The sequence below is a fragment of the Sphaerotilus sp. FB-3 genome (assembly GCF_023706025.1).
In the GTDB taxonomy this organism is placed as follows: Bacteria; Pseudomonadota; Gammaproteobacteria; order Burkholderiales; family Burkholderiaceae_C; genus Sphaerotilus; species Sphaerotilus sulfidivorans.
This window is the reverse complement of sequence record NZ_BQWE01000011.1, coordinates 229,329-284,371: the sequence shown is the minus strand read 5'-3', so window position 1 is coordinate 284,371 and position 55,043 is coordinate 229,329. Positions and strand designations below refer to the sequence as shown.

General features: G+C 69.2%; 53 protein-coding genes and 2 pseudogenes (1 of these 55 only partly in view). 25 read left to right on the top strand and 30 right to left on the bottom strand.

Annotation, left to right across the window (positions count from 1 at the left end; translation table 11 throughout):
• Positions 1 to 54: the start of a transketolase gene (tkt, locus tag NFT33_RS06390; RefSeq protein ID WP_251673982.1), read on the bottom strand. Its footprint begins 2,004 nt before the window's first position; 54 of the gene's 2,058 nt are visible here — the first part of the coding sequence; its start codon is at positions 52 to 54; its stop codon lies off the left edge, out of view.
• 220 nt (positions 55 to 274) lie between these two features.
• On the opposite strand from tkt, the gene NFT33_RS06385 reads away from it, so the two are divergent.
• A complete protein-coding gene (locus NFT33_RS06385; protein ID WP_251673980.1) occupies positions 275 to 862 on the top strand; it encodes a hemerythrin domain-containing protein in 588 nt (195 codons plus the stop codon).
• A 31-nt stretch (positions 863 to 893) separates the two neighbouring features.
• Here NFT33_RS06385 and NFT33_RS06380 read toward each other — a convergent pair whose 3' ends face one another.
• The 5 genes and pseudogenes from NFT33_RS06380 to NFT33_RS06360 all read right to left on the bottom strand — a co-directional run bounded on the left by NFT33_RS06380 (position 894) and on the right by NFT33_RS06360 (position 3,386).
• Complete coding sequence (locus NFT33_RS06380) at positions 894 to 1,367, bottom strand: RES family NAD+ phosphorylase (RefSeq protein WP_149504731.1); 474 nt, start codon at positions 1,365 to 1,367, stop codon at positions 894 to 896.
• Positions 1,364 to 1,912: an antitoxin Xre/MbcA/ParS toxin-binding domain-containing protein gene (locus tag NFT33_RS06375; RefSeq protein ID WP_251673978.1), complete on the bottom strand. Its 549-nt coding sequence runs from the start codon at positions 1,910 to 1,912 to the stop codon at positions 1,364 to 1,366. Before NFT33_RS06375 ends, NFT33_RS06380 begins: the two co-directional genes overlap by 4 nt.
• Positions 1,913 to 2,174: 262 nt before the next feature.
• A pseudogene (locus NFT33_RS06370) lies at positions 2,175 to 2,780 on the bottom strand (transposase); the annotation flags it as partial.
• Positions 2,781 to 2,792: 12 nt separating this feature from the next.
• A pseudogene (locus tag NFT33_RS06365) lies at positions 2,793 to 2,963 on the bottom strand (transposase family protein); the annotation flags it as partial.
• 135 nt (positions 2,964 to 3,098) lie between these two features.
• Positions 3,099 to 3,386 (bottom strand): hypothetical protein, encoded by a 288-nt coding sequence (locus tag NFT33_RS06360; protein ID WP_251673976.1) that lies wholly within the window; start codon positions 3,384 to 3,386, stop codon positions 3,099 to 3,101.
• Between the two features lie 1,037 nt (positions 3,387 to 4,423).
• On the opposite strand from NFT33_RS06360, the gene NFT33_RS06355 reads away from it, so the two are divergent.
• From NFT33_RS06355 to NFT33_RS06330, 6 genes are all read left to right on the top strand, one after another.
• Positions 4,424 to 5,134 carry a nucleotidyltransferase family protein gene (locus NFT33_RS06355; protein ID WP_259373204.1) on the top strand — a complete coding sequence of 237 codons (711 nt, stop codon included), beginning with the start codon at positions 4,424 to 4,426 and terminating at the stop codon, positions 5,132 to 5,134.
• Between the two features lie 244 nt (positions 5,135 to 5,378).
• The gene (gene glyQ / locus NFT33_RS06350) at positions 5,379 to 6,350 is read left to right on the top strand and encodes a glycine--tRNA ligase subunit alpha (RefSeq protein ID WP_149504736.1); all 972 of its coding nucleotides are present in this window, start codon (positions 5,379 to 5,381) and stop codon (positions 6,348 to 6,350) included.
• 3 nt (positions 6,351 to 6,353) lie between these two features.
• Positions 6,354 to 8,495, top strand: a complete 2,142-nt coding sequence (gene glyS / locus NFT33_RS06345) for a glycine--tRNA ligase subunit beta (protein ID WP_251673974.1) — start codon at positions 6,354 to 6,356, stop codon at positions 8,493 to 8,495.
• 24 nt (positions 8,496 to 8,519) lie between these two features.
• On the top strand, positions 8,520 to 9,125 hold the full coding sequence (gmhB, locus tag NFT33_RS06340; protein WP_251673972.1) for a D-glycero-beta-D-manno-heptose 1,7-bisphosphate 7-phosphatase: 606 nt from the start codon (positions 8,520 to 8,522) through the stop codon (positions 9,123 to 9,125).
• Positions 9,126 to 9,182: 57 nt separating this feature from the next.
• Positions 9,183 to 9,935: a lysophospholipid acyltransferase family protein gene (locus NFT33_RS06335; protein WP_251673970.1), complete on the top strand. Its 753-nt coding sequence runs from the start codon at positions 9,183 to 9,185 to the stop codon at positions 9,933 to 9,935.
• Positions 9,932 to 10,735, top strand: a complete 804-nt coding sequence (locus tag NFT33_RS06330) for a M48 family metallopeptidase (RefSeq protein ID WP_251673968.1) — start codon at positions 9,932 to 9,934, stop codon at positions 10,733 to 10,735. Before NFT33_RS06335 ends, NFT33_RS06330 begins: the two co-directional genes overlap by 4 nt.
• 21 nt (positions 10,736 to 10,756) lie before the next feature.
• Here the strand turns inward: NFT33_RS06330 and NFT33_RS06325 are convergent, their stop codons facing one another.
• The 3 genes from NFT33_RS06325 to NFT33_RS06315 all read right to left on the bottom strand — a co-directional run bounded on the left by NFT33_RS06325 (position 10,757) and on the right by NFT33_RS06315 (position 13,371).
• Positions 10,757 to 11,434 carry an RES family NAD+ phosphorylase gene (locus NFT33_RS06325; protein WP_220784557.1) on the bottom strand — a complete coding sequence of 226 codons (678 nt, stop codon included), beginning with the start codon at positions 11,432 to 11,434 and terminating at the stop codon, positions 10,757 to 10,759.
• Complete coding sequence (locus tag NFT33_RS06320; RefSeq protein ID WP_220784558.1) at positions 11,427 to 12,101, bottom strand: hypothetical protein; 675 nt, start codon at positions 12,099 to 12,101, stop codon at positions 11,427 to 11,429. The genes NFT33_RS06325 and NFT33_RS06320 overlap by 8 nt, the downstream gene beginning before the upstream one ends.
• A 100-nt stretch (positions 12,102 to 12,201) precedes the next feature.
• Positions 12,202 to 13,371, bottom strand: coding sequence for an MFS transporter (locus tag NFT33_RS06315; protein ID WP_251673966.1), 1,170 nt, complete (start codon positions 13,369 to 13,371; stop codon positions 12,202 to 12,204).
• Positions 13,372 to 13,418: 47 nt separating this feature from the next.
• On the opposite strand from NFT33_RS06315, the gene NFT33_RS06310 reads away from it, so the two are divergent.
• A complete protein-coding gene (locus NFT33_RS06310) occupies positions 13,419 to 14,483 on the top strand; it encodes an NAD(P)H-dependent flavin oxidoreductase (RefSeq protein ID WP_251673964.1) in 1,065 nt (354 codons plus the stop codon).
• A gap of 96 nt (positions 14,484 to 14,579) precedes the next feature.
• Entirely contained in the window at positions 14,580 to 16,043 is a 1,464-nt protein-coding gene (zwf, locus tag NFT33_RS06305) for a glucose-6-phosphate dehydrogenase (protein ID WP_251673962.1), read from the top strand.
• A 9-nt stretch (positions 16,044 to 16,052) separates the two neighbouring features.
• On the opposite strand, the gene NFT33_RS06300 is transcribed toward zwf, so the two are convergent.
• Positions 16,053 to 16,781: an aspartate/glutamate racemase family protein gene (locus NFT33_RS06300; protein WP_149504744.1), complete on the bottom strand. Its 729-nt coding sequence runs from the start codon at positions 16,779 to 16,781 to the stop codon at positions 16,053 to 16,055.
• A 156-nt stretch (positions 16,782 to 16,937) separates the two neighbouring features.
• Here NFT33_RS06300 and NFT33_RS06295 point away from each other — a divergent pair, with 156 nt between their 5' ends.
• The 5 genes from NFT33_RS06295 to NFT33_RS06275 are packed head-to-tail and all read left to right on the top strand — an operon-like array spanning position 16,938 to position 21,782.
• The gene (locus NFT33_RS06295; protein WP_251673960.1) at positions 16,938 to 17,948 is read left to right on the top strand and encodes an ABC transporter ATP-binding protein; all 1,011 of its coding nucleotides are present in this window, start codon (positions 16,938 to 16,940) and stop codon (positions 17,946 to 17,948) included.
• A 32-nt stretch (positions 17,949 to 17,980) separates the two neighbouring features.
• Positions 17,981 to 19,294 (top strand): ABC transporter substrate-binding protein, encoded by a 1,314-nt coding sequence (locus NFT33_RS06290; RefSeq protein ID WP_251673958.1) that lies wholly within the window; start codon positions 17,981 to 17,983, stop codon positions 19,292 to 19,294.
• 4 nt (positions 19,295 to 19,298) lie between these two features.
• Complete coding sequence (locus NFT33_RS06285) at positions 19,299 to 20,183, top strand: ABC transporter permease (protein ID WP_251673956.1); 885 nt, start codon at positions 19,299 to 19,301, stop codon at positions 20,181 to 20,183.
• A gap of 1 nt (position 20,184) precedes the next feature.
• Complete coding sequence (locus tag NFT33_RS06280; protein ID WP_251673955.1) at positions 20,185 to 21,063, top strand: ABC transporter permease; 879 nt, start codon at positions 20,185 to 20,187, stop codon at positions 21,061 to 21,063.
• A complete protein-coding gene (locus tag NFT33_RS06275; protein ID WP_251673954.1) occupies positions 21,060 to 21,782 on the top strand; it encodes a GntR family transcriptional regulator in 723 nt (240 codons plus the stop codon). Before NFT33_RS06280 ends, NFT33_RS06275 begins: the two co-directional genes overlap by 4 nt.
• A 33-nt stretch (positions 21,783 to 21,815) precedes the next feature.
• Here the strand turns inward: NFT33_RS06275 and NFT33_RS06270 are convergent, their stop codons facing one another.
• The gene (locus NFT33_RS06270; protein WP_149505371.1) at positions 21,816 to 22,013 is read right to left on the bottom strand and encodes a YgaP family membrane protein; all 198 of its coding nucleotides are present in this window, start codon (positions 22,011 to 22,013) and stop codon (positions 21,816 to 21,818) included.
• Between the two features lie 197 nt (positions 22,014 to 22,210).
• Here NFT33_RS06270 and NFT33_RS06265 point away from each other — a divergent pair, with 197 nt between their 5' ends.
• The gene (locus NFT33_RS06265) at positions 22,211 to 23,632 is read left to right on the top strand and encodes an FAD-binding oxidoreductase (RefSeq protein ID WP_251673953.1); all 1,422 of its coding nucleotides are present in this window, start codon (positions 22,211 to 22,213) and stop codon (positions 23,630 to 23,632) included.
• 18 nt (positions 23,633 to 23,650) lie between these two features.
• On the opposite strand, the gene NFT33_RS06260 is transcribed toward NFT33_RS06265, so the two are convergent.
• The 5 genes from NFT33_RS06260 to NFT33_RS06240 form a co-directional block, all read right to left on the bottom strand.
• Entirely contained in the window at positions 23,651 to 25,219 is a 1,569-nt protein-coding gene (locus NFT33_RS06260; RefSeq protein WP_149504751.1) for a SpoVR family protein, read from the bottom strand.
• The gene (locus tag NFT33_RS06255; protein ID WP_251673952.1) at positions 25,216 to 26,502 is read right to left on the bottom strand and encodes a YeaH/YhbH family protein; all 1,287 of its coding nucleotides are present in this window, start codon (positions 26,500 to 26,502) and stop codon (positions 25,216 to 25,218) included. Before NFT33_RS06255 ends, NFT33_RS06260 begins: the two co-directional genes overlap by 4 nt.
• A gap of 59 nt (positions 26,503 to 26,561) precedes the next feature.
• On the bottom strand, positions 26,562 to 28,484 hold the full coding sequence (locus tag NFT33_RS06250; protein WP_251673951.1) for a PrkA family serine protein kinase: 1,923 nt from the start codon (positions 28,482 to 28,484) through the stop codon (positions 26,562 to 26,564).
• Between the two features lie 476 nt (positions 28,485 to 28,960).
• The gene (locus tag NFT33_RS06245; RefSeq protein WP_149504753.1) at positions 28,961 to 29,890 is read right to left on the bottom strand and encodes a ParB/RepB/Spo0J family partition protein; all 930 of its coding nucleotides are present in this window, start codon (positions 29,888 to 29,890) and stop codon (positions 28,961 to 28,963) included.
• Between the two features lie 38 nt (positions 29,891 to 29,928).
• Complete coding sequence (locus tag NFT33_RS06240; RefSeq protein WP_251673949.1) at positions 29,929 to 30,513, bottom strand: RBBP9/YdeN family alpha/beta hydrolase; 585 nt, start codon at positions 30,511 to 30,513, stop codon at positions 29,929 to 29,931.
• Positions 30,514 to 30,565: 52 nt separating this feature from the next.
• Between NFT33_RS06240 and argC the strand changes: the two genes are divergently transcribed.
• Positions 30,566 to 31,507, top strand: coding sequence for an N-acetyl-gamma-glutamyl-phosphate reductase (gene argC / locus NFT33_RS06235; RefSeq protein ID WP_251673947.1), 942 nt, complete (start codon positions 30,566 to 30,568; stop codon positions 31,505 to 31,507).
• A 91-nt stretch (positions 31,508 to 31,598) separates the two neighbouring features.
• Here the strand turns inward: argC and NFT33_RS06230 are convergent, their stop codons facing one another.
• Positions 31,599 to 31,826, bottom strand: coding sequence for an SWIB/MDM2 domain-containing protein (locus NFT33_RS06230; protein ID WP_375139023.1), 228 nt, complete (start codon positions 31,824 to 31,826; stop codon positions 31,599 to 31,601).
• A gap of 428 nt (positions 31,827 to 32,254) precedes the next feature.
• On the opposite strand from NFT33_RS06230, the gene NFT33_RS06225 reads away from it, so the two are divergent.
• The 5 genes from NFT33_RS06225 (at position 32,255) to NFT33_RS06205 (ending at position 38,207) form a co-directional block, all read left to right on the top strand.
• Complete coding sequence (locus tag NFT33_RS06225) at positions 32,255 to 32,980, top strand: TerC family protein (RefSeq protein ID WP_251673944.1); 726 nt, start codon at positions 32,255 to 32,257, stop codon at positions 32,978 to 32,980.
• 144 nt (positions 32,981 to 33,124) lie between these two features.
• Positions 33,125 to 35,713, top strand: a complete 2,589-nt coding sequence (locus tag NFT33_RS06220; RefSeq protein WP_251673942.1) for a CHASE2 domain-containing serine/threonine-protein kinase — start codon at positions 33,125 to 33,127, stop codon at positions 35,711 to 35,713.
• A 30-nt stretch (positions 35,714 to 35,743) separates the two neighbouring features.
• Positions 35,744 to 36,529 carry a Stp1/IreP family PP2C-type Ser/Thr phosphatase gene (locus NFT33_RS06215; RefSeq protein ID WP_251673940.1) on the top strand — a complete coding sequence of 262 codons (786 nt, stop codon included), beginning with the start codon at positions 35,744 to 35,746 and terminating at the stop codon, positions 36,527 to 36,529.
• A 48-nt stretch (positions 36,530 to 36,577) separates the two neighbouring features.
• Positions 36,578 to 37,258 carry an FHA domain-containing protein gene (locus NFT33_RS06210; RefSeq protein ID WP_149504757.1) on the top strand — a complete coding sequence of 227 codons (681 nt, stop codon included), beginning with the start codon at positions 36,578 to 36,580 and terminating at the stop codon, positions 37,256 to 37,258.
• Between the two features lie 166 nt (positions 37,259 to 37,424).
• On the top strand, positions 37,425 to 38,207 hold the full coding sequence (locus NFT33_RS06205; protein ID WP_220784575.1) for an MBL fold metallo-hydrolase: 783 nt from the start codon (positions 37,425 to 37,427) through the stop codon (positions 38,205 to 38,207).
• Positions 38,208 to 38,216: 9 nt separating this feature from the next.
• Here NFT33_RS06205 and NFT33_RS06200 read toward each other — a convergent pair whose 3' ends face one another.
• Positions 38,217 to 38,978, bottom strand: coding sequence for a sulfite exporter TauE/SafE family protein (locus NFT33_RS06200; RefSeq protein ID WP_251673938.1), 762 nt, complete (start codon positions 38,976 to 38,978; stop codon positions 38,217 to 38,219).
• 341 nt (positions 38,979 to 39,319) lie between these two features.
• Positions 39,320 to 40,981, bottom strand: a complete 1,662-nt coding sequence (locus tag NFT33_RS06195) for a GMC family oxidoreductase (RefSeq protein WP_251673936.1) — start codon at positions 40,979 to 40,981, stop codon at positions 39,320 to 39,322.
• 83 nt (positions 40,982 to 41,064) lie between these two features.
• Between NFT33_RS06195 and NFT33_RS06190 the strand changes: the two genes are divergently transcribed.
• Entirely contained in the window at positions 41,065 to 42,030 is a 966-nt protein-coding gene (locus NFT33_RS06190) for a LysR family transcriptional regulator (RefSeq protein WP_251673934.1), read from the top strand.
• Here the strand turns inward: NFT33_RS06190 and NFT33_RS06185 are convergent.
• The gene (locus NFT33_RS06185; RefSeq protein ID WP_149504761.1) at positions 41,990 to 42,631 is read right to left on the bottom strand and encodes a MarC family protein; all 642 of its coding nucleotides are present in this window, start codon (positions 42,629 to 42,631) and stop codon (positions 41,990 to 41,992) included. The genes NFT33_RS06190 and NFT33_RS06185 overlap by 41 nt on opposite strands.
• 326 nt (positions 42,632 to 42,957) lie before the next feature.
• Here NFT33_RS06185 and NFT33_RS06180 point away from each other — a divergent pair, with 326 nt between their 5' ends.
• Positions 42,958 to 43,416 (top strand): RNA recognition motif domain-containing protein, encoded by a 459-nt coding sequence (locus NFT33_RS06180; protein ID WP_149504762.1) that lies wholly within the window; start codon positions 42,958 to 42,960, stop codon positions 43,414 to 43,416.
• A gap of 106 nt (positions 43,417 to 43,522) precedes the next feature.
• Here NFT33_RS06180 and NFT33_RS06175 read toward each other — a convergent pair whose 3' ends face one another.
• Genes NFT33_RS06175 through NFT33_RS06160 form a run of 4 tightly spaced genes read right to left on the bottom strand, consistent with a single transcriptional unit; the run spans position 43,523 to position 46,590 of the window.
• Positions 43,523 to 44,338 carry an SDR family oxidoreductase gene (locus NFT33_RS06175; protein WP_251673932.1) on the bottom strand — a complete coding sequence of 272 codons (816 nt, stop codon included), beginning with the start codon at positions 44,336 to 44,338 and terminating at the stop codon, positions 43,523 to 43,525.
• Positions 44,335 to 45,012, bottom strand: coding sequence for an LPS export ABC transporter periplasmic protein LptC (gene lptC / locus NFT33_RS06170; RefSeq protein ID WP_251673930.1), 678 nt, complete (start codon positions 45,010 to 45,012; stop codon positions 44,335 to 44,337). The genes NFT33_RS06175 and lptC overlap by 4 nt, the downstream gene beginning before the upstream one ends.
• 16 nt (positions 45,013 to 45,028) lie before the next feature.
• Positions 45,029 to 45,643 carry a KdsC family phosphatase gene (locus NFT33_RS06165; protein WP_251673928.1) on the bottom strand — a complete coding sequence of 205 codons (615 nt, stop codon included), beginning with the start codon at positions 45,641 to 45,643 and terminating at the stop codon, positions 45,029 to 45,031.
• Positions 45,643 to 46,590 (bottom strand): KpsF/GutQ family sugar-phosphate isomerase, encoded by a 948-nt coding sequence (locus NFT33_RS06160; RefSeq protein ID WP_251674095.1) that lies wholly within the window; start codon positions 46,588 to 46,590, stop codon positions 45,643 to 45,645. Before NFT33_RS06160 ends, NFT33_RS06165 begins: the two co-directional genes overlap by 1 nt.
• 121 nt (positions 46,591 to 46,711) lie before the next feature.
• Between NFT33_RS06160 and NFT33_RS06155 the strand changes: the two genes are divergently transcribed.
• Positions 46,712 to 48,712: a monovalent cation:proton antiporter family protein gene (locus tag NFT33_RS06155; RefSeq protein ID WP_149504766.1), complete on the top strand. Its 2,001-nt coding sequence runs from the start codon at positions 46,712 to 46,714 to the stop codon at positions 48,710 to 48,712.
• A gap of 6 nt (positions 48,713 to 48,718) precedes the next feature.
• Here the strand turns inward: NFT33_RS06155 and NFT33_RS06150 are convergent, their stop codons facing one another.
• From NFT33_RS06150 to rpmH, 6 genes are all read right to left on the bottom strand, one after another.
• Positions 48,719 to 49,180: a cyclic nucleotide-binding domain-containing protein gene (locus tag NFT33_RS06150; RefSeq protein WP_251673926.1), complete on the bottom strand. Its 462-nt coding sequence runs from the start codon at positions 49,178 to 49,180 to the stop codon at positions 48,719 to 48,721.
• 181 nt (positions 49,181 to 49,361) lie between these two features.
• Positions 49,362 to 50,777: a tRNA uridine-5-carboxymethylaminomethyl(34) synthesis GTPase MnmE gene (mnmE, locus tag NFT33_RS06145; protein WP_251673924.1), complete on the bottom strand. Its 1,416-nt coding sequence runs from the start codon at positions 50,775 to 50,777 to the stop codon at positions 49,362 to 49,364.
• A 391-nt stretch (positions 50,778 to 51,168) separates the two neighbouring features.
• On the bottom strand, positions 51,169 to 52,824 hold the full coding sequence (yidC, locus tag NFT33_RS06140) for a membrane protein insertase YidC (RefSeq protein WP_220784584.1): 1,656 nt from the start codon (positions 52,822 to 52,824) through the stop codon (positions 51,169 to 51,171).
• Positions 52,821 to 53,189 (bottom strand): membrane protein insertion efficiency factor YidD, encoded by a 369-nt coding sequence (yidD, locus tag NFT33_RS06135; protein ID WP_149505377.1) that lies wholly within the window; start codon positions 53,187 to 53,189, stop codon positions 52,821 to 52,823. The genes yidC and yidD overlap by 4 nt, the downstream gene beginning before the upstream one ends.
• A gap of 47 nt (positions 53,190 to 53,236) precedes the next feature.
• A complete protein-coding gene (locus NFT33_RS06130; protein ID WP_376744129.1) occupies positions 53,237 to 53,683 on the bottom strand; it encodes a ribonuclease P protein component in 447 nt (148 codons plus the stop codon).
• 160 nt (positions 53,684 to 53,843) lie between these two features.
• On the bottom strand, positions 53,844 to 53,978 hold the full coding sequence (rpmH, locus tag NFT33_RS06125) for a 50S ribosomal protein L34 (protein WP_037482511.1): 135 nt from the start codon (positions 53,976 to 53,978) through the stop codon (positions 53,844 to 53,846).
• Positions 53,979 to 54,203: 225 nt separating this feature from the next.
• Between rpmH and NFT33_RS06120 the strand changes: the two genes are divergently transcribed.
• A partial coding sequence (locus tag NFT33_RS06120; RefSeq protein WP_309296124.1) for a DnaA N-terminal domain-containing protein occupies positions 54,204 to 55,043 on the top strand: 840 nt, incomplete at its 3' end.

Here is a 55,043-nt window from a genome sequence, read left to right as displayed (position 1 = left end):
TGCGCGGATGGCGTTGGCCATCGAGGTGGGGAGAGAAACGGTGGTGGCGGCCATGGGCGCGATCTGCTGTGGAGGAGGGATCGAGGGGAGGAATCCGCGATTTTACGGCCCGGCGCGAACGGGCTCCCTGACGTCCGCTTCGCAGGCACGGACATCGCGGGCGTGCATCGTGCCCGGGCGGTGCCGGCGACGTCAACGCGGATTGACCCCGGTCAAGGGCTCGCGGCCCGAGCCTGCGAATCTCGCGGGCATCCCGACGCCAGGAGACACCCGCATGACCACCACCCCCGCCTCGATCCGCATCATCCGTGACGAACACCAGGCGCTGCGCGCGATGCTCGACTCGCTGCGCCTGATGCTGCGCCGCCAGCGCGAGCAGGGCACGGCGCCGCGCTTCGACGTGATCCGCGCGATGCTGTTCTACATCGACGAATTTCCCGAGCGGCTGCACCACCGCAAGGAGAGCGAGCTGCTGTTCCCGCTGATCCGCCAGCACAGCGACACGGCCGCCGACATCCTCGACCGCCTCGACCGCGACCACGGCGCCGGCGAGCGCGCCATCCGCGATCTCGAGCGCGCGCTGCTGGCCTGGGAAATGATCGGCGAGAGCCGCCGCATCGACTTCGAGACCGCGCTCGACCGCTATCTCGACTTCTACGCCGCGCACATGCGCCTGGAGGAAGAGATGGTGCTGCCGCTGGCCCAGCAGGTGCTCGGCGAGGCCGACTGGCGCACGCTCGACGCCGCCTTCGCCGAGAACCGCGACCCGCTGACCGGCCACCCGCCATCGCACGAATACGAGCAGCTCTTCAGCCGCATCGTACGCACCGCGCCGGCGCCGATCGGGTTGGGGGAGGCGTGAGGGCGCGAACGGGGTCTACGGGAGACCGTCCCTAGGCGCGAAACAGCTTGTTGTACTCGAAGGGCCGGACCACCTTTGCAGTGATCTTGCACGACATCGGGTGCAAGGGATTGATGAGCGCAGCGGGCTCCTCGGGAACGATGACCGACGGCACCAGCAGGATGGGCGTTCGCAGCGAGGTCAACCAGTCTGCCCCGAACTGGACGCTGGCCCGGCCCGCCGGAATGGCCGACCAGGCAGGAGGCAGCGCTGCCGGCTTGACCTCCTCACGCAGCGCCCAGACCTCGTCGGGCACGTCGATCTCGACCAGAAAGCGATTCAGCGGCAGGCCGGCATCATCGATGTGTGCGGCCGTCTCCAGAACGGCGATCGCAATGGTTGGTGCGCTGTAGACCACGGCCTGTTTCTGTTCGTTCCAGCGCCCGGGCGACACAGCCGCCCCCCCGCCGCTCAGGCTGTCTGCCGGATAGCTGCGCGTCTCGGCCGCGATGCGCCAGAGCTTCACAGATAGGCTCCGCTGCGCATCGCCCCCAGCAGCTGCGCAACGATCTCCACCCCCGTGGGCGTGTCCAGATAATCCGCCGGCTTGCGCCCGCCCAGGGCAGGCTGAGGGCGCTCGATCCACTGGCCCAGCCACTTCACCGTGTCGAAGTTGCTGGCCTCCGCGGCGGTGCTGTCGTGCACGATGTCCTGGGCGATGCGCAGCAGCTTGATCATGCCGATCGCGGCCAGGCCGGCACGGCCGTCCACGACACCGCCAGCCACCGACTTGCGCGCGGCCGTCGCGGGGGGAATGCGCAGCATGGAAAACACCCTCGAGGAGGGCAGCTCCATGCGCTTGGAGAGGTCCGTGATGAAGGCGCCCGCAACGCCCGCCCGCTCCATCTCGACCATCTGCATCGGCGTCGCCTCATGCACCTGCTTGAGGTAGGCATCGATGCCCTGGCTGCGGTTGTAGGCCAGCGCAGCACCGTCGGCCTGACCGAGCGCCGTTGCCGCAATGGTCCGGGTGCCCTTGCTGGTGGTCCGCTTGCCGGTCGCGAGTGCCATGATCGCTGCTCCTGTTGGCCATCAATTGAGAAAAATTCTCATACCAAATGATTGTATGCGCGACCTGAGTTTGACACAAACCGATGCAAGTTCTTGATTCGTATGGGACACGCAGTCGGAATTGCCACCACAGCGGAGGTGGTTGGGCGTCGGTGGTGCAGCAGGTGCGCGGCGAGGCCGACTGGCGCACGCTCGACGCCGCCTTCGCCGAGAACCGCGACCCGCTGACCGGCGGAGCATGTCAAGGTAGTTGCCGCGTGAGTCATACCGCGACTCTGCTTATTTCGGCTGCCGCGGCATCGAGCGCCGCGGCCACGCCTTCCCGCTGGGGATTGAGCGTGACGGCCCCGATCGGCGACCAGTCGCGGGTCTTGCCCGACCAGCGTTTCGGGTTCGCCTGACGGGCTTGGCGGTACAGCGCATCGCGCGCGGCCAGGATCTCCCGGTCCTGCCCCGCATGGCGCTGCGCCGGGCTCACAAAGCGGATGCCGCTGTGGCGGTGATCGTGGTTGTACCAATGCACGAATGCGCTGGCCCACTGCCGCGCCGCCTGCAGATCCTTGAATCCGCCGCTGGCCGGGAACTCCGGGCGGTACTTGGCCGTGCGGAACAGGCTCTCGACAAAGGCGTTGTCGTCGCTCACTCGGGGCCGGGAGTACGACGGGCGGATCTTGAGCCAGTGCAGCATGGCCAGCACGGTGGTCGCCTTGAGCGTGGCGCCGTTGTCGCCGTTGTCGCCGTGGAGCACGGGCCGTTGCTCGGGAGGGCGCCCGTGCAGCCCTTCAGCCAGCGCCGCCCGCTTGAGCAGCGCCACGGCGTGGTCGGCACTGTCGCTGTCATGGACCTCGAAGCCCACGACCCGGCGACTGCCGAACGCCTCGTTGAGAGACTGCCAGTGCGCCTGCAGGAACTGCTCGATCTTGCGATACGACGTCGCCCCGGACGCCACCGCCAGCACGCTGTACAGCAACACGTGCGGCAGGTCGTAGCGCTTGCCCTGCGCTCGGCGCGGATCACTCACCTGCGCCAGGCTTTGTTTCAGCCATGACATCGTCGTCCCGTTCCATCTGCTTCGATCAGCCGCGCAGTTTGCCGCAGGTCAGTGTTAGCAGTGAACGTCCCTGCCCGTTCAGGCACTCAAGCAGTGGCGCACTCGCCGGCCCGATTTGTTCGTCAAGCGAGTTTATTAACGGGCGGGACCCGACAGTTGACCATAAGCGACGGGAGAGACACCTTTGTCGATCTGTTTCTTGGTAATCTCAGCTTGTGCTGACTGAAAATTTTTTGCCAATTCCGCCTGGTTCTTGTCGTGATTTTTATTGTAGTCAGTATTGTGTTCGTAATATTTCATCTCAATATCAGCAAATTTACTCATCAAGCTTGAGTATGCCTTCACAAGCTCGGAATTTGATGGATTTTCTTGAATCATTTTTTCAAGAAAATTGCGAGCGCTATCGTAAAACAAAATATTCATGCTTATTTCCCAAATTCGAACGCTGAAGCCCTGCAGGCATCTAACTCCGCTGGAGCCATAAATTATAAAAGATGGCCAGAAATTTACCAAATTAATTTCTATCGCTTACACGAATGACTCGAGCCTCGACTTTTACGGTATTGACGCTGGTTCGTTGCCTGCTTTTCGCAATTTCGATCGCATCGCTTTGATTTGATGTTTCAATCTTATGAGTGTTGGAATTCAAAATTCGACCATCTTTGTCGTAGGCAGTAGCCGCGATAGTGTAGTAAGGCATTTTTATTCCTTTTGCGTAGTTGAGAAAATTTAAGCTTCTAACGTTGAAATTCAGCGGGCGGCAAAAGCGAAGCTTTTGAAGGTCCGCTGGAATGACGTGTTAGCGCATTGCACATGCACGCCATAGAATTGGTGCGGAGAGGAGGAATCGAACCTCCTACGTTCTCTCTTGGCAAGCAGCACAAATTCATGAACGCTAATCTCTCGTTTGGGTTGGAATTTTCTCTCACCAGAGACTCCGCAGGAACGCAATTCCGCACCAAACACATGCCATTACCGAAGTAAAGAAAGCGATTGAGTTATTCATAAACACCTCCAGACCGATTGCAATAAAGCTAAAGACAGAAGCGAAGACTTCCAACCCAAACGAGACTACGACGTTCACTTCAATGTGTACCTGTACCTCCAAGCCTGTTGTGTCAGCAGTGACCAAGCCAGCGCTAACGTAATTTAGACCGCACGCCCTGCAGGAATAACCGCCACTTGCAGGCCTTCACCTGCGCCCCTGCCGCACACAAGCTGTTGTCGCGCAAGGACTTTTTCAATATCTTACATGCCCCCCCCCCCCCGTAAAAACCGACCCCAAACCCTGCAGCGGGGTTTGCCGTTGACGCCGTCGTTGCAATGGCGACCAGCATATCGACTGCCATATTTACCGTCTACGGGCGACATGCCCCACAGACCGTGACAAATATCACGAACCACGCCCTGCCGGCACGCGGCGAACCACCGCCCGCGCACGCTGAATACACTGCACCCTCGTGAACACCCCCCAACGCCCCACCCTGCCCCCGCGCGCGATCGTGCTCGCCGCGGGCCGCGGCGAGCGCATGCGCCCGCTGACCGACACCACCCCGAAGCCGCTGCTGCCGGTCTTCGGCCGGCCGCTGATCGAGTGGCATCTGCTTGCGCTGGCCGCCGGCGGCGTGCGCGAGGTGGTGATCAACACCGCCTGGCTGGAAGAGCGCTTCCCCGAGGTGCTGGGCGACGGCAGCCGCTTCGGGCTGTCGATCCGCTGGTCGCACGAGGGCCGCGACTTCGGCGGCGCGCTGGAGACGGGCGGCGGCATCGCCACCGTGCAGGACTGGCTCTGCGAGGACGGCCGCGAGGCCTTCTGGGTGGTCTCGGGCGACATCTGGGCGCCGGAGTTCCGCTTCGCGCCGGAGGCGGTGGCGCGCTTCGTCGACAGCGGCCATGACGCGCACCTGTGGGTCGTGCCCAACCCGCCCTATCACCCCGGCGGCGACTTCGACCACGAGGGCGGCCGCGCCACCTACGCCAACCTCGCGCTGATGCGCCCGAGCGTCTGCGCGGGGCTGCCCAAGGGCCGGCGCGCCGCGCTCGGCCGGCTGCTGATCGACGGCGTGGCGGCGGGCCGCATCTCGCTGGAGACCTGGCCGGGACGCTGGGAGAACGTCGGCACGCCGGCGCAGCTCGCCGCGCTTCAGGGCGACAGCGCACCGGCCGCCTGACGCGCCGTCGACGATCGCGCCCGCCGTCGGCACCCTCGCCGCCCACCACCGTCATCCTCGCGAAGGCGAGGACCCACGCCTGCCACCGCGTCGTGCCCATCGTGGGTGCCCGCCTGCGCGGGCATGACGGGGCGGGGGGTGCGTCATGGCGCGACACTAGAATCCGTGATCCTCATCGCGGGCCGAGCGTGCGATTCGCGCGGCCTGCGGCCTCCCGCCCCATTCGTCCGAGCCCGCCCTTGCCATGCTGACCTTCCAGCAAATCATTCTCCGCCTTCAGGAATACTGGGACGCCCAGGGCTGCGCGCTGCTGCAGCCCTACGACATGGAGGTCGGCGCCGGCACCAGCCACACCGCGACCTTCCTGCGCGCCCTCGGCCCCGAGCCGTGGAAGGCCGCCTACGTGCAGCCCAGCCGCCGCCCCAAGGACGGCCGCTACGGCGAGAACCCGAACCGCCTGCAGCACTACTACCAGTACCAGGTGGTCCTGAAGCCGGCGCCGGCCAACATCCTGGAGCTGTACCTGGGCTCGCTGGAGGCGCTGGGCTTCGACCTGAAGAAGAACGACATCCGCTTCGTCGAGGACGACTGGGAGAACCCGACGCTGGGCGCCTGGGGCCTGGGCTGGGAGGTCTGGCTCAACGGCATGGAGGTGACGCAGTTCACCTACTTCCAGCAGGTCGGCGGCATCGACTGCAAGCCCGCCACCGGCGAGATCACCTACGGCCTGGAGCGGCTGGCGATGTACCTGCAGGGCGTGGAGAACGTCTACGACCTGAAGTTCTCCGAAGGCCTGAGCTACGGCGACGTCTACCACCAGAACGAGGTGGAGCAGTCGACCTACAACTTCGAGCACAGCAACGTCGAGTTCCTGCTGACCGCCTTCACCGCGCACGAGGGCAACGCGCAGCACCTGATCGAGAAGCAGCTGGCGCTGCCGGCCTACGAGCAGGTGCTCAAGGCCGCGCACACCTTCAACCTGCTCGACGCCCGGGGCGCGATCAGCGTGACCGAGCGCGCCGCCTACATCGGCCGCATCCGCAACCTGGCGCGCAGCGTGGCCGCCGCCTACCTCGACAGCCGCAAGCGCCTGGGCTTCCCGATGGCCCCGAAGGCCTGGGCCGACGAGGTGATCGCCAAGCTGGACGCCGAAGCCGCCAAGAACGCCGAAAAGGCCGAGAAGGCCGCCAAGAACGACTCGAAGAAGGCTGACTGAACCATGAGCACCCCAAAGAACCTGCTCGTCGAACTCTTCGTCGAGGAACTGCCGCCGAAGGCGCTGAAGAAGCTGGGCGAATCCTTCGCCTCGACGCTGGCCGCCTCGCTGAAGGCCAGCGGCCTGGCCGCGGCGGACGCCGCTGTCACGCCCTTCGCCTCGCCGCGCCGCCTGGCGGTGCATGTCACCGGCGTGGCCGCAAGGGCAGCCGACAAGGCGGTGCAGCAGAAGCTGATGCCGGTCGCCGTGGCGCTGACCGCCGACGGCCAGCCCACGCCGGCGCTGCTGAAGAAGCTGGCCTCGGTCGGCGCCGACGCCTCGGTCGTGCCGAGCCTGAAGCGCCAGCCCGACGGCAAGGCCGAAGCGCTGTTCCTGGACTCGGTCGTCGCCGGCGCCTCGCTGCAGGAAGGCCTGCAGAAGGCCCTGGACGAGGCCCTGGCCAGGCTGCCGATCCCGAAGGTCATGAGCTACCAGCTCGCCGACGGCTGGACCTCGGTGAACTTCGTGCGCCCGGCGCACGGGCTGGTCGCGCTGCACGGCGCCGACGTGGTGCCGGTGGCCACCCTCGGCCTCGTGGCCGGCCGCACCACCACCGGCCACCGCTTCGAGGCCGCCAACCCGACGGTCACGCTGCGTGACGCCGACAGCTACGCCGACCAGCTCGTCGGCGAAGGCGCGGTGATTCCCGGCTTCGACGCCCGCCGCGCCGAGATCGTGCGCCAGCTCGCCGCCGCCGCCGCTCGGCAAGGCCTCAAGCCCATCGACGACGAGGCGCTGCTCGACGAGGTCTGCGCGCTGGTCGAGCGCCCGAACGTGCTCACCTGCCAGTTCGAGCCGGAGTTCCTGGAAGTGCCGCAGGAATGCCTCATCCTGACGATGAAGGCCAACCAGAAGTACTTCCCGCTGCTGGACGCCCAGGGCAAGCTGACCAACAAGTTCCTGATCGTCTCGAACATCCGCCCGGAAGACCCGAGCGCGGTGATCGGCGGCAACGAGCGCGTGGTGCGCCCGCGCCTGGCCGACGCCAAGTTCTTCTTCGACCAGGACCGCAAGAAGACGCTGGAGTCGCGCGTGGCCGGTCTGGCCAAGGTGGTCTACCACGGCAGGCTCGGCACGCAGGGCGAGCGCACCGAGCGCGTGCGCGCGCTGACCCACCTGATCGTGCGCCAGCTCGGCGAGCACCAGGCCGCCTCGGTGCAGTCGCATGACGAGCTGCAGATGCTGGCGCACAAGGCCGACCAGGCCGCGCTGCTGGCCAAGACCGACCTGCTGACCGACATGGTCGGCGAGTTCCCCGAGCTGCAGGGCATCATGGGCGGCTACTACGCCCGCTTCGAGGGCCTGCGCGACGGCGTGGCCATCGCGATCGAAGACCACTACAAGCCGCGCTTCGCCGGCGATGCCCTGCCGCGCAACCACACCGGCACGGTCGTCGCGCTGGCCGACAAGCTGGAGACGCTGGTGGGCCTGTTCGGCATCGGCCAGCTGCCCACCGGCGACAAGGATCCGTTCGCGCTGCGCCGCCATGCGCTGGGCGTGATCCGCATCCTGGTCGAGAAGAACCTGCCGCTGGACCTGCCCGAGCTGCTGCGCTCGGCCGCGCCGGTCTTCGGCGGCCTGATCGAGGATCCGACCCCGAAGCTGCTGCCCTTCTTCGCCGACCGCCTGGCCGTCTCCCTGCGCGAGCAGGGCTACAGCGCGCAGGAAGTCGACGCGGTGCTGGCGCTCGCGCCCACCCGCCTGGGCGAGGTGCCGCGCCGTCTGGCGGCGGTGCGCGCCTTCGCCGGCCTGCCCGAGGCCGCCTCGCTGGCCGCGGCCAACAAGCGCATCGGCAACATCCTGAAGAAGGCCGAGGGCGAGGTGGAGGCGAAGGTGAACACCGCGCTGCTGCAGGAAGCCGCCGAGCAGGCGCTGTTCGAGGCCCTGGGCACGGTGCAGCCCGAGGCCGACCGCCTTTTCGAGCAGGGCGACCATGCCGGCAGCCTGAAGGCGCTGGCCGCACTGAAGACGCCGGTCGACGCCTTCTTCGACGACGTGATGGTCAACGCCGAGGACGCCCAGCTGCGCGCCAACCGCCTGGGCCTGCTCAAGACGCTGCATGAGGCGATGAACCGCGTCGCCGACCTGTCGCGCCTGGCGGCCTGACCGCGCACGCCGGGAGCACAGACCATGGGCGAGCGCAGCAACCCGATCAAGCTGGTCGTTCTCGACCGCGACGGCACCATCAACGAGGACCGCGACGACTATGTCAAGTCGGCCGACGAGTGGGTGCCGCTGCCGGGTGCGCTCGCCGCGATCGCCCGGCTCTACCAGGCCGGCTGGCATGTGGTGGTCGCCACCAACCAGTCGGGCCTGGGCCGCGGCCTGTTCGACGCGTACACGCTCAACGAGATGCACGCGAAGATGAACGCGCTGCTGACGCCGCTGGGCGGGCGGGTCGATGCGGTCTTCTTCTGCCCGCACGCGCCCGAGGACGACTGCCGCTGCCGCAAGCCGCGCCCGGGCCTGTTCGAGGACATCGGCCTGCGCTTCGGCATCGACATGACGGGCGTGCCGGCGGTCGGCGACACGCTGCGCGACCTGCAGGCGGCCAGCACGGTCGGCTGCACGCCGCATCTGGTGCGCACCGGCAAGGCCGCCTCGCTCGACGAGGCCGGCGTGCAGGCGATGCGCGAGAAGGTGCCGGGCCTGACGGTGCATGCCGATCTGGCCGCCTTCGTCGACGCGCTGCTGGCCGCCGAGGGCCGCCGCGCGGCCGACGGTCGCCGCGCCTGACCGGCACACCCGCATCCGCCCCTTCGTTCACGACCCCGCACCCGCTCTGCGCCCCGCATGCTCGCCTATCCGCGCTCCGTCCTGTATTTCCTGTGGCTTCTGATCACGATCATCCCGTGGAGCCTGTTTGTCGTCGTCATCTCGCCGTTCATGCGCAGCACGCCGCTGTACTGGATCTGCGCGGGCTGGCTGAAGACCGCGATCCACGGCGCGAAATGGATCTGCGGCGTGAAGTGGCGCATCCAGGGCCTGGAGAACGTGCCCACCGCCGCCGACGGCAGCGCCGCGGTCATCCTGGCGCCGAAGCACCAGTCGACCTGGGAGACCTTCGCCTTCCCGTCGGTCATGCCGCATCCGCTGGCCTATGTGTTCAAGCGCGAGCTGCTGATGATTCCCTTCTTCGGCTGGGCGATCGGCCGGCTCGACATGGTGCACATCGACCGCGGCCGCCGCTCCGAGGCCTGGCGCAAGGTGGCCGAGCAGGGCACGCGCATCATGCAGCAGGGCAACTGGATCATCATGTTCCCCGAGGGCACCCGCACTGAGCGCGGCAGCCAGGGCGAATACAAGACCGGCGCGTCGCGGCTGGCGATCGCCGCGGGTGTGCCGATCGTGCCGATCGCGGTGACCTCGGCACGCTGCTGGCCGCGCAAGAGCTTCCTGCTGCGCCCGGGCACGATCGACATCTCCATCGGCCGGCCGATCGCGCCGCAGGGCCGTCGGCCCGACGAGCTGATGAAGGAAGTCGAGGCCTGGATCGAGTCCGAGATGCGCCGCCTCGATCCCGAGGCCTACCCGCCCGCCGCATGAGCGCGCCGGCCGCCGCGCCCGACACCGCGGCACTGGCCGGCTGCGAGGCGCTGCTGCGCCCCGAGGGCATGCACCGCGAGATCGAGCTCGGCGGCCTCCGCCTGGGCTACCGGCTGCGCCGTGCCAGCCGGCGCACCATCGGCTTCGTCGTCGGTCCGGCCGGGCTGACGGTCAGCGTGCCGCGCTGGGTCGGGCAGGCGCAGATCGATGCTGCGCTGCGGCACAAGAGCGCCTGGATCCTGCGCCAGCTCGCCGCGCAGGGCCGGCGCCACCAGGCGCACCAGGACGCACGCGTCGACTGGCGCGACGGCACCGAGCTGCCGTGGCTGGGCGCGCCGCTGCGCATCCGGCTGGCGCCGCAGCTCTCGCGCACGCTGCTGCAGGCCGCACGCCCGCTGACCCAGGAACCCGCTACGCTGCTGCTGGCGCTGCCGGCCGACACCGCGCCCGAGGCGCTGCGCGCCGCGGTGCAGCGCTGGCTGCAGCGCCAGGCACGCGCGCTGTTCGAGGCCCGCATCGCGCTGCACGCCGGCGCGATGGGCGTGCAGATCCGGCAGCTGCGCCTGAGTTCGGCGCGCACCCGCTGGGGCAGCGCCAGCAGCGATGGCTCGATCCGCCTGAACTGGCGCCTGATCCACTTTCCCGTCGAGACGATCGACTATGTCGTCGTGCACGAGCTGGCCCACCTGCGCGAGATGAACCACGGCCCGGCCTTCTGGGCCATCGTGCAGGCGGCGATGCCCGACTACGAGCAGCGCCGGCGCCAGCTCAAGGATGGGGTGGTGCCGGTGTTCGATTGAGGGAGCCGCGCCCGGCGGGGCTCAATGGCCCGGCACGACATGGACACCGATGCGATCCGCCAGATCGAGCACCGCATCGCAGGCCTCGCCATCGTCGAGCAGACTGCGCGATCCGCCCCCCGGGCGCAGCGCTTCCGCGGGAATGCGGTCGCCGAACAGGACGACCGCGCGCGCGGTGTCGTCCTGCCTCGAGATCCAGCACAGGCCCTGGGCCTGCGGGCATTGCCGGTGGATCGCCTGCGCCCACTGGCGCGTGGCCGGGTATCGATCCTTCTCGGTATCGATGAGCTGCCTGCGCGTCACGCCCAGCTTGCGCAGCGGCACGCTCGCCAGATCGACCAGCGCCAGCGGCTGGGCGATCTGGAGCACGGAGTGCATCTGCCCGCCCAGCCGGGCCTTGTCGAAGGTCTTGAAGCCGGCGGTGTGCGGCACGTCGTGGAACACCGTCTCCATCAGGGCGCACGCCATCGTCGTGCCGCCGTACAGCGTGGGAATCGGCTGTCCGTGCTCGTCCTGGATCGGGCTGAAGCGGGCATTGCCGCTCACGCCCGGATTGAACTGATCCGCCCGATACCGATGCAGATGCACCCGATGGAGCACCACGCCCTGGGCGAGCGTCATGAGCGTCACCTGCAGCCGGTGCGGCGGCAGGGGCACCTCGTCGTCCGGCCGCCGGGCACCGCGCTCCGGCTCAGCCATGGGCGATCTCTCGGACCTCGTCCCTGGCCGCCTCGATCACCTGCTCCGGCGCGCAGGCCAGCAGATCCTGAGGGCGCCGGCCGCCCAGGAAGCTGTTGTCGGAAAGGAACCAGTAGGCCATGCCCCAGCCGTCCTTGCGTCCTGCGAAGACCTCGATGATGCGGGCCAGCGCCTTCATCGGTCGGAAACCGGTGTCGCGGTCCAGCCCGTAGCCGGGAAAGTAGTCGACCCCGCCGTGATGGATGGCGAAGATCTGTCCCTGCTTCTTCCACTTGTTGGGCTGCGCGCTGGCGTTGCGGGTGCTCAGCCCGGCCAGCTGCGCCAGATCGGCCGCCGTCAGCCAGTCGCCGCTGTCGAGCACGGCCTTGCGCGCGCGCACCAGCATCGCCGCTTCCTTGAGCAGACGGGCCGGCGGCGGCGTCCGGGGCACCAGGACCTCAGCCAGCCTCTCCAGCGACGCCGGGTCCTGACGGTCCTGCAGCACCTCGTACATGGAGGACGCCACATTGGCGAAGTTCTCCGCCAGGGTCTGGAAGACATGGGGCGCGATGCGGTCGAACGTGAGCACGAGCGCGCGCTCGGCATGCGACTGCCCCAGACGCGCCTGCATTTCCGTCGGGGTACCTCCCCAGGTCGAGACGTCCGGATGGCCTGCAACGATGCCCATGGCTGCACTCCTTTTCAGGGTTATCGAAGTTATCCGAAAATATCATGATCTCTATAACCCTGAAGGCCTGTTTGCCGTGCGAAGACCGAGCCTCCGGCCGCTATGCCGAGACGGCCTGGCGCCGCCGCGCCAGCCAGGCCAGCGCCGCCCCCATCACCAGCAGCGCCGGCAGCGAACCCAGGTTCAGCACCGACCAGCCCTGCGTCGTCACCAGCGCGCCGGAGGCGAAGGAGGTCAGCGCCATCGTCGCGAAGACGCCGAAGTTGATCACCGCCTGCGCACGGTCCTTTTCCTCGGGCCGGTAGGACTGCATCGCCAGCGTGGTGCTGCCGGTGAAGAGGAAGTTCCAGCCCACGCCGAGCAGGAAGAGCGCGATGACGAAGCGGGGCAGATCCTGGCCGGTCAGCGCCACCGCCACGCAGGCCAGGTTCAGCAGCACGCCGACGGCCATCACCCGCATCACCCCGAAGCGGCGGATCCAGCCGCCGGTCCAGAAGCCGGGCGCGAACATGCCGATCACATGCCACTCCAGCACCCAGGCCACATCGGAGAAGGGCATGCCGCAGACATCCATCGCCAGCGGGGTCGCCGCCATCAGCAGGTTCATCACGCCGTAGCCGATGGCCGCGGCCAGCGCCGCGACCAGGAAGACCGGCTCGCGCAGCAGCTCGGCCGTCGAGCGCCCTCGCGGCGCGCCGGCCGGCGTCGGCGGCACGGCGGGAAACCGGATCAGCGCCATCACCGCCATCGACAGCAGCGCCACCCCCGCCAGCGCCAGGTAGGCGCCGAGAAAGGGCACCGGCAGCAGGTCGCGGGTGTGGCTGGCCAGATTGGGCCCGGCCACCGCACCGATCAGCCCGCCGGCCAGCACCCTTGAGACCGCGCGCTCGCGCTCGGCCGGCGGCGCCAGCTCGGCGGCGGCGAAGCGGTAGAGCTGGCCATTGGCGCTGTAGTAGCCGGCCACCACCGTGGCCGCCAGCAGCAGCCAGAAGCTGCCGATCCACGCCGCCAGCGCGCACAGCAGCGCCGAGCCCAGCGCCACCGCCAGACCGCTCTGGAAGGACACCTGCCGCCCCCAGCGCCGCTGCACCCGCGCCACCGCGCCGGTGGCCAGCGCGCCGCCGACGACATAGCCCATGACCGGCAGCGTCGCCATCCACGGTCGCGGCGCCATCTGCATGCCGACCAGGCCGTTGATCGCGATGAAGACGATGTTGTTGGTCAGCAGCAGGCCCTGGGCCGTGGCAAGCAGGTGGACATGGCGATTCATGATCGGGCATTGTCCGCCTTCACCGACCCGCCCCAGGAGAACCGCCGATGACCTCGCCTCGCCCCCTCTTCCCGGAACTCGCCCGCCTGCGCTGGCCGCTGATCCAGGCGCCGATGGCCGGCGCGCAGGACGCCCGGCTGGCCCTGGCGGTCGGCCGTGCCGGCGCCCTGGGCTCGCTGCCGGCGGCGATGCTCGCGCCCGAGGCGCTCGAGCGCGAGCTGCAGGCGATGCAGGCCGCCGACCTGCCGTGCAATGTCAACTTCTTCGCCCACCGGCCGCCGGACGCCACGCAGGCCGACGCCGCCGAGGCCCGCTGGCGCCAGGCGCTGGCGCCGCTGCGCGCCGAGTTCGGCCTGGGCGAAAACGACGGCCCGGTGCCGGCCAGCCGCCAGCCCTTCGATGCCGCGATGGCCGAGGTGCTGGAGCGCTGCCCGCCTGCGGTGGTCAGCTTCCACTTCGGGCTGCCGGATGCGGCGCTGCTGGCGCGGGTGCGCGCGCTGGGCTGCCGCATCCTGGCGTCGGCGACGACGCTGCGCGAGGCGCAGTGGCTGCAGGCCCAGGGCGTCGACGCGGTGATCGCCCAGGGCCTGGAGGCCGGCGGCCACCGCGGCCATTTTCTCGACACCGATCCCGACCGGCAGAGCGGCATGCTGGCGCTGGTGGCGGCCTGCGCGCAGGCGCTCGAGGTGCCGGTGATCGCCGCCGGCGGCATCGGCACCGCCGCAGAGGTTCGCGCCGCGCTGGCCGCCGGCGCGCGTGCGGTGCAGGTCGGCACCGCCTTCCTGTGCTGCGACGAGGCCACGACCGGGCCGCTGCACCGCGCCCGGCTGCTCGATCCGCAGGCGCCCACCGCGCTGACCAATCTGTTCTCCGGCGGCCTGGCCCGTGGCCTGCACAACCGGCTGATGGCCGAGTTCGGCCCGGTCAGCGCGCTGGCGCCGCCTTTTCCGCGCGCCGGCGTCGCGCTGGCGCCGCTGCGCGCCGCCGCCGAGCGCCAGGGCCGCGACGACTTCACGCCGCTGTGGTCAGGCACCAACCGGCGCGGCTGCCGCGCGGTGCCGGCGGCGGAGATCGTCGAGGCCCTGACCGCCGGCCTGTCTCCGGCGGGCTGAACCGGAAAACCGGGGCGGACCCGGCCCTGGTCCGACTCTTGCGCGCGCACGACGGCCCCCAGAATCCGTCGTTCCCAGTCCCAGAGGAGACCTGTCTTGGCCAAGATCCCCCCCGGCGTCGGTCCGCGCTTTCCGCAGGTCGTCGTCCTGTTCGGCGCCACCGGCGACCTGGCGCGGCGCAAGCTGCTGCCCGGCCTGTACCACCTGACCTCGGCCGGCTTCATTCCCGGCTGCCGCATCATCGGCGTGTCGCTCGACGACATCGATGTCGAGACCTTCCGGCGGCAGGCGCGCAGCGCGCTCGACGAGTTCTCCAGCCGGCGGGTGACCGAGCCGGACTGGCAGGACTTCGCCGCCAGCCTCGACTATGTGCCGCTATCGGCCGGGCCGGAGGCGCTGCGCGCGGCGGTCGAGGCCGCCGAGCAGAACCTGGGCACCGAGTGCCGCCGGCTGCACTACCTGAGCGTGCCCCCGAGCGCGGCGCTGCCGGCGGTGCGCCTGCTGGGTGCGGCCGGCCTGGTCGAGCGCGCGCGCATCATCATGGAGAAGCCCTTCGGCACCGACCTGCAGAGCGCCGTCACACTCAATGCGCGGCTGCACGAGGTCTTCGCCGAGGAGCAGATCTACCGCATCGACCATTTCCTCGGCAAGGAGCCGGCGCAGAACATCCTCGCGTTCCGCTTCGCCAACGGCCTGTTCGAGCCCATCTGGAACCGCAACTTCATCGACCATGTCCAGATCGACGTGCCCGAGACGCTCGGCCTGGGCAAGCGCGCGGCCTTCTACGAGCAGACCGGCGCCTACCGCGACATGGTGGTGACGCACCTGTTCCAGATCCTGGCCTTCATGGCGATGGAGCCGCCGACCTCGCTCGAGCCGGTGCCGATCAGCGAGGAGAAGAACAAGGTCTTCCGCAGCATGCTGCCGATCCAGCCCGACGAGGTGGTGCGCGGCCAGTACAGCGGCTACCGCGACGAGGAAGGCATCGATCCGGACTCCGACACCGAGACCTTCATCGCGCTGAAGTGCCACATCGACAACTGGCGCTGGGCGGGCGTGCCCTTCTACCTGCGCACCGGCAAGCGGCTGGCGGAGGGACAGCGCATCATCTCGATCGCCTTCCGCGAGCCGCCCAAGAGCATGTTCCCGCCGAACTCGGGCGTGGGCTCGCAGGGGCCGGACCACCTGACCTTCGACCTCGCCGATGCGTCGAAGATGTCGCTGTCCTTCTACGGCAAGCGCCCGGGGCCGGGCATGCGGCTCGACAAGCTGAGCCTGCAGTTCGCGATGACCGACACCGGGCTGGCGGGCGAGGTGCTGGAGGCCTACGAGCGGCTGATCCTCGACGCGATGCGCGGCGACCGCACCCTCTTCACCACCGCCGAGGGCATCGAGCGGCTGTGGGAGGTGTCGCAGCCGCTGCTGGAGGCGCCGCCGCCGGTGCGGCTCTACCAGCAGGGCTCCTGGGGCCCGAAGGCGGTGCACCAGCTCATCGCGCCGCACGCCTGGCGTCTGCCCTTCGAGCGGGCATGGCGCAAGCAGACGGTGCAGGGCGGCTGATCTGCGCCCTCACCAGCCCAGCGGCGCCGCCCAGCCGACATACTGCTTGGGCAGCGGGCGGGCGTAGTCGCCCTGCTTGGAGGTGCGCAGGCCCAGGCCCGCCAGCGCCTCGGCGAAGCGCACCGCCGCGGCCACCCCGTCGATGACCGGCACGCCCAGGCGCGCCGACAGCGTCGCGCACAGCCCGGCCATGCCGGCGCAGCCCAGCACGATCGCGCCGCTGCGATCGCGCGCCAGCGCCTCGCGCGCGGCCGCCTCGATCAGGTCGACGCAGGCCGCGCCGCCGTCCTCCAGCGCCAGCACCGGGATGTCGGTGCCGTGCACGCCGCGGCAGCGCGAGGCCAGGCCGTAGCGCTGCAGCAGGTGCTCGGCGGTCACGCAGGTGCGCGTCATCGTCGTGACCACCGAGAAGCCGGTGGCGACGAAGCTCGCCGCATGAAAGGCCGCCTCGGCCACGCCGAGCACCGGCACCTCCAGCGCCTCGCGCGCCGCATCCAGCCCCGGATCGCCGAAGCAGGCGATCACCACCGCGTCCATCCCGGCGCCGTGCAGGCGCACCGTCTCGGCCACGCCGGCGGCGGCGATCGTCTCGTCATAGTGCCCCTCGATCGAGCGCGGCCCGAAGGCGGGCTGCACCGCGGTGATCGTCGTGCCGGCAGAGGCCACGGCCCGCGCGGCCTGGGCGATCGAGGCGGTCATCGCCTCGGAGGTGTTCGGATTGAGGATCAGCAGATTCATGTCGGTGCGCTTCCGGTTGGTGCATGAGGGACGGTGTCGCCGCCTGTTTTGCATACAAAGCAAGAGCTGCGCCGCATGTCGGTGCATGCGGGGCCCTGCAGCCGGTCCCGCCGGGGCCCGGAACGCATGGCACAGCGATTGCATACAAAAACCGGCATGAGCACCGCCCCCGCCCCACGCACCGATCTGGAACTGGTCCGCCTGGTCAAGGACTACGGCAACTCGCTGGCCGTGGCCGGCATCGACCTGAAGATTGCCGCCGGCAGCTATTGCTGCCTGCTCGGGCCGTCGGGCTGCGGCAAGACCTCGACGCTGCGCATGATCGCCGGCCACGAGGATCCGACCGACGGCGCGATCGTGCTGGGCGGGCGCGAGATCACGCATCTGTCGCCGGCCGAGCGCGGCACCGCGATGATGTTCCAGAGCTATGCGCTCTTCCCGCATCTGACGGTGCTGGACAACGTCGCCTTCAGCGCCCGCATGAAGGGCACGGCTCGGCCCGAGCGCCATGCCCGCGCGATGGAGCTGCTCAAGCTGGTGCACATGGAGCCCTATGCCGCGCGCCTGCCCGCGGCGCTGTCGGGCGGCCAGCAGCAGCGCGTGGCGCTGGCGCGGGCGCTGATGCTGCAACCCAAGGTGCTGCTGCTCGACGAGCCGCTGTCGGCGCTCGACCCCTTCCTGCGCGTGAAGATGCGCGCGGAGCTCAAGCGCTGGCACCGCGAGCTGGGCATGAGCTTCATCCATGTCACGCACTCGCAGGAAGAGGCGATGGCGCTGGCCGATCTGGTGGTCGTGATGAACCAGGGCCGCATCGAGCAGGCCGGCAGCGCGCGCGAGGTCTTCGAGCGCCCGCGCACCGAGTTCGTCGCCCGCTTCATCGGCGCGCACAACGTCATCGACACGCCGGCCGGCCGCATCGCGGTGCGCACCGATCGGCTGCGCCTGGCCGAGGCCGATGCCACCGGCCCGCTCGCGCAGGTCGCCGCGGTCGAATACCAGGGCGCGCAGGTGCTGGTGCATCTGGCCGCGCCCGACGCCGGCGCGGACGACGCGCCCGCCTGGACCGCCGCGCTGCCGGACACCGATTTCCACGCCGCGCCGATCGAGCCCGGCCGGCGCGTCGCGCTGCGCTGGCAGCCCGCCGACGCCCATGCGCTCGCCGCCTGAACCACCCGCCCCCCAACCCTGGAGCTCTCGCCATGTCCGCTGATCTCGAACCGCAGAACGCCCCGGCTGCCGCGCCGACCACCGACACGCCCGAACTGCAGCGCCGCGGCTTCCTGCGCGCCGCCGCCGGCGTCGGCGTGGCCGCCACCGGCATCACCGGCTTCCCCTTCGTGCATGCGCAGGAAAAGATCGTGCTGCGCTACCTGGGCACCGCGGTGAACCAGGACAAGGCCATCGCCGAGAAGTTCGAGGCCGACACCGGCATCAAGATCCAGTACATCCCGGTCACGACCGACGACGTGACCAAGCGCGCCGTCACCGCGCCCAACTCCTTCGACCTGATCGACACCGAGTACTTCTCGCTGAAGAAGATCATCCCGACCGGCAACCTGCTCGGCATCGACGTCAAGCGCATCAAGAACGCCGACAAGATCACCAGCCTGTTCACCAAGGGTGAAGTCGCCGGCAAGAAGGTCGGCGACCAGGGCACCGCGCCGAAGAAGGTGATGTACCTGCCGTCCGGCACCGCGAAGGAATTCGCCAAGGAGCCGACGCAGTTCATGACGCTGATCCCCACCGTCTACAACGCCGACACCCTGGGCATCCGCCCCGACCTGATCAAGCGCCCGATCAGCTCCTGGGCCGAGCTGCTCAACCCCGAGTTCAAGGGCAAGGCGGCGATCCTGAACATCCCGTCCATCGGCATCATGGACGCGGCGATGGTGGTCGAGGCCATGGGTCTCTACAAGTACCCCGACAAGGGGAACATGACCAAGAAGGAGATCGACCTCACCATCAAGACGCTGATCGAGGCCAAGAAGGCCGGCCAGTTCCGCGCGCTGTGGAAGGACTTCAACGAGTCGGTCAACCTGATGGCCTCGGGCGAGGTGGTGATCCAGTCGATGTGGTCGCCGGCCGTGACCGCCGTGCGCACCAAGGGCATCGACTGCACCTTCCAGCCGCTGAAGGAAGGCTATCGCGCCTGGGCGGCCGGCTTCGGCGTGCCCAAGACCGTCACCGGCCGCAAGGCCGGCGGCGTCTACGAGTTCATCAACTGGTTCCTCGACGGCTGGGCCGGCGCCTACCTCAACCGCCAGGGCTACTACAGCGCCGTGCTCGAGACCGCCAAGGCCAAGATGGAGGCCTACGAGTGGGCCTACTGGATGGAAGGCAAGCCGGCCACCCAGGACATCAAGAGCCCGAACGGCGACGTGCTGGCCAAGAAGGGCGCCGTGCGCGACGGCGGCTCCTACGAGGCCCGCATGGGCGGCATCGCCTGCTGGAACGCGGTGATGGACGAGAACGCCTACATGGTCCAGAAGTGGAACGAGTTCGTGGCGGCCTGAGGTCATGAAAAGCGCTCGCACCGCCGCCATCGCCTGGGCGCAGGCCTCGCCGCTCGCAGCGGTGTTCGCGCTGTTCTTCGTCGTGCCGCTGGCGCTCGTGCTGGTCGTCAGCTTCTGGCAGGCGACCGAGTACGAGCTGCTGCCGGCCTTCACCGGGCAGAACTACATCGATGTCTTCGCCGGCTGCCCGGTGACCGCCGACGGCGACCTCTGCGTCACCTTCAAGACCTACCTGTCGACGCTGAAGTTCGGCGTGCTGACCTGGGCGATCACCGCCGTGCTCGGCTTCTCGATCGCCTGGTTCCTGGCCTTCCATGTCCAGGGCACGCTGATGCAGACGGTGCTGTTCATCATCTGCACCGTGCCCTTCTGGACCAGCAACGTCATCCGGATGATCTCCTGGGTGCCGCTGCTGGGCCGCAACGGTCTGGTCAACCAGACGCTGATCGGCGCCGGCCTGGTCGACGAGCCGGTGGAGTGGCTGCTGTTCTCGGACTTCTCGGTGGTGCTGGCCTTCGTGCACCTGTACACGATGTTCATGATCGTGCCGATCTTCAACTCGATGATGCGCATCGACCGCAACCTGCTGGAGGCCGCGCGCGACAACGGCGCCTCGCCGTGGCAGACGGTGGTGCATGTGGTGCTGCCGCTCAGCCGAACCGGGCTGATCATCGGCTCGATCTTCGTGCTGGCGCTGGTGATGGGCGACTTCGTGACGGTGGGCGTGATGGGCGGCCAGCAGATCGCCTCGGTCGGCAAGATCATCCAGGTGCAGACCAGCTACCTGCAGTTCCCGATGGCCGCGGCCAACGCCGTCATCCTGCTGGCGGTGGTGCTGATGATGATCGCCGCGCTGATGCGGCTGGTGAACCTGCGCAAGGAGCTGTGAGATGGCCAACCCCGTTCGCCGACGACGCCCGCTGAGCTTCTGGCTGCTGGGCACCGTGTTCGCCGCCTTCGTGCTCTTCCTGTACGGCCCGATGTTCACGATCTTCGTGCTGAGCTTCCAGGGGCCGGAGGGCGGGCTGACCTTCCCGATGCGCGGCGCCTCGCTGCACTGGTTCCGCCAGCTCTGGGAGGGCATCGGCGTCATCGACATCGGCGCGGCCTTGCGGCGCTCGCTGGCGCTGGGCACCGTGGTGATGATGCTCACGGTGGGGCTGTCGCTGCTGGCCGGCCTGGCCTACCGCAAGAAGCTGCCCGGCGGCACGGTGCTGTTCTACATCGTCGTGGCCAGCCTGATCATGCCCTCGATCATCGTCTCGCTCGGCGTCGGGCTGATGTTCCGGCTGCTCGACACCGGGCTGAAGACGCTGCTGGAGGCCCACGCGCCCGCACTGCTGGAGACCTTCACGACGACGATGGGCGTGTTCAGCTCCGGCCTGGGCGCGCAGCTGACCTGGACGCTGCCCTTCGGCCTCCTGATCATGTTCGCGGTGTTCAACCGCTTCAACCCGGCCTATGAAGAGGCCGCGCGCGACCTCGGCGCCACGCCGTGGCAGAGCTTCCGCCATGTGGTGCTGCCGCTGATCGGACCGAGCCTGGTGGGCGTGGGCATGTTCGGCTTCACGCTGAGCTGGGACGAGATCGCGCGCAGCTCGCAGGCGATGGGCGATCTCAACACCCTGCCGCTGGAGCTGCAGGGCCTGACCACCACGGTGACCACGCCGGTGATCTACGCGCTGGGCACGGTCACCACCGTCATCTCCTTCCTGGTGATGGGTCTGACGCTGGCCATCGTCGCCTTCTGGCAAAGTCGCCGCCGATGAACGACGACGACACGCCCGCGCCGCCGACCGCCACCGAGCGCGTCTACGAAGGCCTCTACACCGACATCCTGGAGCGCCGCCTGGCCCCAGGCACGCGGCTGCGCGAGGAGGAGCTGGCCGCGCGCTTCGAGGTCTCGCGCACGGTGGTCAGGCAGGCGCTGCAGCGCCTGGCGCAGGAGCAGGTCATCGCGCTGCACCACAACCGCGGCGCGCAGGTGCCCGCACCGACCCGCGACGATGCGCGCCATGTCTTCGACGCGCGCCGGGTGGTGGAATGCGAGATCGCCCGCCGGCTGGCCGGCCGGCTGCACGCCGAGCAGGTGGCCGAGCTGGAAACGCTGGTCGAGGCCGAGGCCCGTGCGCAGGCCCAGGGCGACCGCGCGGCGGCGATCCGGCTCTCGGGCGAATTCCATCGCCGGCTCGCGCTGATGGGCGGCAACCCGGTCTTCGTGCGCATGCTCGACGGCCTGCTGCCGACCACCTCGCTGCTGACGGCGCTGTACCAGCCCGCCGGCACGCCGGCCTGCGTCGCGCACCGCCATGTCGAGCTGATCGCCGCGCTGGCCGGCACCGGCGCCAGCGCCGCCACCGAGATGCGCCGCCATCTGCAGGAGATCGAGCGCTCGCTCGAGGAGCCGCGGGTGCGCGCCGGCTCGCGCGGCGCCCGGCCGCGCGACCTGTTCGGCGCCTACCGCGAGCCCGGCGACGGCACGCGCTGAGCGCGCCGGGAAGACGGCCTCAGGACCGCGAGATCAGGACCGCGAGGACAGCGGGCAGGTGTTCAGCCCGATGATCGAATAGAGCGGGCAGCTGCGCAGCAGGCCGGTGGCCAGCGGCACGATGCCGATCCAGCCCCAGGCGCCGACCGTGCCGGTGGCCGCCAGCGCGATCAGCACCAGACCGACGAGGATGCGCAGGATGCGGTCGAGGCCGCCGACATTGGTCTTCATCATGGTCGCTCTCCAGGACAGGAACTTCAGGGGCAGGGCAAAAGATGCCCCCTGAAGTATCCCTCTGCAGTACCACTGCAGGATGATCTGGATCATGTTCCACCGGGCCACCACCGTGCCGATGCCGGCAGCCCGGCCCGCTGCCTAGAATGACCCTCCTCTGGAGACAGCGCCGACACAGGCCGGAAGGATCGCCGATGAATGCCCCGCAGCATGCCCACCCCACTCCCGTGATCGCGCCGCGCCCGATGCCGGCCGAGATGGTCGACGCGCTGCGTGCGCGCTTTGGCGATCGCTGCTCGACCGCGATGGCGGTGCGCGAGCTGCACGGCCGCGACGAATCGCCCTTCGACGTGCCGCCGCCCGATGCGGTCGTCTACTGCGAATCCAACCAGGACGTGATCGACGCGGTGCGGCTGGCCGACCGCCACGCGGTGCCGGTGATTCCGTACGGCGTGGGCTCCTCGCTCGAGGGCCACCTGCTGGCGGTGCAGGGCGGGCTGAGCCTGGACCTGTCGCGCATGAACCGCATTCTCGAGATCAACGCCGAGGACCTGACCGTCACCGTGCAGGGCGGCGTGACCCGCACCCGGCTCAACGAGGAACTGCGCCACGCCGGCCTGTTCTTCCCGATCGACCCGGGCGCCGACGCCTCGATCGGCGGCATGACCGCCACGCGGGCATCAGGCACCAACGCGGTGCGCTACGGCACCATGCGCGAGAACGTGCTGGCGCTGGGCGTGGTCAGCGCCAGCGGCGAATGGGTGCGCACCGGCACGCGCGCGCGCAAGTCCAGCGCCGGCTACGACCTGACGCGCCTGTTCGTCGGCAGCGAGGGCACGCTGGGCGTGATGACCGAGATCACGCTGAAGCTCTACCCGCTGCCCGAGGCGGTGTCGGCAGCCGTCTGCCATTTCCCCTCGGTCGACGCAGCGGTGCAGACCACGATCGCGATCATCCAGATGGGCGTGCCGATCGCGCGCTGCGAGCTGCTCGACGGCCGCACGGTGGCGGCGGTCAACCGCCACGACCGCCTGAGCCTGCGGGAGCAGCCGATGCTGCTGATGGAATTCCACGGCTCGCCCGCCGGCGTGGCCGAGCAGGCGCGCACGGTGCAGGACATCGCCGCCGAGCTGGGCGGCGAGTCCTTCGAGTGGGCGACCACCCCCGAGGAGCGCACCCGGCTGTGGACCGCGCGCCACCATGCCTACTTCGCCGCGCTGCAGACCCGCCCGGGCTGCCGCTGCGTCACCACCGACACCTGCGTGCCGATCTCGCGCCTGGCCGAAGCCATCGGCGAATCGGTCGCCGAGGCCGACGCCGCCGGCCTGCCCTATTTCCTCGTCGGCCATGTCGGCGACGGCAACTTCCACATCGGCTACCTGATCGACCCGACGCAGCCCGAGGAGCGCGTGCTGGCCGAGACGCTCAGCGCGCAGCTGGTCGGCCGCTCGCTGCGCCTGGGCGGCACCTGCACCGGCGAGCACGGCATCGGCCTGCACAAGATGGGCTTCCTGCTCGACGAGGCCGGCCCGGCCGCGGTCGGCCTGATGCGCGCGGTCAAGCAGGCGCTCGACCCGAAGAACATCATGAATCCGGGGAAGATCTTCGAGATCTGATCCCGGGTCCGCGCCGCCTCAGTGCGTCGGCGACGGCACCGCCCAGCGCTTGGTGATGTCGCCCTTGGCGTTGGCGCTCTCGAGGTGGACCGCGAAGCCCCACAGCCGCGCGACATGCTTGAGCACCTCGCTGGCGCTGTCGGCCAGCGGGCGGTCCTTGTGCTGGAAGTGGCGCAGCGTCAGCGAGCGGTCGCCGCGCAGGTTGACGTTCCAGACCTGGATGTTGGGCTCGCGGCTGCCGAGGTCGTACTGCTGCGACAGCAGCTCGCGCACCCGGCGGTAGCCGCTCTCGTCGTGAATGGCGGCGACCTCGATCTCCGACTTCTTCTCGTCGTCGTGGATCGCGAACAGGCGCAGGTCGCGCATCAGCTTCGGGCTCAGGTACTGGCCGATGAAGCTCTCGTCCTTGAAGTTGCGCATCGCGTGGTCGAGCGCCGGCAGCCACGGCGAGCCCGCCAGCTCGGGGAACCACTGGCGGTCCTCCTCGGTCGGGTTCTGGCAGATGCGCTGGATGTCGTTGTACATCGCGAAGCCCAGCGCGTAGGGGTTGATGCCGCTGTAGCCGCGGTCGCCGACGCGCGGCTGGTAGACCACGTTGGTGTGCGACTTCAGCCACTCGATCATCACGCCGTCGGTCAGCCAGCCCTCGTCGTACATGGTGTTGAGCAGCTTGTAGTGCCAGAAGGTGGCCCAGCCCTCGTTCATCACCTGGCTCTGGCGCTGCGGGTAGAAGTACTGCGCGATCTTGCGCACGATGCGCACCAGCTCGCGCTGCCAGGGCTCGAGCAGCGGCGCGTTCTTCTCGATGAAGTACAGCAGGTTCTCCTGCGGCTCCTCGGGAAAGCGGCGGTTGGCGCTGATGTCGTCGGCCTTCTCGCTGCGGCGCGGCAGCGTGCGCCACAGGTCGTTGACCTGCTGCTGCGCGTAGGCCTCGCGCTCCTTGCGCTCGGACAGCTCCTGCGCGAGCGACTTGCGGCTCGGGCGGCGGTAGCGGTCGACGCCGTGGTTCATCAGCGCATGGCAGCTGTCGAGGAAAAGCTCGACGGTGTCGATGCCGTGGCGCTCCTCGCAGGCGGCGACATAGTTCTTGGCGTAGACGAGGTAGTCGATGATCGACGCCGCATCCGTCCACATCCGGAACAGGTAGTTGCCCTTGAAGAAGCTGTTGTGGCCGTAGGCGGCATGCGCGATCACCAGCGCCTGCATCGCCATCGTGTTCTCCTCCATCAGGTAGCTGATGCAGGGGTTGGAGTTGATGACGATCTCGTAGGCCAGGCCCATGTGGCCGCGGCGATAGTTCTTCTCGGTCGAGATGAACTCCTTGCCGTAGCTCCAGTGACGGTAGTTCACCGGCATGCCGACCGAGGCGTAGGCGTCCATCATCTGCTCGGCGGTGATGATCTCGAGCTGGTTCGGATAGGTATCGATGCCGAAGCGCGAAGCGGTGCGGCGGATGACCTCGTGATAGCGCTCGACCAGCTCGAAGTTCCAGTCGCTCTGGCCGGGCAGCGGCTCGGCCGGGCGCTCGCCGGCAGGCAGCGGGCCGTCGCGCAGGTCCTTCATCGCGATGAACGGATGGTTCTTCATGCGGCGGCTCCTTCCTTCTTGAACAGGTCGCGGAAGACCGGATAGATCTGGTCGGCGCTGGTGACCTTGCGCATCGCGAAATGCGGCCCCGAGGTCTCGGACAGCCGGGTGTACTCGTCCCAGAGGTTCTGCTCCGGCTCGGCCACCTGCACATAGGCGTAGTAGCGGCACAGCGGCAGGATCTTGTTCTGCAGGATCTCGCGGCAGCGGCCCGAGTCGTGGTGCCAGTTGTCGCCGTCGCTGGCCTGCGCGCCGTAGATGTTCCACTGGTCGCTGGGGTAGCGGGCGCGGATGATCTCCTCCATCAGCACCAGCGCGCTCGACACCACCGTGCCGCCGGTCTCGGTCGAGTGGAAGAAGCCTTGCTCGTCCACCTCCTGCGCCTGGGTGTGGTGGCGGATGAAGACGATGTCGATCTTCTCGTAGTGCCGGGTCAGGAACAGGTAGAGCAGGATGAAGAAGCGCTTGGACAGCTCCTTGCGCGACTCGTCCATCGAGCCGGAGACATCCATCAGGCAGAACATCACCGCCTTGGAGGTCGGCACCGGCACCCGGACCCGGCTGCGGAAGCGCAGGTCGATCGGGTCGAGAAAGGGAATCGCCTCGATGCGCGAGCGCAGCAGCGCGATGCGCTCGCGGGTCTGGGCGATCGCGTCGTCGCGTTCGGCATCCGCCGGCTGTGCCTGCAGCGTCTCCAGGTGCGCCTCAAGCTGGTGCAGTTCGCGCCGCTTGTCGGTGCCCAGCGCGATGCGCCGGCCCAGCGCGCCGCGCATCGAGCGCACCACATGCAGGTTGTTGGGCGTGCCGTCGCTGGTGAAGCCGGCGCGGTGCGACTTCCACTCCGGCGTCTCGGCCAGCTGGGTGCGGATCAGGTGCGGCAGCGCCAGGTCCTCGAAGAAGACCTGCATGAACTCCTCCTTGCTGAGGCTGAAGACGAAGTCGTCCTCGCCCTCGCCGGAGTCGCTCGCCTGGCCCTTGCCGGAGCCGCCGCCCCCGCCGCCGCTCTTCGGGCGCGCGATGCGGTCACCGGTCACATACTCCTGATTGCCCGGATGGACCATGTCGCGCTGACCGCCCTGGCCATGGTGGAAGACCGGCTCGCTGATGTCCTTCTTGGGGATGCGGATGTCCTCGCCACGCTCGAGATCGCGGATGCCGCGGCCGTCGATGGCCCGACGCACCGCCCCCTTGATCTGCTCCTTGTAGCGTCGCAGGAAGCGCTCGCGGTTGCCGATGGACTTGTTCTTCCCCGAGAGCCTGCGGTCGATGATCTGCTGCAACATGGTTCACCTTGCGATGTGACGCCACCCCGGCCCCTCCCGGCGCCGGGGCGACCGGGGGCTCAGCTGGACTTGCGCACGCGCAGGTACCACTCGCACAGCAGGCGGACCTGCTTGGAGGTGTAGCCCTTGTCGACCATGCGCTGCACGAAGTTCTCGTGCTTCTTCGCCTCGTCCGCGCTGGCCTTGGCGTTGAAGCTGATGACCGGCAGCAGCTCCTCGGTGTTCGAGAACATCTTCTTCTCGATCACCGTGCGCAGCTTCTCGTAGCTGGTCCAGACCGGGTTCTTGCCCTGGTTGTTGGCCCGCGCGCGCAGCACGAAGTTGACGATCTCGTTGCGGAAGTCCTTCGGGTTGGCGATGCCGGCCGGCTTCTCGATCTTCTCCAGCTCGGCGTTCAGGCTGGAGCGGTCGAAGACCTCGCCGGTGTCGGTGTCGCGGTATTCCTGGTCCTGGATCCAGTAGTCGGCATAGGTGACATAGCGGTCGAAGATGTTCTGGCCGTACTCGCTGTAGCTCTCGAGGTAGGCGGTCTGGATCTCCTTGCCGATGAACTCGGCGTACTTCGGCGCCAGCAGCTCCTTGATGAAGGCGATGTACTTCGACTCGGTCTCGGCCGGGAACTGCTCGCGCTCGATCTGCTGCTCCAGCACGTACATCAGGTGCACCGGGTTGGCCGCCACCTCGGTGGTGTCGAAGTTGAAGACCTTGGACAGGATCTTGTAGGCGAAGCGGGTCGAGATGCCGCTCATGCCCTCGTCGACGCCGGCGTAGTCGCGGTACTCCTGGTAGCTCTTGGCGCGCGGGTCGGTGTCCTTCAGGTTCTCGCCGTCGTAGATCATCATCTTGCTGAAGAGGCTGGAGTTCTCCGGCTCCTTCAGGCGGGTGAGGATGGCGAACTGGCTCATCATCTTCAGCGTGCCCGGCGCGCAGGTGGCCCCGGCCAGCGACGAGCCCTTCAGCAGCTTCTCGTAGATCTTCACCTCTTCCGAGACCCGCAGGCAGTACGGCACCTTGACGATGTAGATCCGGTCGAGGAAGGCCTCGTTGTTCTTGTTGTTGCGGAAGGTCTTCCACTCGCTCTCGTTCGAGTGGGCCAGCACGATGCCATCAAACGGGATGGCGCCGAAGCCCTCGGTGCCCTTGAAGTTGGCCTCCTGCGTGGCGGTCAGCAGCGGGTGCAGCACCTTGATCGGCGCCTTGAACATCTCCACGAACTCGAGCAGGCCCTGGTTGGCCAGGCACAGGCCGCCGGAGTAGCTGTAGGCGTCCGGATCGTCCTGGGCATAGGTCTCGAGCTTGCGGATGTCGACCTTGCCGACCAGCGCGCTGATGTCCTGGTTGTTCTCGTCGCCCGGCTCGGTCTTGGCGATGCCGACCTGCTTGAGGATCGAGGGATAGCGCTTGACCACCTTGAAGCGGCGGATGTCTCCGCCGTATTCCTCCAGGCGCTTGACCGCCCAGGGGCTCATCACCCGGTTGAGATAGCGCGACGGGATGCCGAACTCCTTCTCGAGCACCGGGCCGTCCTCGGCCGGATCGAACAGGCCCAGCGGCGACTCGTTCACCGGCGAGCCCTTGATCGCGTAGAAGGGCATCTCCTGCATCAGCTGCTTCAGGCGCTCGGCGATCGAGCTCTTGCCCCCGCCCACCGGGCCCAGCAGGTAGAGGATCTGCTTCTTCTCCTCCAGGCCCTGCGCGGCATGGCGGAAGTAGGAGACGACCTGCTCGATCGCGTCCTCCATGCCGTAGAACTCGGCGAAGGCGGGATAGACCTTGATGACCTTGTTGGCGAAGATGCGCGACAGGCGCGGATCGTTGCGGGTGTCGACCATCTTCGGCTCGCCGATGGCCTTGAGCATGCGCTCGGCCGCCGAGGCGTAGGCCAGGGGATTGCGCTTGCACTCGGCGAGATAGTCCTCGATGGAGATTTCCTCCTCGCGAGTACGTTCGTAGCGAGCGGCGAAGTTGCTGATCACGTCCATTGCAGGCCTCCTGTGAAGTCAGGCGATGGGCGACAGGACCAGTGTCGCGCCACCAGGGAAGATCTGATGGAGTCCCTGCGACCGATGTCCGGTCCGGGCTCGGAGCCGCGAGGCTCCATCAGAGCTTTCCGTTGGTCTGCTGCAGGCCGTTCGGGTGACGACGGGGAGAGGTCACCGTGATGGCTGCTGTGACTCGGCGTGGTCAGCTTCGTTCAACTTGAGCGGCGCGGTCCATGAAAGAACCCCGGCACGGCACGGCTTTTTCATCTGGCCGTCACACACCGCGCAATCCGTCACTGCGGACCGCGCACGCTGTCGAGCCATGCAATTGGCGTGCCGATGATGCGCACACGCTGAGCTGCAGGGCTCGAGAACATCCTGACGCATGACGTGCAGGCTATCAAGACCCCGGAACAGGTTGATCAGCCTGAAACAATCCCCCGCCGCCCGGGGGGCTTCGACAGGTCAGGGCCAGCTCAGCGCTCGGTGATACCGAGCCGGTCGAGCAGCGCGCCCAGGTCGTCGAGCGAGCCGAAGGAGATCGCCAGCTCGCCCTGGTCGCCGCGCTTGGTGCGCTTGCGGATCCGGATCTCGACCGGCACGGCCAGCAGATCGGCGAGCTGCTCCTCGAGGCGCAGCACGTCGCGCGACTTCGGCGGCGGCGTGCGGCCGGCGGCCGAGGCGGCGCCGGTGCGGATGGCCTCGTCCTCGTGCAGGCGATTGACCAGCCGCTCGGTCTCGCGCACCGACAGCTTGCGCGCGACGATCTCGTGCGCGCAGGTGATCTGGCGAGCCCGGTCGAGCGACAGCAGCGCCCGGGCATGGCCCATGTCGAGGTCACCGGCGGTCAGCATCTGCTGGACCGGCTCGACCAGGTTCAGCAGGCGCAGCATGTTCGAGACGGCGCTGGCCGAGCGGCCGATCGCCTGGGCCGCGCCCTCGCGGTTCAGGCCGAACTCGCTGATGAGGCGCTGCACGCCCTGCGCCTCCTCGAGCGGATTGAGATCCTCGCGCTGGATGTTCTCGATCAGCGCCATGACCGCGACCGCCTGGTCGGGCACGTCGCGCACCAGCACCGGCACCTCGGTCAGCCCGGCCAGACGCGCGGCGCGGGTGCGCCGCTCGCCCGCGATGATCTCGTACATCGGCAGGCCGTCGCGCGGCTCGACCTGGCGCACCAGCACCGGCTGCATCACGCCCTGGGAGCGGATGCTCTCGGCCAGCTCGAACAGCGAGCCCTCGTCCATGCGGGTGCGCGGCTGGTACTTGCCGGGCAGCAGCTGATCGAGCGCGATCGCCGCGGGCAGCGGATCGCGCCCGCCTCGCGCCGGCGCGCTGTCCATGACCTGCGGCCCGAGCAGGGCTTCGAGACCGCGACCGAGTCCTTTGGGCTTCTTGGTGACCATCCCGCGATTGTCCGCGATTCGTCGCGATCCGCGCGCGCTCAGGCCGCCTGAATCAGCCGCTGCAGCAGTGCCAGCCCTTCGGGCCAGTCGCCCAGGCCGGAGTCGGCGTTCAGGTGACCGCGCGGTCCGGCGTCGATGCGCTCGGCGCCCCAGTCGGCGCACAGACCGGCGGCGCGCTCGGGGCTGCAGTACGGATCGTCCGACGACACCACAGCGATCGCCGCGAAGGGCAGCCGCGGCCGGCGCATCGGCCGCCAGTTGTGCAGCTGCGGCGGCATGTCGGCGCGCTCGGTGTCGGGCGGCGCCACCAGCAGCGCGCCGCGCACCCGCGCGACATGGCGGCTGTGGTCGGCCCAGGCGGCGACGAGCTGGCAGCCCAGGCTGTGCGCGACCAGCAGCGCCGGGCGCGTGTCGGCCAGCAGCGCCGCATCGAGCTGCGCCATCCAGTCGCCGCGGCGCGGCCAGAGCCAGTCGTCCTGCTCGACGCGCGCGAAGCCGGGGCGCGTCGCCCAGTGCGCCTGCCAGTGGCCGGGGCCGGAGTCCTGCCAGCCCGGCAGCAGCAGCACCCGCAGGTCGGCAGGCAGATCCGCAGGCGGATCGAAGTGCGATGAGGTCATGTGCATGCCGTATTCTTCCGCGTCCAACCGTTCCACAGCTCCCCGAGGAAGATCCACCATGAAACACACCGTGTTCGTCGACGGTCAGGAAGGCACGACCGGCCTGCGCATCCACGAGTACCTGGCCGGCCGCGACGACATCGAGGTGCTGCGCATCGCCCCGGAACTGCGCAAGGATGCCGCCGAGCGCGCCCGCCTGCTCAACGCCGCCGACGTCGCCTTCCTGTGCCTGCCCGATGCGGCCTCGAAGGAAGCCGCCGCGATGGTGAGCAACCCCCGGACCTGCCTGATCGACGCCAGCACCGCGCACCGGACCGCGCCGGGCTGGGCCTTCGGCCTGCCCGAGCTCTGCGCCGGCCAGCGCGAGCAGCTGCGCGCCGCCAAGCGCATCGCCAATCCCGGCTGCCATGCCAGCGCCTTCATCCTGCTGATGCGCCCGCTGGTCGACGCCGAGATCGTGCCGCCGGCGCTGGCGGTCAGCGCGACCTCGCTGACCGGCTACTCCGGCGGCGGCAAGAAGATGATCGAGCAGTACGAGGCCGGCGGCGACCCGAAGCTGGCCTCGCCGCGCCCCTACGCGCTGGGCCTGGCGCACAAGCACATCCCGGAGATGATGGCCCACACCGGTCTGGCGACCAAGCCGCTGTTCCTGCCGGTGGTCGGCCCCTTCTACAAGGGCCTGTCGGTGACGGTGCCGCTGCACCTGGCGCAGCTGTCGGCCGGCGCCTCGGCTGAGCGCATCCACGCCGCCTTCGCCGAGCACTACGCCGGCGAGCGCTTCGTGCGCGTGATGCCGCTCAACGACGCCGCGACGATGGAGCACGGCTTCTTCGACGTGCAGGGCTGCAACGACACCAACCGTGTCGACATCTTCGTCTTCGCCAACGGCGACCAGGTGCTGCTGATGGCGCGCCTGGACAACCTCGGCAAGGGCGCCAGCGGCGCGGCGGTGCAGTCGATGAACGTGCACCTGGGCGTCGACGAAGGCCTGGGCCTGTGACCTGACGCTGCGGCGCAAGACGAAAAAAAGCCCGGCGGTGCCGGGCTTTCGTTTTCTCGGGGACCGCGCAGTCGGTCCGCCGAAGCCGGGATCAGGACAGCTGGTCGCTGATCAGCTTGGTCATCTCGAACATCGAGACCTGATCCTTCTTGAAGATCTTCTTCAGCTTGCCGTCGGCATTGATCATGCGCTTGTTCGCCGCGTCCTGGAGATTGTTCTTCTTGATGTACTCCCAGACCTTCTTGGTGACCTCGGTGCGCGGCACCGCGGTCTTGCCGATGACGGCCGCCAGATCCTTCGAGGGCGTCATCGGCTTCATGAAGGCCGCATTCGGCTTCTTCGCGGGAGCGGCTGCGGGTGCCTCGACGGCCGGTGCTGCGGCGACAGCGGTTTCTTGGGCAGGAGCCTTCTTTGCGGCGGCCTTCTTGGCAGTTGCCATGTGTGTTTTCTCCGTCTTGGATGGTGATGTGCCGGCGTCGGCACTGCGGGCGAATGGTACTGCGCCCCTCAGGCATTGAGAAGGCATCGCAAAGGGGAAATCAGGGGGGAAATGACGCCACGATGAAGCCGTGACGCCCCGCAGTCGCCTGCGCGTGCGGCACCCGCAGCGCCCGGGCTACGCATGACTACGCACGCGCAGCACCCCTCGATCACCCTACACTGCGCCCGCGGCGCACCGTGCGGGTGGCCGCCGGCCACCGCTGCCACACTTTCCTTTCTTCGCGGAACGCCACCGCCCTTCTGCCCATGGAACAGTTTATGACCCCCGAGTTCTGGCTTGCCGTCGGCCAGATCATCATGATCGACATCCTGCTCGGCGGCGACAACGCGGTCGTGATCGCGCTGGCCTGCCGCAAGCTGCCCGAGGCCCAGCGCCGCGCCGGCATCCTGTGGGGCACCGCCGGCGCCATCGGCCTGCGTGTCGTGCTGATCTTCTTCGCGCTGACGCTGCTGGCCCTGCCCTACCTGAAGCTGGTGGGCGCGGCGCTGCTGCTGTGGATCGGCATCAAGCTGCTGCTGCCCGAGGACGAGGGCGACCATGACATCCAGGCCAGCGACAAGCTGTGGGCCGCGGTCAAGACGGTCATCGTGGCCGACTTCGTGATGAGCCTGGACAACGTCATCGCCATCGCCGGCGCCGCCGAGGGTGCAGCCGACGGCCACCAGATGCCGCTGGTCATCTTCGGTCTGCTGGTGAGCATTCCGATCATCGTCTGGGGCAGCCAGCTGGTCATCAAGCTGATGGACCGCTTCCCCGTCGTCATCGTCGTCGGCGGCATGCTGCTGGGCTGGATCGCCGGCACGATGGCGGTGACCGATCCGGCCATCGTCGGCTACATCGCCGCCCCGGCCGCCGAAGGCGCCAAGCCGGAAGCCGGCGCAGCGATCCGCTATGGCGCGGGCATCGCCGGCGCGCTGCTGGTGCTGGCCGTCGGCAAGATGATGGCAGCCCGCAAGCCGAGCGCCGCCTGAGATCGGCCTGAACCGGCGCCGCGGGATGCACCTTCCGCGGTTTCCGGTTCTTTCAGTCGGGGCAGGGCGACATCTGATCTTCCTCCTCCCGGTCGCTGCGATACTGTCGGTCCGTCGACTCCCCTGCAGTGACCGCACCTCGCCATGCCCCGCACGCGACCGATCACCCGGCCCCCGGGAGGCGCCACGCCCTGGCTGCTGGCGACGCTGCTCGGCCTGGTCGGCTGGGCGCACGAAAGCACGCCGCTGGCCCAGCCGATGCAGCACTGGCTGCAGGACCGTGCCGTCGCCGATGCCCGGCCGATGGCCAGCACCGGCGTGGCGATGGTGCTGATCGACGAGGCCAGCCAGGCCCGCCACGGCCCGCTGCCCTGGCGGCGCGACCTGCATGCCCGTCTGATCGATCAGCTCTCCGGCGCGCGGGTCGTCATCGACACCGAGCCCTTCGGCACGCCCGAGAGCGAACGCGCGCTGGCCGAGCTGCAGAACATCCATGCCACCATCGCCGCCGATCCGGTGCTGGCGCGCCACCCCGAGCTGCCGGCGCTGATCGAGCGCAGCGAAGCCAGCCTGAACGGCGATGCGCACCTGACCCAGAGCCTGGAGCGCCACACCCGCGTGCTGCTGAGCCTGGGCCCGCCCGGCGACGGCCTGCCGCCGCTGCCCCGGCTGGCCAGCGCGGCCGCAGGCATCGGTCATGCCGTGACCGGCGCCGATGCGGACGGCGTGATCCGCCGCCATCCGCTGTGGCGCCACGGCAGCGCGCAGGACGCGCCCTCGCTGGCCGCGCTGGGCGCGGGCCTGTACCGCGGCGACAGCATGGCCGCGGTGGAGACCGGCCTGCGCGACCACCCGCCGCGGCTGGCCGGCCACAGCCTGCCCGACGACAGCGACAGCGGCCTGATGCCGCTCTGGCCGGTGCATGACGGCCCGGACGGCGCGCCGCCCAGCCTCAGCGCCCGGGAAGTGCTGGCGGGCTCGCCCGCGCTGGCCCGGCTGAAGGGCCGCATCGTCGTCATCGGACGTGATGACCGCAGCACCCCACGCCTGCGCCTGCCCGACCGGCGCGAGATCAGCCCGGCCGAGGCCCTGGCCCGGCTCTCGGGCGCGATGGCCGACGGCCACTGGGCACGCACGCCGGCTGCGCTGCAGTGGCTGCCCTGGGGGCTGCTGGTGGCGGCCGGGCTCTATCTCTGGCGCATCGTGCCGCGCCTGACCCGAAACTCCGCGCTGATGCTCAGCGCCTCGCTCTGCCTGGCGCTGGCGCTGGGCTCGCACGGACTGCTGGCCTGGGGCGGCATCTGGCTCGCGCCGACGCTGCCGATCTTCGCGCTGGTTCTCGGCCATCTGGCCCTGATCGCCCGAGACCGATGGCAGATGCATCAGCGCCGCAGCCGCGGCCCGCTGCTGACCACCACGCTCGACGAGGACACCGTCATCACCTCCTACGAGACGGTGACCGTCACCACCCGCGAGCGCACCGTGATCCGGCATGACGAGCCGGAGACGGTCCCCCAGGCCCCGCCGCGGCCTGCGCCGGCCACGCCGCCCGCAGTGGCCCGGACCGCCGCCTCCCCACGCACCACGCCCACCCCCAGCGCGCTGCCCAGCCATCTGCAGGACACCCAGGTGCTCGACGAGCGCCGGGCCTTCGTCGACACCCAGGTGCTGCACTCGCCCGACACGCTCGAGGCCACCCAGCCGCTGACCCGGGAGGAACTGGCCGCCTGCCTGGCCACGCCGGCGGTGTTCCGTCAGCCCCCGGTGCTGAGCGACACCGTGCGCCGCCAGCAGATGCTGGGCCCCTACTTGCTGGAGCGCGAGCTGGGCCGCGGCGCGATGGGCCGGGTGCATCTGGCCCGCCACCGGGACACCGGCGCGGTGGTCGCGCTCAAGACGCTGGCGCTGGGACGCGAGTTCGACGGCTTCGCGCTTGAGGAGGCCCGCCAGCGCTTCCAGCGCGAGGCGCTGGCCGCCTGCCGGCTCGATCATGCCGACATCGTGCGGGTGTTCGACAGCGGCGAGCAGGACGGCATCGCCTACATCGCGATGGAGCGGCTGACCGGGCAGGACCTGAGCCAGCACCTGGCACCGGAGCATCTGCTGCCGGTGGCCACCGTCGTGGCGATCAGCCGCCGCATCGCCCGGGCGCTGGCCCATGCGCATGCGCAGGGCATCATCCACCGCGACATCAAGCCGGCCAACATCATGGTCGACATCGGCCGCAACCAGGTCAAGGTGACCGACTTCGGCATCGCCCGCATCACCGATGCCAACCGCACCCGCACCGGGCTGGTGCTGGGCTCGCCGTCCTACATGTCGCCGGAGCAGCTCGCGGGCCGGCCGGTCGACGGGCGCAGCGACCTGTACTCGCTGGGCGTGCTGATGTTCCAGATGCTGACCGGCGAGCTGCCGCTCAAGGGCAACACGATGAGCGAGCTGATCGGCGCGATCGCCCGCACGCCGGCGCCCGACGTGCGCACGCTGCGCCCCTCGCTGCCTGCGGCGCTGGCCGAGGTGATCGGCATCCTGCTGGAAAAGCGCCCGGAGCTGCGCTACCGCGACGGCCTGGATCTGGCCGAAGATCTCAAGCTCGTGGCCGACACGCTGCGCCGCCCGACCCGCCCGGCCAGCGGCACTGCCGCTTCGGTGCAGGAATGCGCGCCCGGTCCCGCCAAGGACCAATCCCGGCCGCCCTTGCCCCGCGCTGGCGGGGCACAATCGCACCGCTGATTCCCGATGGACCGCCCGCGCGCCCTAGCCATGACCCTCGAGTTCCATTCCGCGACCGACCGTGGCCGCATCCGCAGCAACAACGAGGATTCGATCGCCATCGTCGAGGCGGCCGGACTGATGGTGCTGGCCGACGGCATGGGCGGCTACAACGCCGGCGAAGTCGCCAGCGGCATGGCCACCGCCTTCATCGAGAAGGATCTGGGCCGCTGGCTGCAGGAAACCCCGCCGGACACCGACGATCTGGAGGTCCGCCGGGCGATGGACATCTGCGTCGACAACGCCAACCGCTCGATCTTCGAGGCCTCCCACGCGCACGCGCAGTACGCCGGCATGGGCACGACCCTGGTGATGGGCGTGTTCCGCGGCGGACGGCTGCTGGTCGGCCACATCGGCGACTCGCGGGCCTACCGCTGGCGCGACGACCGGCTCCAGCAGCTCACCCGCGACCACTCGCTGCTGCAGGAGCAGATCGACGCCGGGCTGATCTCGCCCGAGCAGGCGGCCTACAGCCACCAGAAGAACCTGGTCACCCGCGCCATGGGCGTCGAGGACATCGTGCTGCTGGAGATCCACTCGCATGCCGTGCATCCGGGCGACTGGTACCTGCTGTGCTCCGACGGCCTGTCCGACATGCTCGATGACGCCCGGATCGCGGCGGTGCTGCGCGAGCAGGGCTCCGACGTCGGCAAAGCGGCACAGGCGCTGGTCGATGCCGCCAATCAGGCAGGCGGACGGGATAATATTGCCGTGATACTGGTCGCCGTCCACGCCGTGCCCTCGTCGGGTCAGCCGTGGTGGCCCTTCCGGCGCTGAGGATCAGGGGACAAAGGATCCCGGCTGCCAAGAACACTGAGGTCGCTCATGCCCAAACTCGTCGTTTCGCTGGACGGAGTCGTCATCAAGGAGGTTCAGCTCACCAAGGACAAGACGACCTTGGGACGCCGCCCCTACAACGACATCGTGATCGACAACCTGGCCGTCAGCGGCGAGCACGCCGTGCTGCAGATGGTCGGCCAGGATGTCTACATCGAGGACCAGAACAGCACCAACGGCACCTACATCAACGGTCGCGCGGTCAAGAAGCAGCTGCTGCAGTACAACGACACGATCGAGATCGGCAAGTACAAGATCAAGTACCTGGTCGAGGACAGCTCCGACTACGAGAAGACCATGATCCTGAAGCCGGGCCAGATGCCGCCCGGCATGGCCAGCCGGCCGACCGCGCCGATGCCGGGCAACTTTCCGGCCTCGGGCTTCGGCGGTCTGACCGGCGGTACCGTGCCCCAGGCCTCGATCCGCGTGCTCTCGGGCGCGGCGGCTGGCCGCGAGGTGGTGCTGACCAAGGTGGTCACCACCGTCGGCAAGCCCGGCGTGCAGGTGGCCTCGATCACGAAGCGCCCCGGCGGCTATGTCTTCGCCCATGTCGAAGGCAACGCACGTCCGACCGTCAACAGCATGCCGGTCCATGCCGAGCCGATCCATCTGAAGGATGGCGACGTCATCGAGCTGGCCGGCACGCAGATGCAGTTCGTGCAGCCCTGAGCGTCGCTGCGGTCTCACGCGGCCTCGTGGCCTTGTTCACGACCCTGCCGCCCCTGGTTCACGGGGATGGACAAGCAGTGCGGAAGTGCGCAGCAGCCGGCTTGCACCCGCATGACGCGGGGGGCAGCATGGCCGCCTGTTCTGCCTGCCCTCACCTGGAATCCCGATGAACCTGCGTGTCCTTGGCTGCTCGGGCTCGATCGCCCTCGACAACCGGACCACCTGCTTCCAGCTCGACGAACGCATTCTTGTCGACGCCGGAACCGGTGTCGGCGACCTGACGCTCGAAGAGATGGCCGGGATCGACCACATCCTGCTGTCGCACTCCCACCTCGACCATGTGCTGGGCATCCCGCTGCTGGCCGACAGCGTCATGCAGCATCGCCTGTCGCGTCCGGACTTTCGCCCGATCCAGGTCCATGGCCTGCCCGAGACGCTCGAGGCGCTGCGGGCTCACCTGTTCAACAACATCATCTGGCCGGACTTCACCCGACTGCCCAGCCGTGAGCGCCCGATCATCGAGCTGGTGCCCTTCCAGATCGGCGAGTGCCTGGAACTGGCGGGACTGACGATCGAGGTGCTGCCGGCGCATCACACCGTGCCGGCCTGCGGCTTCGGGGTCGACACGCCCTCGGGCTGGTGGATCTACACCGGCGACACCGGCCCGAACCCGGCGCTGTGGGAGCGGCTGCGCGGCCGCGCGATCGCGCAGCTGGTGATCGAGACCGCCTTCAGCGACGAGGAACGCGCGCTGGCCGAGATCAGCCGCCACCTGTCACCCTCGATGCTGGCCGAGGAACTTCAGCAGCTCGATCTGGACTGCGACACCTCGATCGCGATCACGCATGTCAAGCCGGGCGAGATGGCGGCGGTCACCGGCCAGCTCGCCGAGCTCGACATCCGCATGCCGGTCTTCGCGCTGACCCGCGGCGAGCGCTACCGCTTCTGAGCGCCCGGCTCAAAGCCGCAGCGCATCCCAGCCGGTGCGCAGGATCAGCAGGCTGACGACGGCGATGAAGATGCCGCGCACGAAGCCCGCGCCGTGGCGCAGCGCCAGCCGGGCGCCCAGCAGGCTGCCGATCACGTTGGCCACCGCCATCACCGCGGCCACATGCCACCACACATGCCCCTTGGCGGCGAACAGCGCGATCGCCGCCAGATTGGTCGCGGTGTTGAGCAGCTTGGCGCCGGCCGAGGCATGAAGGAAGTCGTAGCCCAGCCCGCGCACCAGCAGGAAGACAAAGAAGCTGCCCGTGCCTGGGCCGAAGAAGCCGTCGTAGAAACCGATGCCGGCGCCGATCGCGCTGCCGCGCATCGCCTCGCGGCGTGGCGAGAGATGCGGCGCATGCACCCGCCCGAGATCCTTGCGCCAGAGCGTGTAGAGCAGCACGACCAGCAGCACCAGCGGCAAGGCCTTGCGCAGCCCGGTGGCCGGCACCATCGTCACCAGCCAGGCGCCGGCGAAGCTCGCCAGCAGCGCGGTGACGGCCGCAGGCGCCAGCGTGCCCCAGTTCATCGTCACCCTGCGCGCGTACTGGCTGCAGGCCCAGGCGGTGCCGCCGATGGCGGCGGCCTTGTTGGTGCCGAACAGCGTCGCAGGCAGCGCGGACGGATGCACCGCGAACAGGGTCGGCAGCAGGATCAGCCCGCCGCCGCCGACGATGGCATCCACGAAACCCGCCAGCCCGGCGGCCAGCGTCACCCACAGCAGATCAAGCATCAGTCAGGACAAGCGCAACGCGACAACGCAGGTGGAGAAAAAAGAAGGCACCGGGATCAGGGATCGCCGGTGCCGTCGAATTGTCTCATCGCGCCACATGGCGCCGAATCTTCTGGAGCGTCTGAGTGGTGCCGCCGGATGTTGTGTGATGTGGGGGCGGCGTTTCTTGTTGCGCTACGGTGACCAGTCTCCTCAGTCCCTCACTCCTGCCCGCCTGCCCCTCGGGGCGGCGTCTGCGAGTGGCGAGACTGTAGGGTTTCGCAACAGTCCACCATATCCGGGGTTTCCCGCACCAGAACGATGCAGTCCCTGGCGATGCCAGCCCGTCCGGTCGCCGCGCCTCACGAAAGCTGCGCAGCGTCAAGAATCCAGCCTGCGGCCCGCTCGGCCAGCATCAGCGTCGGCGAGTTGGTGTTGCCGCTGGTGATGACCGGCATCACGCTGGCGTCGACGACACGCAGCCCGGCCACGCCGCGCACCCGCAGCCGCGGGTCGGTCACCGCCATCGGGTCGTCTGCGCGGCCCATGCGACAGGTGCCGACCGGATGGAAGATGGTGGTGCCGATGTCGCCGGCCAGGCGGGCCAGTTCCTCATCGCTCTGGTGCTGGATGCCGGGCCGGAACTCCTCGGGCCGGAAGGCCTGCATCGCCGGCTGCGCGACGATGCGGCGTGTCACCCGCAGCGAATCGGCCGCCACCTGGCGATCCTGCGCGGTCGACAGGTAGTTCGGCCGGATCGCCGGGGCCTCCTCCGGACGCGGCGAGCGGATGTGGACCTGGCCACGCGAGGTCGGGTTGAGGTTGCAGACGCTGGCGGTGATCGCATCGAAGCCGTGCAGCGGCTCGCCGAAGGCATCGAGCGACAGCGGCTGCACGTGGTACTCGAGGTTCGGCCACTCGAACTGCGGCGACGAGCGGGTGAAGGCACCGAGCTGCGACGGCGCCATGCTCATCGGGCCGGTGCGGCGCAGCAGGTACTCCAGGCCGATCATCGCCTTGCCCCAGGGCGTGGCGGCACGGGTGTTGAGCGTGCGTGTGCCCTGCACCTTGTAGACCGAGCGGATCTGCAGATGGTCCTGCAGGTTCTCGCCGACGCCGGGCAGCAGGTGCTGCACTTCGATGCCCTGCGACTGCAGCACCTGGCCATCGCCGATGCCCGACAACTCCAGGATCTGCACGCTGCCGATGCTGCCAGCGCTCAGCAGCACCTCGCGGCTCGCGCTCACCGTCTCGATGCCGGTCGGCGTGAGCACCTCGGCGCCGGTGCAGCGCAGCGCGCCGTCGGCGCCGCGCGCCAGCGTCAGGCGGCGCACCTGCGCGCCGGTCCACATCTCGAAGTTCGGCCGGCCGTAGCAGGTCGGGCGCAGGAAGGCCTTGGCGGTGTTCCAGCGCAGGCCCGACTTCTGGTTGACCTCGAAGTAGCCCACGCCCTCGTTGCTGCCGCGGTTGAAGTCGTCGGTGGCGGGAATGCCGGCCTGCTGCGCGGCCTGCGCGAAGGCATCGAGAATGTCCCAGCGCAGACGCTGGCGCTCGACCCGCCACTCGCCGCCGTGGCCGTGCAGGGCCTTGAACTCGGCGCTGGCCTGTGCGGCGTTGGCAGCATCGAGCCGCCAGTGGTTCTCGTGCTGCCGGAAGGCCGGCAGGCAGTGCTCCCAGCGCCAGGCCGCGTCGCCGGTCAGCTCGGCCCACTGGTCGTAGTCGCGCGACTGGCCGCGCATGTAGATCATGCCGTTGATGCTGGAGCAGCCGCCCAGCACCTTGCCACGCGGATAGCGCAGCTTCCGGCCGTTCAGGCCCGGATCGGGCTCGGTCTGATAGAGCCAGTCGGTGCGCGGGTTGCCGATGCAGTGCAGATAGCCGACCGGAATGTGGATCCAGTGGTAGTCGTCGCGGCCGCCGGCCTCGATCAGCAGCACGCGGGTGGCCGGATCGACGCTCAGGCGATTGGCCAGCAGGCTGCCGGCCGAGCCGGCGCCGATGATGATGTAGTCGAATATGGGCATGCTCTGTCCTGTCTCCTTGCTCAGCCCGACTTTATGGGCACCACTGCGCGGCGTGCACACTTTCGCCGCAAGCTGATTTCAGGATGTCTCAACTCGACTTGCGCCAGCTCGCCACCTTCGCTGCGGTGGCGGAAACCGGCTCGCTCGGCCAGGCGGCCGAACGGCTCAACCGTTCGCCGTCGGCGCTGTCGATGCAGCTGCGCGCGCTGCAGGACCGGCTCGGCCTGGTGCTGCTGAGACGCACCGGCCGCGGCCTGAAGCTGACGCCCGACGGCGAGCGGCTGCTCGCACAGACCCGCCCCGCGCTGGAGGCGATGCATCGGCTCGAGCACACCGTCCGCGCCCTGGGCCAGCCGAACCGCTGCGATCCGGTGCCGGCCGGCATCGGCACCATTCTCGATCCGGCCTTCATCCGCCTGGGCGACTTCATCGGCCGGCTGCAGACGGACACGCTCCAGCCGATCCGCCCGGTGCTGCGCCACGGCACCTCCGGCTGGGCGCTGCGCGAGGTGCGGGAGCGCCGGCTCGATGTCGGCTTCTATCTGGGCGAATGCGACGAGACGCTGTTCATGCGCCAGCCTCTCGCACCGGTGCGCTATGTGGTCGTCGCGCCGCGCGCGTGGCAGCACCGGCTGGCCGGCTGCGACAGCTGGACCGCCCTGGCGGCACTGCCCTGGATCGGCACGCCGACCGACTCGGTGCACGCCCGGCTGCTTGCACCGGTCTGGACACGCTGCGGCGCCAGCCCGGCGCCTGTGGCCGAAGTGGATCAGGAGGCCTCGATGATCGATCTGGTCGAGGCCGGCGTCGGCCTGTCGCTGGCCAGAGAGGCGCCGGCCTTGCGGGCCGCACACGAGCGGGGCCTGGTGCTGCTGCGACAGCTGGCGCTGGACACGCAGCTCGCGCTGGTGAGCCTGCGCGCACGCCAGCACGAGCCTCTCGTGGCGCAGCTGCACGCGGCTGCCCGCACAAGCTGGGGCCGCGGTGAGGCGACGATCCCGGCCCCCGTCAGGGCGCCAGATGCGAGGCCAGCACAGGAAAGAGCTTGATCAGGCCCTCGGCCATGATCTCCACCGCCAGCGCAGCCAGGATCAGGCCCATCAGCCGGGTCATCACGTTGATGCCGGTGCGTCCGAGCAGCCGTGCCACGCCGCCCGCCGCCGAGAACGCGACGAAGGTCGCCAGTCCGACGACCACGCCATAGCCCATCAGCACGCCCAGCTCCCACCAGTGGCGCGTCTTGTCGGCATAGATCACCATCGTCGAGATGGTGGCGGGCCCGGTCAGCAGCGGAATGGTCAGCGGCACCACCGCGATGCTGTCGCCCGAGTCGGCACGCTCGCGGCCCTCGCTGACATCGTCGGAGCGCGACTCGGCCGGCTGCGCGTTGAGCATCTGCAGCGCGCTGATCAGCAGCAGCGTGCCGCCACCCACCTGGAAGGAGGCCAGCGAGATGCCGAAGAACTCGATCACCTTCAGCCCGGCCAGCGCGCTGATCGAGATCACCAGGAAGGCGCTGAAGCTCGACACCCGGATGGTGCGGCGCCGCGCTGCGGCATCGAGATGCTGCGTGAAATGGATGAAGAACGGCACGACGCCGATCGGATTGACGATCGCCAGCAGCGCGATCAGCGGCTTGAGCAGGTCCATGACGTGATTCTGCGCCGGCCTCGCGCCTTCACCTCTCGGTTGAAGGCCCTGTTGCAACAGGCGGCTTCCGCACTCGATCTGACATATTCAAGGGTTAACCCGAAATTTTTGACTGTTGAAGATCACGGACAGATCAAAAAACTGCGCAGGCTTACAACACTTCTGCCAGAAGGGGTGTTCCCAGGGCTTGACGGTCATACATAATGGCCCCTCGTGATTGGACGCGGCGCCTTTTCTCTGTTCTATCGAATGAGTGCTGGCTGTAGCTCCGCCACATGGTCCCCTGGTACTCAACGTACCCTGTTTTGCTTGAAAGGCGCTCTTCCATGGGCAACAAACTCTACGTGGGCAACCTGGCCTACGGCGTTCGCGACGAAGAACTGAACGCTGCTTTCTCCGAGTTCGGCGCGGTCCAGTCCGCCAAGGTCATGATGGACCGCGAAACCGGCCGCTCGAAGGGCTTCGGCTTCGTCGAGATGGGCTCGGATGCCGAAGCCCAGGCAGCCATCAACGGCCTGAACGGCCAGGCGATCGGCGGCCGTGCCGTCGTCGTCAACGAGGCTCGCCCCCGCGAAGAGCGTCCGGGCGGCTTCCGCAGCCCGTACGGCGGCCGTCGTGACGGCGGTGGTGGCGGCGGCTTCGGCGGCGGCAATGGTGGCGGCGGCTACGGCGGCGGCGGCGGCGGCAACGGCGGCGGCTTCCGCAGCCCGTACGGCGGCGGTGGCCGTCGTGAAGGCGGCGGCGGCGGCGGTGGTCGCGGCGGCTACGGCGGCGGCGGCTACTGATCCGTGTCGCTGCGATCGGTGAGCTGAGCTGACAGGCTCGCGCCGCCGATCGACAGACGTCCAGAACAAGAGGGCGATCCCGCCAAGGGGTCGCCCTCTTGTCATTTCAGCGCGGATCGCCGCGCCGCTGCTTGCGGCCACGCCCTGCGGTCAGGCGGTCCCAGAGCCTGCGCGGCAGCCAGCGCATCAGCACGGTCAGCACGCCCATCGGCCAGGGAATGACCGCATGGCGGCGTCCCCGGTCGATCACCGGCAGCGCCCTGCGCGCGAATTCCCGAGGGCTCAGCAGAAAGGGCATCGCATAGCGGTTGCCGCGTGTCAGGGGCGTGTCGACAAAGCCGGGCAGCAGCGTGACGACACGAATGCCGTCGCTGCGCAGCTCGATGCGCAGGCTTTCGCAGTAGCTGACCACCGCGGCCTTGCTGCCGCAGTAGCCGCCATGCCCGGGCAGCCCCCGGATCGCCGCGACACTGGCGATGCCGACCAGGGTGCCGCGCCGCGCCAGCCGCATCGGCCGGATGAAGGGATGAAAGGTCGCGGCCATGCCGACGACATTGGTGGCATAGAGATCCTCGAGCACGGCCAGGTCCTCGCGCTCGGCGGTGTCGATGCCAACGCTGATGCCCGCATTGGCGATGACCACATCCGGCAGGCCCTGCTCGATCAGGCAGCGCATGCCCGCCGCGACGATCGCCTCGCGGTCGCGCACATCCGCAACATGCACCTGGGCCTGCGCGGGGCCGATGCCGGCTTCATCCAGCCAGGCCCGGATCACCTCGGCACGTCGCGCCACCAGCGCCAGGCGCCAGCCGCGTGCAGCATAGGCCTCGGCCAGCGCCCGGCCTATGCCGCTGGAGGCCCCGGTGATGAAGACCAGCGGCGCGCGCTCGCGTTCCAGCCTCTGGCGCTCCTCGGGGGTCATCGGGCGGGCAGGCGACCGCGCACAGCGCCCCGAAGCTCGAGCCGGGCGTCCGCATGCCAGTAGGTCAGCCCCCGGGCCTCGATGAGGCTGGCGCCCTGGCGCAGCACCACCGGACGGTCGCTGCGCACCTGGTCCTGACGCCGATCGAAGATCATCTCCTCGCTGCTGAACTGCAGCGGCGCGCTTTCGCCGGGCAGCCGATCGCGCTCCACGGTGGCGCCGCCCATCAGCCGCACCTCGCTGCCATCGCCCTGGGCGATCGCATGGGCGGCACGGGCGCGCAGCAGGTTGCCGGCGTCATCGCGCCAGCGCAGGCTCAGCCCGTCGATCTCCAGCGTGTCGGTGTCGGGATGGTGACGCACGACCTCGCCCTCGATGACCCCGCGGGCCGGCCCCGCCTGCCCGTAGTGCTGCACCGAGAAGCCATGCATCTCGTAGTCGGGCTCATGGGTAGGCGCCTGGGCTGCCCGGTCCGGCTCGGGCTCGGGCGTCTGCTGGACCAGCCACCAGGTGGCGCCCGCCAGCAGCGCCATCAGGAACAGCGGCAGATGGCCCAGCAGCGCCTGGCGCCAGCGCTCGCCGCGCGGCAGCGCCGGCCGGGCCGCATCGACCGCACGGGTGGCCACCAGCGGGGGCAGCGGCAGCGGACTGGTGTCGTCGTCGAGCGAGGCCACGCGATCGTGTCCCGTGTCAGGCCGTGGCGCCGTCAAGCGTGGCCAGATGGCCCGCCAGCAGCGCAGCGTACCGGCCGCTGGCGCACAGCAGCAGATCGCAGAACTCGCGCGCCGCGCCCTGCCCGCCCGGCACCGCGGTGACATGGTGGGCCGCGGCGCGCACCTCCGCATGCGCCTGGGCCGGCGCGCAGGCCAGCGCGCAGCGCACCATCAGCGGCAGGTCCGGCCAGTCGTCGCCGATGACCGCCAGCTCATGCCAGCCGAGCCCCAGCAGCGCCAGCATCCGCTCGGCCGCGGCCAGCTTGTCGTGAATGCCGTGAAAGGCATGCACGATGCCCAGATCGGCGCAGCGGCGGCGCACCGCCGGCGTGTCGCGGCCGGTGATCACCACCGGCTCGATGCCGGCGCGCGCCAGCAGCTTGATGCCGTGGCCGTCGAGCGTGCTGAAGGCCTTGACGCTCTCGCCGTGCTCGCCGATGTAGATGCGCCCGTCGGTCAGGCAGCCGTCGACGTCGAAGATCGCGGCGCGCACACCCTGCGCCGCCAGCAGCAGCTCCGGCGCGAAGTTCAGCACCGGCGAGATCGGGCGCGGCCAGGGCGTGGCGGCGGCCATCGGGGTCGGGTCGCTCATCAGATCACCTTCGCGCGCATCAGGTCGTTGGTGTTGAGCGCGCCGACCAGGCGGCCCTCGCCGTCATGCACCAGCAGCGTGGTGATGCAGGCGTCTTCCATCAGCGTGGCGGCCTCGACCGCCAGCGCATCCTCGCCGATGCTGCGCGGGCGGCTGCGCACCAGGTCGGCGGCAGACAGCGCGCGCAGGTCCGTGCCCTGCTCGACCGCACGGCGCAGGTCGCCGTCGGTGAAGATGCCGATCGCACGGCCCTGGGCGTCGACGATCGCCGCGGCACCCAGGCCCTTGGCGCTCATCTCGCGCATCACCTCCAGGCAGCTCGCCGCGGGCGACACCCGCGGCACCGCCTCGCCCTGGCGCATGATGTCGCGCACATGGGTCAGCAGCTTGCGCCCGAGCGCACCGCCCGGGTGCGAGCGCGCGAAGTCCTCGGGGCGGAAGCCGCGTGCGTCCAGCAGCGCCACCGCCAGCGCGTCGCCCAGCGCCAGCTGCGCGGTGGTGCTGGCCGTCGGTGCGAGATTGAGCGGGCAGGCCTCCTGCTCGACCCGGTTCGACAGCACCCAGTCGGCATGCGAGGCCAGCGTCGAGTCGGGCCGGCCGGTCATCGCCACCAGCGTCACGCCCAGGCGCTTGAGCGCCGGCAGGATCGCGGCGATCTCGTCGCTTTCGCCGGAGTTGGAGAGCGCCAGCACGATGTCGCCCGGCGTGACCATGCCCAGGTCGCCGTGGCTGGCCTCGCCCGGGTGCACGAACATCGCCGGCGTGCCGGTCGAGGCCAGCGTCGCGGCGATCTTGCGTCCGACATGGCCGCTCTTGCCCATGCCCATCACGACCACGCGGCCGCGGCCGTTCAGGATCGCGTGCACGACGCGCACGAAGCTCTCGCCCTGCTGGTCCTGCAATTGCATCAGCGCCTCGGCCTCGATGCGCAGGGTCTGGCGGGCCATGCGCAGCACGCGCTCGGCCTCGAAGCGGGGGGGCGCGCTGGCGGCGGTGGCGGCTGGGATGTCGGTCACGGGATCGGGAGGCCGGAAGCTGAATTACGATTGCCGGATTCTAGGATGGTGAATGGCCAGCACTCTCGACATTGCCCTGCTCTACCTTCTTGCCGCGGTCGCCGGCGTCGTCGGCTGCCGGCTGCTGAAGCTGCCCTCGATGCTCGGCTATCTGCTCGTCGGCGTGCTGATCGGCCCGAACGCGCTGGCGCTGGCCAAGGACTCGGCCGGCATCCGCTACCTGGCGGAGTTCGGCATCGTCTTCCTGATGTTCGTCATCGGGCTGGAGTTCAACCTGCCCAAGCTGCGCAGCATGCAGCGGCTGGTCTTCGGCCTCGGCGCCGGGCAGGTGCTGCTGACGCTGGCCGGCGCGGCCATCGGCAATCTGATGCTGATCACCGCCTTCTCGCTGCTGGGCCGGGCGTGGGAGCTGAGCTGGCAGGGTGCGGTCGCGCTCGGCGCGGCCATGGCGATGTCGAGCACCGCGATCGTCGCGAAGATGATGGCCGAACGGCTCGAGCTGGAAAGCGAGCATGGCCGCAATGTCATGGGCGTGCTGCTGTTCCAGGATCTGGCGGTCGTGCCGCTGCTGGTGCTGATTCCGTCGCTGGCCCAGGGCGGCGGCGACCTGTGGGAGACGCTGGGCCGCGCGACGCTGAAGGCCGCGGTGCTGCTGACGCTGCTGCTGTGGGGCGGCCAGAGGCTGATGCGCTGGTGGCTGACGCTGGTGGCGCGCAGGAAGAGCGAGGACCTGTTCATCCTCAACATCCTGCTGATCACGCTGGGCCTGTCGTGGCTGACGGAACACGCCGGGCTGTCGCTGGCGCTGGGCGCCTTCGTCGCCGGCATGCTGATCGCCGAGACCGAGTTCAAGCATCAGGTCGAGACCGACATCCGGCCCTTCCATGACGTGCTGCTCGGGCTGTTCTTCATCACCATCGGCATGAAGCTGGACTGGCGCCCGGTGCTGGACCAGTGGGTGCTGGTGCTGCTGCTGAGCACGCTGCCGGTGCTGGCCAAGGCCGGCATGGTGGCGCTGCTGGCCCGCGCCTTCGGCTCGGCGCCCGGCGTGGCGATCCGCACCGGCCTGTACCTGGCCCAGGCCGGCGAGTTCGGCTTCGTGCTGCTGACGCTCAGCGCCCAGGTCGACCTGGTCGCCGACCGCTGGCTGAGCCCGGTGCTGGCCTCGATGGTGCTGTCGATGCTGGCCACGCCCTTCATCATCATGGGCAGCAACCGCATCGTCATGAAGCTGTCGGCCACCGACTGGCTGATGCAGTCGGTGCAGCTGACCTCCATCGTCAAGAAGTCGATCCGCACCGAGGCGCACCTGATCATCTGCGGCTACGGCCGCAGCGGCCAGAACCTGGCCCGGCTGCTCGACAAGGAGCGCATTCCCTACATGGCGCTGGACCTCGACCCCGACCGGGTGCGCCAGGCGGCAGCGGCCGGCCAGAGCGTGGTCTTCGGCGATGCGGCCAAGCTGCCCAGCCTGATCGCCGCCGGCCTGTCGCGCGCGACCGCGGTGGTCGTCACCTACAACGACACGCCCTCGGCGCTGAAGGTGCTGCAGCATGTGCGCGAGCATGCCGCGCATGTGCCGGTGGTGGTGCGCACGCCCGACGACACCGATCTGGAGCGGCTGCGCGCCGCCGGTGCCACCGAGGTGGTGCCAGAGGCGCTGGAGGGTTCGCTGATGCTGGCCAGCCATGCGCTGGCCCTGGTGGGCGTGCCGATGCGCCGGGTCATCCGCATCACCCAAGACGCCCGCGACGCCCGCTACGGCCTGCTGCGCGGCTACTTCCACGGCGCCGACGACGACACCGTCGAGGAGCTGCAGCAGGCCCGGCTGCAGTCGATCGGCCTGCCACCGGGTGCACCCTGCGTCGGCCGGCGTCTGGGCGACCTGACGCTGCAGGTGATGGGGGTGTCGGTGGTGTCGGTGCGCCGCGCCAGCGGTCAGGTGCTCGAGGTCGACGACGACTTCATGCTGGCCGGCGGCGACGTGCTGGTGCTCAGCGGCCTGCCCGAGACCCTGGCGCTGGCCGAGGCCCTGCTGCTGAAGAAGGGCTGAGCCGGCTCAGGCGACCGCGACCCGCTGCGCCAGATTGGCGCGCAGCCGCGCCACCATGACCGCACCGGCCGCACGCAGCACCTCGTTGGCGAGCGTCGGCGCCCGGGCGGCCAGCTCCTCGTAGCGCGGCAGATGCAGGGCCCAGACGATGGTCGGCGTCATCGCCTCGACGCTGGCCGAGTGCGGCTGGTCGCTGAACAGGCCGGTCTCGCCGACCAGCGCGCCCGGCCGCATCAAGGCCACCCGGAAGGCGCCGGGCGCCGCGCCCTGGACATAGACCTGCAGACTGCCCTGGCCGACGAAGTAGGCGGCCCGGTCGCACTCGCCCTGCTTGATCAGCAGATCGCCGGCGCGCAGCTGGTAGGGCGTCAGGTAGGCGGCGAAGTTGCGCCATTGCGGCAGGTTGAAGCGGGCGCGAAAGGCGTCGTCAGCCCGCAGGGACTGCACCGCCTCGATCAGTTCATCCATTCCCATCGCCGTTCACCTCTCGCACTTTCCGCAGGGCAGGAGCATAGCCGGCCACCCGGGCCGGCATGATGCTCCGGCAGGTGGCACAAAAGGTTTACGAAAATAACACTTCCGGCGATTCGTGAAACATGTCACGCCATGACACCAGCGAGCACGATCATGCCCCCCCTCGCCGCCCGTCCTATTTGCCGATGCAGAAGCGCGAAAAGATCACGCCCAGCAGGTCGTCGGCCGAGAAGGCGCCGGTGATCTCGCCCAGCGCGTCATGCGACAGGCGCAGCTCCTCGGCGAACAGGTCCAGCGCCTCGTCGCGGCGCGCGGCCCAGCCCTCGGCCAGCTCGAGGTGCTCGCGTGCGCGGCGCAGCGCCGTCAGATGGCGCTCGCGCGCGATGAACACGCCGTCGGGCGAGGCATGCCAGCCCGCCAGCTCCAGCAGCAGGCGGCGCAAGCCCTCCAGCCCGTCGCGGGTCTTGGCCGAGAGCGTGAGCGCCCGCTCGCCGTCCGGCACGCCGGCCAGCACCGCCGCCCGGTGCGCGGCGTCGACCCGGTCGGTCTTGTTGAAGACATGCACGCGGCGCGAGCGGTCGGGCAGCCGCGCCTCGATCGCACGATCGGCCGCGGCGTAGTCCGGGTCCAGGCAGCGGGTCAGGTCATGCAGCATCAGCACCGCATCGGCGCCGGCGATCGCCTCCCAGCTGCGCGCGATGCCGATGCGCTCGACCTCGTCGGCCGCCTCGGCGTCGGAGCGCAGGCCGGCGGTGTCGATCACATGCACCGGCACGCCCTCGATCTGCAGCGTCTCGCTGACCCGGTCGCGGGTGGTGCCGGCGATCGGGGTGACGATGGCCAGCTCGGCGCCGGCCAGCGCGTTCAGCAGGGAACTCTTGCCTGCATTGGGCTGGCCGGCGATCACCACCGTCAGGCCTTCGCGCAGCAGCGCGCCCTGGCGCGCGGTGTCGAGCACCACATCGAGCCGCTCGGCCAGCCGCGCCAGCCGCCCGCGGGCGTCGGCCTTCTCGAGGAAGTCGATCTCCTCCTCGGGAAAGTCCAGCGTCGCCTCGACCAGCATGCGCAGCTCGACCAGTCCGTCGCGCAGCGCCTCGATGCGCCTGGAGAAGTCGCCTGACAGCGAGCGGGCCGCGCTGCGCGCCGCCGCCTCGGTGCTGGCGTCGATCAGGTCGGCCACCGCCTCGGCCTGCGCCAGGTCGAGCTTGTCGTTCAGGAAGGCGCGCTCGGTGAACTCGCCCGGCTCGGCCGGCCGCAGCCGAGGCAGCAGCTCGCCCTCGGCCGCCGCCTGCAGGCAGCGCGCCATCAGCAGCTGCAGCACCACCGGGCCGCCGTGGGCCTGCAGCTCCAGTACATCCTCGCCGGTATAGCTGTGCGGCGCCGGGAAATAGAGCGCCAGGCCCTGGTCGATCGGCCGGTCCTCGGCGTCGAGAAAGGGGCCGTAGGTGGCCACGCGCGGGGCCAGATCGCGGCCGGTCAGGCGCCGGGCCAGCGGGGCCAGACCGCGGCCGGAAACACGCACGATGCCCACGGCGCCGCGGCCGGGGGCGGTGGCGATCGCCACGATCGGATCCTGATGTCGAGCAAGCATGGCGCGCATTCTCGCCGACGCCGCACGACCGACCTGCGCCATGAGAAACGCCCTGTCGGCAGCCGGGCCGACAGGGCGTCAGGGTGTTCGCGCGGAGGGGAGCCGGCTCATCGCCATCAGCCCCCGGAGCCGGGCCTGTGGGGGCGAGCCTCCCGGCCCGTCTTCTGCTGGCTTGCAAGCCTGCCACCACAATCCCGGGGTCACGCCCCGCAGAACGAATGATGCGGGCCGTCCGTGACAGACTCAAGGCAGCCCTTGCAACCGGCGGCAAAGGCCGTGCCACTTGTCGCGTCCGAATTGCACAAAGCAACAAGGGTCGCAAAAGAGGTGCATCGCACCCCCTTCACGACCCTTGCAGGTCACCCGCCCGCAGGCAGGCGTCGACGCGGCGTCAGCGGTTCAGGCCGAGCTGGCGGTTGATCATCCACTGCTGCGCGATCGACAGCAGGTTGTTGACGAACCAGTACAGCACCAGACCTGCGGGGAAGAAGATGAACATCACGCTGAACAGCAGCGGCATGATCCACATCATCTTGGCCTGGACCGGATCCGGCGGGGTCGGGTTCAGCCAGGTCTGGAACAGCGTGGTGACCGTCATCAGCGCCGGCAGGATGTAATACGGGTCCTGAACGCTCAGGTCGGTGATCCAGCCGATCCACGGCGCACCGCGCATCTCGACCGAGGCCAGCAGCACCGAGTACAGCGCGATGAAGAACGGCATCTGGATGAAGATCGGCAGGCAGCCGCCCAGCGGATTGACCTTCTCCTCGCGGTAGATGCGCATCATTTCCTGCTGCATCTTCTGCGGGTCGGCCTTGTAGCGCTCGCGGATCTCCATGATCTTCGGGTTGACCGCCTTCATCTTGCCCATCGAGCGATAGGCGCTGGCATTGAGCCAGTAGAAGGCGATCTTCAGCAGCACCACCAGCGCCACGATCGACCAGCCCCAGTTGCCGATCAGGCCATGCAGCTTGTCGAGCAGCCAGAACAGCGGCTTGGCCAGCATCGTGACCCAGCCGTAGTCCTTGACCAGCTCCAGCCCGGGCGCCAGGGCCTCGAGCTTGTTCTCTTCCTGCGGGCCGGCGTAGAGCGTCGTCTCGACCGTCTTCGTCGCGCCCGGCGCGATCGCGTCGACCGGCAGCGTCATCGCCACCGAATAGAGATTGGTGCCTTCGCGCTTGGTCTGGAAGCTGCGCGCGACCTTGTCATTGAAGATCCAGGCACCGACGAAGTGGTGCTGGACCATCGCGATCCAGCCGTTGTCGGCCGACTTCTCGTGATCGGCCTTGGACTTCTCGATGTCGGCGAAATCGACCTTCTGGAACTTCGCCGCGTCGGTGTAGACGGCCGGGCCGGTGAACGCAGCCGGCCCCATGAAGATCGAGGTCGAGGGCACCGTGCCGTCGCGCGCCAGCTGCAGGTAGAGCTGCGCGGCCACCGGCGCGGCCGAGGTGTTGACCACCTCATGGCGCACCCGCACCGCATAGTCGCCGCGCTTGAAGACATAGGTCTTGCGCAGCTTCACGCCGCCCTGCTCGGCCGACTCGAAGCTGACTGCCAGCTCGTTCTGGCCGTCGGCCAGCGTCAGCGGACCCGGCACCAGCGTCATCGGCGTGGTGTGGTTGGGCAGCGCGGCCTGACCGGCCAGCTGCGGGATCAGGCCGGAATCGGCCTGGTAGACACGCTGGGCCGAGCGGTCGAACAGCATCACCGGCTTGCTGGTGTCATGCTCGTCGCGGTAGCGCGGCAGCGTCAGGCCGACCAGGCTGGCACCGCGGGTGTCGATGCTGGCACGGACCAGATCGGTGCTGATGTCGATGGTGCGCGAGGGCTCGCCGCCAGCGGCCAGGCCGGGCAGCGGTGCCACGCCAGCCGGCTGGGCCGGCGCGGCAGGCACGCCCGGCGCGCTGCCTGCAGCCGCTGCCGAGGCGGCGACCGGCGGAGCGAACATCGACGGCTGGCCGTTGTGCTTGTTCCAGCCGTCCCACAGCATCACGAGCGAGACGGAAAAGATGCCCCAGAGCAGGGCACGCCGCGTGTCGGTCATACAGAGGTCTTTCGATTGGCGAGCGAACGCGCCCGGTCGGGCGGGGCCGCAGCAGGATCGTCATCCTGCTGCGTCCGCTCGTCGGAGCGCTCCAGAAGAGAGGTGAACAGCCGCCGCGACGGCGGCGACCGGTCAGGGACCGGATCATGCCCGCCTTGGCACCACGGATGGCAGCGCGCGATGCGCCAGAGCGTCAACGCGCCGCCTCGCCGGGCACCGTGACGTTCCAAGGCAACAAGTCCGTAGGCCGAGCAGGTCGGCTCGAAGCGGCATGACGAGCCCAGCCAGGGGCTCAGCAGCAGGCGGTAGGCGCGGATCAGCCCGATCAGCGCGGCTGACGGCCACCGGCGAAGCCGGGTCCGCAACGAAGAATCGGGATCGGACGCCGGCAGCACGGTCACGGAGGTCCGGATCAGGACGACGGCGCGGCGCAATGCCGGGCCGTGCGACGCATCGCGTCGGCCAGCAGGCGATCGATCTCGGCGCGCAGTTCGGCCGCCAGCGCCTCGGAGCGCGCGCTCGGGAAACGCGCACGGTCGATCGGCGCACGCAGGCGCAGCACCCAGTCGCCGGGGGCGAGGTGCGGAAGATGGCGTCGCATCGCGTCGCGGAGCTGGTTCTTGACCAGCGTGCGGGTCACCGCGCGCCGGGCATGCCGTTTCGGCACGACCAGACCCAGCCGGAGCGACGCCGACTGACCGGGAACGAACAGGTTTTCCACAACCTTTTCCACAGATTCATCCACAGACTTTTCCACAGAGTTATCCACAGCCGGAGCGATGGCATGTCCGTCAGACTTGTCCACAGGCAAAACCATGCCGGAGGCCACCGGATCGATCTGATCGATCGGTGCTGGCATGGGCAGCGGAAGGGGGAGGTGGTGGACCATGAAACGGGCAGTGCGCGCGCAGGGCCGCACTGCCATCACGGCCTCGAAGCGGGAGGGGCCGCTGAGCCGGTCGAACCGACGCGACTCTGAGGGTCCGCTCACGCCCGGAAAGGACCTGAAAGCCCTGGAATCAGACGGCCAGACGCTTGCGGCCCTTGGCGCGGCGTGCATTCAGCACGGCACGGCCGCCACGGGTCTTCATGCGGACCAGGAAGCCATGGGTGCGGGCACGGCGGGTCTTCGACGGTTGGTAGGTGCGCTTCATGATGAATCCTCTTGCCTTGACGTGTGAGCACCCCGAAGGCGCCCTGATTCGGGAAACCCTCGATTACAGCACGCGACTTGCCGATGAGTCAATGCTGAACCCGGATCGTCGACTCGTCAGGGGGGATTGACCCTGCCGGCGAATCTGTGGATAACCTCACCCGGGCCGCTTCGATGTCGATACAATCGCGCCCCTTCGCTCGAAGTTGTCCACAATTTTCAGCACATGCAAACGGACCTGTGGGATAGAGGCCTCGAACGCCTCGCCGCCGAGCTGCCGCAACAGCAGTTCAACACGTGGATCCGCCCGCTTCCCCCGGCCGACGTGACCGTGGACGGCGCGGCGGTTCGCGTGGACCTGTGCGCTCCCAACCGGTTCAAGCGCGACTGGATCCGCTCGCAGTTCGGCGAGCGCATCGAGCGCACCCTGAGCGAGATCGCCGGCATGCCGGTCCGGCTCGAACTGCATATCGCGGGCGCGCGCGAGGCGGCACCTGCGCCTGCGCCCGCCCCCGTGCCCGCGCCTGCGAGTCCGCCGCTGCCCGCCGGGCCGCCGGCGCTGGTCGCACCGACCCCGCCCCCAGCCGACACGCCGGTCCATGATCCGGTGCAGATGTCGATGCTCGACCTGCCGCCGGCAGGCGCACGGAGTTCGGCCACATCGGCGGCTTCAGGTGCGCGTGCTCGCACGCGCGCAGGCGCGCGGAAGGTGGCCGAGCCGGCCACGCCGCTGGTGCTGGCCGCCGACCTCTCGCCGCTGGCCGAATCCCCGGCGCTGGCCCGGCTGGCGGCGGATGCGGCGGCGGCAGCGTCCTTCATCTCCGGCCGGCTGGACCACACGCCACCCGCAGCGCTGCCGGATCTGCCGGCCGCCGCGCCGGCCACGCGCACCCGCCCGCCGCTGCCGAAGCCCGTGCCTCGCACCGCACTGTCGGAGCATCTGCCTGATCTGCCCGACCTGCCGGCGCTGCCCGACATGGATGCCGAGCCGCCGGTCGAACCGGCGCCTTCGGCCGAAGCCCCCACGAGACCGGCCGCCGCAGCGGCGGTCGTCGCAAGCCCGGCT

Bases quoted from the DNA above. Each gene is read 5' to 3' on its own strand.
- NFT33_RS06245 (WP_149504753.1), bottom strand. From the start codon at position 29,890: ATGGTCACCAAGAAGCCCAAAGGACTCGGTCGCGGTCTCGAAGCCCTG.
- NFT33_RS06295 (WP_251673960.1), top strand. From the start codon at position 16,938: ATGAGCACCGCCCCCGCCCCACGCACCGATCTGGAACTGGTCCGCCTG.
- rpmH (WP_037482511.1), bottom strand. From the start codon at position 53,978: ATGAAGCGCACCTACCAACCGTCGAAGACCCGCCGTGCCCGCACCCAT.
- NFT33_RS06260 (WP_149504751.1), bottom strand. From the start codon at position 25,219: ATGAAGAACCATCCGTTCATCGCGATGAAGGACCTGCGCGACGGCCCG.
- NFT33_RS06320 (WP_220784558.1), bottom strand. From the start codon at position 12,101: ATGGGCATCGTTGCAGGCCATCCGGACGTCTCGACCTGGGGAGGTACC.
- NFT33_RS06270 (WP_149505371.1), bottom strand. From the start codon at position 22,013: ATGAAGACCAATGTCGGCGGCCTCGACCGCATCCTGCGCATCCTCGTC.
- NFT33_RS06210 (WP_149504757.1), top strand. From the start codon at position 36,578: ATGCCCAAACTCGTCGTTTCGCTGGACGGAGTCGTCATCAAGGAGGTT.
- NFT33_RS06290 (WP_251673958.1), top strand. From the start codon at position 17,981: ATGTCCGCTGATCTCGAACCGCAGAACGCCCCGGCTGCCGCGCCGACC.
- NFT33_RS06190 (WP_251673934.1), top strand. From the start codon at position 41,065: ATGTCTCAACTCGACTTGCGCCAGCTCGCCACCTTCGCTGCGGTGGCG.
- NFT33_RS06280 (WP_251673955.1), top strand. From the start codon at position 20,185: ATGGCCAACCCCGTTCGCCGACGACGCCCGCTGAGCTTCTGGCTGCTG.
- NFT33_RS06205 (WP_220784575.1), top strand. From the start codon at position 37,425: ATGAACCTGCGTGTCCTTGGCTGCTCGGGCTCGATCGCCCTCGACAAC.
- mnmE (WP_251673924.1), bottom strand. From the start codon at position 50,777: ATGCTTGCTCGACATCAGGATCCGATCGTGGCGATCGCCACCGCCCCC.
- NFT33_RS06175 (WP_251673932.1), bottom strand. From the start codon at position 44,338: ATGACCCCCGAGGAGCGCCAGAGGCTGGAACGCGAGCGCGCGCCGCTG.
- NFT33_RS06165 (WP_251673928.1), bottom strand. From the start codon at position 45,643: ATGAGCGACCCGACCCCGATGGCCGCCGCCACGCCCTGGCCGCGCCCG.
- NFT33_RS06360 (WP_251673976.1), bottom strand. From the start codon at position 3,386: ATGAATATTTTGTTTTACGATAGCGCTCGCAATTTTCTTGAAAAAATG.
- NFT33_RS06215 (WP_251673940.1), top strand. From the start codon at position 35,744: ATGACCCTCGAGTTCCATTCCGCGACCGACCGTGGCCGCATCCGCAGC.
- NFT33_RS06255 (WP_251673952.1), bottom strand. From the start codon at position 26,502: ATGTTGCAGCAGATCATCGACCGCAGGCTCTCGGGGAAGAACAAGTCC.
- NFT33_RS06225 (WP_251673944.1), top strand. From the start codon at position 32,255: ATGGAACAGTTTATGACCCCCGAGTTCTGGCTTGCCGTCGGCCAGATC.
- NFT33_RS06130 (WP_376744129.1), bottom strand. From the start codon at position 53,683: ATGCCAGCACCGATCGATCAGATCGATCCGGTGGCCTCCGGCATGGTT.
- NFT33_RS06285 (WP_251673956.1), top strand. From the start codon at position 19,299: ATGAAAAGCGCTCGCACCGCCGCCATCGCCTGGGCGCAGGCCTCGCCG.
- NFT33_RS06230 (WP_375139023.1), bottom strand. From the start codon at position 31,826: ATGAAGCCGATGACGCCCTCGAAGGATCTGGCGGCCGTCATCGGCAAG.
- NFT33_RS06265 (WP_251673953.1), top strand. From the start codon at position 22,211: ATGAATGCCCCGCAGCATGCCCACCCCACTCCCGTGATCGCGCCGCGC.
- argC (WP_251673947.1), top strand. From the start codon at position 30,566: ATGAAACACACCGTGTTCGTCGACGGTCAGGAAGGCACGACCGGCCTG.
- NFT33_RS06275 (WP_251673954.1), top strand. From the start codon at position 21,060: ATGAACGACGACGACACGCCCGCGCCGCCGACCGCCACCGAGCGCGTC.
- NFT33_RS06180 (WP_149504762.1), top strand. From the start codon at position 42,958: ATGGGCAACAAACTCTACGTGGGCAACCTGGCCTACGGCGTTCGCGAC.
- glyS (WP_251673974.1), top strand. From the start codon at position 6,354: ATGAGCACCCCAAAGAACCTGCTCGTCGAACTCTTCGTCGAGGAACTG.
- gmhB (WP_251673972.1), top strand. From the start codon at position 8,520: ATGGGCGAGCGCAGCAACCCGATCAAGCTGGTCGTTCTCGACCGCGAC.
- NFT33_RS06185 (WP_149504761.1), bottom strand. From the start codon at position 42,631: ATGGACCTGCTCAAGCCGCTGATCGCGCTGCTGGCGATCGTCAATCCG.
- NFT33_RS06200 (WP_251673938.1), bottom strand. From the start codon at position 38,978: ATGCTTGATCTGCTGTGGGTGACGCTGGCCGCCGGGCTGGCGGGTTTC.
- NFT33_RS06160 (WP_251674095.1), bottom strand. From the start codon at position 46,590: ATGGCCCGCCAGACCCTGCGCATCGAGGCCGAGGCGCTGATGCAATTG.
- NFT33_RS06240 (WP_251673949.1), bottom strand. From the start codon at position 30,513: ATGCACATGACCTCATCGCACTTCGATCCGCCTGCGGATCTGCCTGCC.
- NFT33_RS06315 (WP_251673966.1), bottom strand. From the start codon at position 13,371: ATGAATCGCCATGTCCACCTGCTTGCCACGGCCCAGGGCCTGCTGCTG.
- NFT33_RS06195 (WP_251673936.1), bottom strand. From the start codon at position 40,981: ATGCCCATATTCGACTACATCATCATCGGCGCCGGCTCGGCCGGCAGC.
- NFT33_RS06155 (WP_149504766.1), top strand. From the start codon at position 46,712: ATGGCCAGCACTCTCGACATTGCCCTGCTCTACCTTCTTGCCGCGGTC.
- NFT33_RS06335 (WP_251673970.1), top strand. From the start codon at position 9,183: ATGCTCGCCTATCCGCGCTCCGTCCTGTATTTCCTGTGGCTTCTGATC.
- NFT33_RS06325 (WP_220784557.1), bottom strand. From the start codon at position 11,434: ATGGCTGAGCCGGAGCGCGGTGCCCGGCGGCCGGACGACGAGGTGCCC.
- yidC (WP_220784584.1), bottom strand. From the start codon at position 52,824: ATGACCGACACGCGGCGTGCCCTGCTCTGGGGCATCTTTTCCGTCTCG.
- NFT33_RS06375 (WP_251673978.1), bottom strand. From the start codon at position 1,912: ATGGCACTCGCGACCGGCAAGCGGACCACCAGCAAGGGCACCCGGACC.
- NFT33_RS06250 (WP_251673951.1), bottom strand. From the start codon at position 28,484: ATGGACGTGATCAGCAACTTCGCCGCTCGCTACGAACGTACTCGCGAG.
- NFT33_RS06220 (WP_251673942.1), top strand. From the start codon at position 33,125: ATGCCCCGCACGCGACCGATCACCCGGCCCCCGGGAGGCGCCACGCCC.
- NFT33_RS06150 (WP_251673926.1), bottom strand. From the start codon at position 49,180: ATGGATGAACTGATCGAGGCGGTGCAGTCCCTGCGGGCTGACGACGCC.
- NFT33_RS06385 (WP_251673980.1), top strand. From the start codon at position 275: ATGACCACCACCCCCGCCTCGATCCGCATCATCCGTGACGAACACCAG.
- NFT33_RS06310 (WP_251673964.1), top strand. From the start codon at position 13,419: ATGACCTCGCCTCGCCCCCTCTTCCCGGAACTCGCCCGCCTGCGCTGG.
- glyQ (WP_149504736.1), top strand. From the start codon at position 5,379: ATGCTGACCTTCCAGCAAATCATTCTCCGCCTTCAGGAATACTGGGAC.
- NFT33_RS06300 (WP_149504744.1), bottom strand. From the start codon at position 16,781: ATGAATCTGCTGATCCTCAATCCGAACACCTCCGAGGCGATGACCGCC.
- NFT33_RS06330 (WP_251673968.1), top strand. From the start codon at position 9,932: ATGAGCGCGCCGGCCGCCGCGCCCGACACCGCGGCACTGGCCGGCTGC.